Annotated in this window: 51 protein-coding genes (1 of these 51 only partly in view); 20 read left to right on the forward strand and 31 right to left on the reverse strand. The window is 67.0% G+C overall.

What is annotated here, in order from left to right:
- From IEX18_RS17535 to IEX18_RS17555, 5 genes are all read right to left on the reverse strand, one after another.
- On the reverse strand, positions 1-50 hold the start of the coding sequence (locus IEX18_RS17535) for a DUF6961 family protein (protein ID WP_188660969.1). It extends 148 nt beyond the left edge of the window; only the first 50 of its 198 coding nucleotides appear in the window; its start codon is at positions 48-50; its stop codon lies off the left edge, out of view.
- Between the two features lie 70 nt (positions 51-120).
- Positions 121-3,045, reverse strand: a complete 2,925-nt coding sequence (gene mobF, locus IEX18_RS17540; RefSeq protein ID WP_188660972.1) for a MobF family relaxase — start codon at positions 3,043-3,045, stop codon at positions 121-123.
- 6 nt (positions 3,046-3,051) lie between these two features.
- Complete coding sequence (locus IEX18_RS17545; protein WP_188660975.1) at positions 3,052-5,379, reverse strand: type IV secretion system DNA-binding domain-containing protein; 2,328 nt, start codon at positions 5,377-5,379, stop codon at positions 3,052-3,054.
- Positions 5,369-5,617 (reverse strand): ATP-binding cassette domain-containing protein, encoded by a 249-nt coding sequence (locus IEX18_RS17550; RefSeq protein WP_188660977.1) that lies wholly within the window; start codon positions 5,615-5,617, stop codon positions 5,369-5,371. Before IEX18_RS17550 ends, IEX18_RS17545 begins: the two co-directional genes overlap by 11 nt.
- 491 nt (positions 5,618-6,108) lie before the next feature.
- A complete protein-coding gene (locus IEX18_RS17555; RefSeq protein WP_229664692.1) occupies positions 6,109-6,360 on the reverse strand; it encodes a hypothetical protein in 252 nt (83 codons plus the stop codon).
- A gap of 405 nt (positions 6,361-6,765) precedes the next feature.
- Here IEX18_RS17555 and IEX18_RS17560 point away from each other — a divergent pair, with 405 nt between their 5' ends.
- Together IEX18_RS17560 and IEX18_RS17565 are read left to right on the forward strand one after the other, a co-directional pair.
- Complete coding sequence (locus IEX18_RS17560) at positions 6,766-7,041, forward strand: DUF6437 family protein (protein ID WP_188660979.1); 276 nt, start codon at positions 6,766-6,768, stop codon at positions 7,039-7,041.
- The gene (locus tag IEX18_RS17565) at positions 7,034-7,255 is read left to right on the forward strand and encodes a hypothetical protein (RefSeq protein ID WP_229664693.1); all 222 of its coding nucleotides are present in this window, start codon (positions 7,034-7,036) and stop codon (positions 7,253-7,255) included. Before IEX18_RS17560 ends, IEX18_RS17565 begins: the two co-directional genes overlap by 8 nt.
- A 45-nt stretch (positions 7,256-7,300) precedes the next feature.
- Here IEX18_RS17565 and IEX18_RS17570 read toward each other — a convergent pair whose 3' ends face one another.
- Both IEX18_RS17570 and IEX18_RS17575 read right to left on the reverse strand, forming a co-directional pair.
- Positions 7,301-7,711: a single-stranded DNA-binding protein gene (locus tag IEX18_RS17570; RefSeq protein ID WP_188660981.1), complete on the reverse strand. Its 411-nt coding sequence runs from the start codon at positions 7,709-7,711 to the stop codon at positions 7,301-7,303.
- Between the two features lie 260 nt (positions 7,712-7,971).
- A complete protein-coding gene (locus tag IEX18_RS17575) occupies positions 7,972-8,427 on the reverse strand; it encodes a thermonuclease family protein (RefSeq protein ID WP_188660984.1) in 456 nt (151 codons plus the stop codon).
- 103 nt (positions 8,428-8,530) lie between these two features.
- Here IEX18_RS17575 and IEX18_RS17580 point away from each other — a divergent pair, with 103 nt between their 5' ends.
- Positions 8,531-9,229, forward strand: coding sequence for a DUF2161 family putative PD-(D/E)XK-type phosphodiesterase (locus IEX18_RS17580; RefSeq protein WP_188660987.1), 699 nt, complete (start codon positions 8,531-8,533; stop codon positions 9,227-9,229).
- 48 nt (positions 9,230-9,277) lie between these two features.
- Here IEX18_RS17580 and IEX18_RS17585 read toward each other — a convergent pair whose 3' ends face one another.
- From IEX18_RS17585 to IEX18_RS17620, 8 genes are all read right to left on the reverse strand, one after another.
- A complete protein-coding gene (locus IEX18_RS17585; RefSeq protein WP_188660990.1) occupies positions 9,278-10,249 on the reverse strand; it encodes a DUF2493 domain-containing protein in 972 nt (323 codons plus the stop codon).
- Between the two features lie 230 nt (positions 10,250-10,479).
- Positions 10,480-11,124: a hypothetical protein gene (locus tag IEX18_RS17590; RefSeq protein WP_188660993.1), complete on the reverse strand. Its 645-nt coding sequence runs from the start codon at positions 11,122-11,124 to the stop codon at positions 10,480-10,482.
- Positions 11,125-11,188: 64 nt separating this feature from the next.
- Positions 11,189-12,103, reverse strand: coding sequence for an ArdC family protein (locus IEX18_RS17595; protein WP_188660995.1), 915 nt, complete (start codon positions 12,101-12,103; stop codon positions 11,189-11,191).
- Positions 12,104-12,228: 125 nt separating this feature from the next.
- Positions 12,229-14,238, reverse strand: coding sequence for a ParB/RepB/Spo0J family partition protein (locus IEX18_RS17600; protein ID WP_188660998.1), 2,010 nt, complete (start codon positions 14,236-14,238; stop codon positions 12,229-12,231).
- A gap of 94 nt (positions 14,239-14,332) precedes the next feature.
- Entirely contained in the window at positions 14,333-14,791 is a 459-nt protein-coding gene (locus IEX18_RS17605; RefSeq protein WP_183930269.1) for a PIN domain-containing protein, read from the reverse strand.
- Positions 14,788-15,021, reverse strand: coding sequence for a type II toxin-antitoxin system Phd/YefM family antitoxin (locus IEX18_RS17610; protein ID WP_183930271.1), 234 nt, complete (start codon positions 15,019-15,021; stop codon positions 14,788-14,790). Before IEX18_RS17610 ends, IEX18_RS17605 begins: the two co-directional genes overlap by 4 nt.
- Positions 15,022-15,080: 59 nt before the next feature.
- Complete coding sequence (locus IEX18_RS17615) at positions 15,081-19,295, reverse strand: strawberry notch-like NTP hydrolase domain-containing protein (protein WP_308419360.1); 4,215 nt, start codon at positions 19,293-19,295, stop codon at positions 15,081-15,083.
- Between the two features lie 68 nt (positions 19,296-19,363).
- A complete protein-coding gene (locus tag IEX18_RS17620; RefSeq protein ID WP_188661001.1) occupies positions 19,364-20,248 on the reverse strand; it encodes a DUF7146 domain-containing protein in 885 nt (294 codons plus the stop codon).
- Positions 20,249-20,377: 129 nt separating this feature from the next.
- Here IEX18_RS17620 and IEX18_RS17625 point away from each other — a divergent pair, with 129 nt between their 5' ends.
- Positions 20,378-20,992 carry a lytic transglycosylase domain-containing protein gene (locus IEX18_RS17625; protein WP_188661004.1) on the forward strand — a complete coding sequence of 205 codons (615 nt, stop codon included), beginning with the start codon at positions 20,378-20,380 and terminating at the stop codon, positions 20,990-20,992.
- Positions 20,993-21,020: 28 nt separating this feature from the next.
- Here the strand turns inward: IEX18_RS17625 and IEX18_RS17630 are convergent, their stop codons facing one another.
- Positions 21,021-21,203, reverse strand: coding sequence for a hypothetical protein (locus IEX18_RS17630; RefSeq protein ID WP_096342216.1), 183 nt, complete (start codon positions 21,201-21,203; stop codon positions 21,021-21,023).
- Positions 21,204-21,274: 71 nt separating this feature from the next.
- On the opposite strand from IEX18_RS17630, the gene IEX18_RS17635 reads away from it, so the two are divergent.
- The 6 genes from IEX18_RS17635 (at position 21,275) to IEX18_RS17660 (ending at position 25,501) form a co-directional block, all read left to right on the forward strand.
- Positions 21,275-21,928, forward strand: a complete 654-nt coding sequence (locus tag IEX18_RS17635) for a S24 family peptidase (protein WP_260158806.1) — start codon at positions 21,275-21,277, stop codon at positions 21,926-21,928.
- A gap of 28 nt (positions 21,929-21,956) precedes the next feature.
- Positions 21,957-22,355: an HIRAN domain-containing protein gene (locus IEX18_RS17640; RefSeq protein ID WP_188661006.1), complete on the forward strand. Its 399-nt coding sequence runs from the start codon at positions 21,957-21,959 to the stop codon at positions 22,353-22,355.
- Entirely contained in the window at positions 22,348-22,611 is a 264-nt protein-coding gene (locus IEX18_RS17645; RefSeq protein ID WP_188661009.1) for a hypothetical protein, read from the forward strand. The genes IEX18_RS17640 and IEX18_RS17645 overlap by 8 nt, the downstream gene beginning before the upstream one ends.
- 130 nt (positions 22,612-22,741) lie before the next feature.
- Positions 22,742-23,455, forward strand: a complete 714-nt coding sequence (locus IEX18_RS17650) for a recombinase family protein (protein ID WP_229664694.1) — start codon at positions 22,742-22,744, stop codon at positions 23,453-23,455.
- Positions 23,456-23,582: 127 nt separating this feature from the next.
- A complete protein-coding gene (locus IEX18_RS17655) occupies positions 23,583-23,933 on the forward strand; it encodes a DUF3147 family protein (RefSeq protein ID WP_188661013.1) in 351 nt (116 codons plus the stop codon).
- A 101-nt stretch (positions 23,934-24,034) separates the two neighbouring features.
- The gene (locus tag IEX18_RS17660) at positions 24,035-25,501 is read left to right on the forward strand and encodes a glycosyltransferase family protein (protein WP_188661015.1); all 1,467 of its coding nucleotides are present in this window, start codon (positions 24,035-24,037) and stop codon (positions 25,499-25,501) included.
- Here the strand turns inward: IEX18_RS17660 and IEX18_RS17665 are convergent.
- Both IEX18_RS17665 and IEX18_RS17670 read right to left on the reverse strand, forming a co-directional pair.
- Entirely contained in the window at positions 25,417-25,908 is a 492-nt protein-coding gene (locus IEX18_RS17665) for a DoxX family protein (RefSeq protein WP_095997428.1), read from the reverse strand. The genes IEX18_RS17660 and IEX18_RS17665 overlap by 85 nt on opposite strands.
- Before the next feature lie 5 nt (positions 25,909-25,913).
- The gene (locus tag IEX18_RS17670; protein ID WP_095997429.1) at positions 25,914-26,654 is read right to left on the reverse strand and encodes a hemerythrin domain-containing protein; all 741 of its coding nucleotides are present in this window, start codon (positions 26,652-26,654) and stop codon (positions 25,914-25,916) included.
- A 119-nt stretch (positions 26,655-26,773) separates the two neighbouring features.
- Between IEX18_RS17670 and IEX18_RS17675 the strand changes: the two genes are divergently transcribed.
- Complete coding sequence (locus IEX18_RS17675; protein ID WP_095997430.1) at positions 26,774-27,103, forward strand: PadR family transcriptional regulator; 330 nt, start codon at positions 26,774-26,776, stop codon at positions 27,101-27,103.
- Complete coding sequence (gene chrA, locus IEX18_RS17680) at positions 27,081-28,280, forward strand: chromate efflux transporter (protein ID WP_095997431.1); 1,200 nt, start codon at positions 27,081-27,083, stop codon at positions 28,278-28,280. Before IEX18_RS17675 ends, chrA begins: the two co-directional genes overlap by 23 nt.
- A 118-nt stretch (positions 28,281-28,398) precedes the next feature.
- On the opposite strand, the gene IEX18_RS17685 is transcribed toward chrA, so the two are convergent.
- Complete coding sequence (locus IEX18_RS17685; protein ID WP_095997432.1) at positions 28,399-29,076, reverse strand: phosphoribosylanthranilate isomerase; 678 nt, start codon at positions 29,074-29,076, stop codon at positions 28,399-28,401.
- Between the two features lie 84 nt (positions 29,077-29,160).
- Positions 29,161-30,723, reverse strand: a complete 1,563-nt coding sequence (locus tag IEX18_RS17690; protein WP_229664695.1) for a DUF4403 family protein — start codon at positions 30,721-30,723, stop codon at positions 29,161-29,163.
- A 142-nt stretch (positions 30,724-30,865) separates the two neighbouring features.
- On the opposite strand from IEX18_RS17690, the gene IEX18_RS17695 reads away from it, so the two are divergent.
- On the forward strand, positions 30,866-31,435 hold the full coding sequence (locus IEX18_RS17695; RefSeq protein ID WP_095997433.1) for a DUF4142 domain-containing protein: 570 nt from the start codon (positions 30,866-30,868) through the stop codon (positions 31,433-31,435).
- On the opposite strand, the gene IEX18_RS17700 is transcribed toward IEX18_RS17695, so the two are convergent.
- Genes IEX18_RS17700 through IEX18_RS18885 form a run of 6 tightly spaced genes read right to left on the reverse strand, consistent with a single transcriptional unit; the run spans position 31,432 to position 37,126 of the window.
- A complete protein-coding gene (locus IEX18_RS17700) occupies positions 31,432-31,986 on the reverse strand; it encodes a MarR family winged helix-turn-helix transcriptional regulator (RefSeq protein ID WP_095997434.1) in 555 nt (184 codons plus the stop codon). The genes IEX18_RS17695 and IEX18_RS17700 overlap by 4 nt on opposite strands.
- Before the next feature lie 43 nt (positions 31,987-32,029).
- Positions 32,030-33,451 (reverse strand): efflux transporter outer membrane subunit, encoded by a 1,422-nt coding sequence (locus IEX18_RS17705; RefSeq protein WP_095997435.1) that lies wholly within the window; start codon positions 33,449-33,451, stop codon positions 32,030-32,032.
- Positions 33,451-34,977 carry a DHA2 family efflux MFS transporter permease subunit gene (locus IEX18_RS17710; RefSeq protein WP_095997436.1) on the reverse strand — a complete coding sequence of 509 codons (1,527 nt, stop codon included), beginning with the start codon at positions 34,975-34,977 and terminating at the stop codon, positions 33,451-33,453. Before IEX18_RS17710 ends, IEX18_RS17705 begins: the two co-directional genes overlap by 1 nt.
- Positions 34,977-36,215 carry an HlyD family secretion protein gene (locus IEX18_RS17715; RefSeq protein WP_095997437.1) on the reverse strand — a complete coding sequence of 413 codons (1,239 nt, stop codon included), beginning with the start codon at positions 36,213-36,215 and terminating at the stop codon, positions 34,977-34,979. The genes IEX18_RS17710 and IEX18_RS17715 overlap by 1 nt, the downstream gene beginning before the upstream one ends.
- Before the next feature lie 33 nt (positions 36,216-36,248).
- Entirely contained in the window at positions 36,249-36,653 is a 405-nt protein-coding gene (locus tag IEX18_RS17720) for a PaaI family thioesterase (protein ID WP_095997438.1), read from the reverse strand.
- A complete protein-coding gene (locus tag IEX18_RS18885) occupies positions 36,650-37,126 on the reverse strand; it encodes a PaaI family thioesterase (RefSeq protein ID WP_095997439.1) in 477 nt (158 codons plus the stop codon). Before IEX18_RS18885 ends, IEX18_RS17720 begins: the two co-directional genes overlap by 4 nt.
- 54 nt (positions 37,127-37,180) lie before the next feature.
- On the opposite strand from IEX18_RS18885, the gene IEX18_RS17730 reads away from it, so the two are divergent.
- The 4 genes from IEX18_RS17730 (at position 37,181) to IEX18_RS17745 (ending at position 41,380) form a co-directional block, all read left to right on the forward strand.
- Positions 37,181-38,125, forward strand: coding sequence for an MlaD family protein (locus IEX18_RS17730; protein WP_095997440.1), 945 nt, complete (start codon positions 37,181-37,183; stop codon positions 38,123-38,125).
- A gap of 125 nt (positions 38,126-38,250) precedes the next feature.
- Positions 38,251-38,928, forward strand: a complete 678-nt coding sequence (locus IEX18_RS17735) for a TetR/AcrR family transcriptional regulator (RefSeq protein ID WP_229664696.1) — start codon at positions 38,251-38,253, stop codon at positions 38,926-38,928.
- Positions 38,916-40,526 carry an ABC1 kinase family protein gene (locus IEX18_RS17740; RefSeq protein ID WP_229664697.1) on the forward strand — a complete coding sequence of 537 codons (1,611 nt, stop codon included), beginning with the start codon at positions 38,916-38,918 and terminating at the stop codon, positions 40,524-40,526. Before IEX18_RS17735 ends, IEX18_RS17740 begins: the two co-directional genes overlap by 13 nt.
- 176 nt (positions 40,527-40,702) lie before the next feature.
- The gene (locus IEX18_RS17745) at positions 40,703-41,380 is read left to right on the forward strand and encodes a sigma-70 family RNA polymerase sigma factor (protein WP_229664698.1); all 678 of its coding nucleotides are present in this window, start codon (positions 40,703-40,705) and stop codon (positions 41,378-41,380) included.
- Positions 41,381-41,611: 231 nt separating this feature from the next.
- On the opposite strand, the gene IEX18_RS17750 is transcribed toward IEX18_RS17745, so the two are convergent.
- Entirely contained in the window at positions 41,612-42,151 is a 540-nt protein-coding gene (locus IEX18_RS17750) for a TetR/AcrR family transcriptional regulator (RefSeq protein WP_095997442.1), read from the reverse strand.
- 67 nt (positions 42,152-42,218) lie between these two features.
- Here IEX18_RS17750 and IEX18_RS17755 point away from each other — a divergent pair, with 67 nt between their 5' ends.
- Genes IEX18_RS17755 through IEX18_RS17765 form a run of 3 tightly spaced genes read left to right on the forward strand, consistent with a single transcriptional unit; the run spans position 42,219 to position 46,475 of the window.
- Positions 42,219-43,886, forward strand: coding sequence for an MFS transporter (locus IEX18_RS17755; RefSeq protein WP_229664699.1), 1,668 nt, complete (start codon positions 42,219-42,221; stop codon positions 43,884-43,886).
- A gap of 19 nt (positions 43,887-43,905) precedes the next feature.
- On the forward strand, positions 43,906-45,072 hold the full coding sequence (locus IEX18_RS17760; protein ID WP_217989548.1) for an HlyD family secretion protein: 1,167 nt from the start codon (positions 43,906-43,908) through the stop codon (positions 45,070-45,072).
- Entirely contained in the window at positions 45,069-46,475 is a 1,407-nt protein-coding gene (locus IEX18_RS17765) for an efflux transporter outer membrane subunit (RefSeq protein WP_095997443.1), read from the forward strand. Before IEX18_RS17760 ends, IEX18_RS17765 begins: the two co-directional genes overlap by 4 nt.
- A gap of 80 nt (positions 46,476-46,555) precedes the next feature.
- Here IEX18_RS17765 and IEX18_RS17770 read toward each other — a convergent pair whose 3' ends face one another.
- From IEX18_RS17770 to IEX18_RS17785, 4 genes are all read right to left on the reverse strand, one after another.
- A complete protein-coding gene (locus tag IEX18_RS17770) occupies positions 46,556-47,380 on the reverse strand; it encodes an SDR family NAD(P)-dependent oxidoreductase (RefSeq protein ID WP_095997444.1) in 825 nt (274 codons plus the stop codon).
- Positions 47,377-48,363 (reverse strand): aldo/keto reductase, encoded by a 987-nt coding sequence (locus IEX18_RS17775; RefSeq protein WP_095997445.1) that lies wholly within the window; start codon positions 48,361-48,363, stop codon positions 47,377-47,379. Before IEX18_RS17775 ends, IEX18_RS17770 begins: the two co-directional genes overlap by 4 nt.
- A gap of 70 nt (positions 48,364-48,433) precedes the next feature.
- Positions 48,434-48,898 carry a DUF892 family protein gene (locus tag IEX18_RS17780; RefSeq protein ID WP_229664700.1) on the reverse strand — a complete coding sequence of 155 codons (465 nt, stop codon included), beginning with the start codon at positions 48,896-48,898 and terminating at the stop codon, positions 48,434-48,436.
- A 242-nt stretch (positions 48,899-49,140) separates the two neighbouring features.
- A partial coding sequence (locus IEX18_RS17785) for a phosphoribosylanthranilate isomerase (protein WP_308419361.1) occupies positions 49,141-49,869 on the reverse strand: 729 nt, incomplete at its 5' end.

Genomic DNA, 49,869 nt, shown 5'->3' on the forward strand with positions numbered 1-49,869 from the left:
TCGATCGCGATCGCCTCGGCCCATCGTTCCTGGTCCTCGGTCATCGGCATGGACCGGCAACATACCCGGAACGCATCATTTGGCCACGCCCGATCGATTTTGCACAGTCGGAGAGCCGGATCAGATGCCGATGTCATAGGGCTTGGTGCGCGCCGGCTCGAGATCGAGACCCTTCTCCGGCTTAGCGTCGTTCGTCGATTGCCGCGCTGGCTCGGGGCTTGCAGGGCGAACCTTGCCACTGGTCTCCAGCGCGGACGTCTTTCCGCCGGCATTGCGGGCGAGCTGGCGTTCGAGCCGGACGGCGTTATCGACGACGAGCGTCAGCGAGTCTCGGAGCCGGGTGACGGTCACCAGGAAGGTTTGCTGGTTGACCAGCTTGGTGTCGCAGGTCTCCATGACGGCGATCCCGCGATCGGACGTCAGACCCTGCGCCATATGGGCGTTGAGCGCATAGGCGAGATCGAGGCGCTGCAGCATCGGGTCGTTGCGAGGCAGCGCGACAGTCTGGCCGCGTGATGTTTCTACGAGCACCTGATGCTCGTCGATCGACAGGACCTTGGCCTGGTCGGCGTTAAAAAGTCCTCGCTGATGGTCATTGGCCGTCCACCGAATGCGGTCCTTCTCATGCAGCTGCAGCTGCTTCGGCTGGTAAAGCTGCAACGGGCTCTCGCCCGCGCGGATGCGTAGCTTCTCCGGGCGAAGCGTACGCTCCTTTCCGCCGGACAGCCGCAGCGAGACCGTACCTGCGCGGTGGTCGATCGCCTCGACGATCGCGCGGGCCCGCGGCAGTTTCTGGCTCGCCTGAGCGCGGCTGATCTCCACGATCATGCCCTGCTCGAAGCTCTGTGGGCGGCGCAGTTCCTCGTCGGTAACGCTGACCCTTTCGAGCACGGTAAGCTCGACGCTCCCTGGCCCAACCTCTCCGCGGGTGATCAGACCCGACTGCACGGCCTCGTTCACCTCGCCCCGCAATCGACGCCCGGATGCGTAAATCGCGGTTCTCTCGCGCGCGCCGGGGTCGAGGGCGAGCCACCGCTCGGCTGCCTCGGCACTCCCGCGCCCCGGAGCTTCGACGGTGAAGGGAGCAAGCGCATCCATCGCGCGATCGATGGCACCGATCTGCGCGGCGGTAGCGGCCTCCTTGATGGCATCGCCCCGCGCGCGCAGGTTCTGGCTCATCTGCGCGGTCGGGGCGCCCGCCTGCTGCATGACGGAGAAGGGCTTGCCCGCGTCGACGGCCCCGAGCTGACGGGCGTCGCCGACGAACGCCATGCGGCCGACCCCGATCAGATTGGCGAGGCGGACGAGTTTCAGCTGGTCGTGGTTGGACAGCATCGAGGCTTCATCGACCAGGATCGCAGCGCCGCCGAGTTGACGGCGCGCGTCGGCTAGCGCGCTGCGATCGGGGGCAGGTCCGAGCAGCTTGTCATGTGCCTTGAGGAAGCGGGCCACGGTCATCGAGCCGATGCCGGTTTCCCGCTGCAGCATCTGGACGAGTGTGTTCTGGACGGCGAGGCCGACGACCTCATGGCCGCTCTGTCGAATGATCTCGGCCGCCGGTGCCAGCATGCTGCTCTTGCCAGCACCCGCCACGCCCTGAATTGCGACGATGCGGTCGGAGGACGCCAGGATCATCGCGCCCGCGGCAGCCTGACCGGGGTTCAGGACGATCTTCGACCGTGCTTCCGCGACAGCTGCCAGCCGTCCGAGTGCCTGCTCCTGCGCCACATAGGCAAGGCCGGCGCCGCGGCCTGCGTCAACCTCGCCGAGGATATGACGCTCGGTATCGAGCGCGCCCGCCGTCGTCATCATGTCGGCGCGGCGTCCGCGGCCCTCGACGAGCTGACCGCCCCGCGTCAGAATCTCGACACGGCGTTCCACGGCGTCGATCGTGACGGGCAAGCCCGTGTCGAGTGCGGCCTTGTAGATGTCTGTCTTCGGGAATGCCGCTTCGCGCTGCTCGAGGTGGCGAAGCGCCGAGGCGACCGCATGCGCGGCGGCCGCCCTCCCGGGGCCTCGCAGATGGCCATCGCCGGGCAGATAAGGGTCGCTTGGCGAGAGCCCCAGCCGTTCCCGAAGCGCGCCGATCACCGCCGATGCTCGATCCGCGATACTGTCCACCGCCTGCGCCAGCCTTGCCCACCCCGTCGGGATCTCCTGCTGCCGCGCATCCGCAGCCGCGATCATGGTGGCCAAGTCGAGACCAGCTTCCGTGGCGCTTGCCCGCCAGGCAGCATGCAGCGCCTGCCGATCCACGACAGGAGTCTTGTCGGGCCGCGTCATGAGCGTCGCTGCGGCGAACGCCTCGGGCGTGCGGGCGCCCATCTCTGCAACCTTGGCGAGGATCTGCTGACGGCGTGTGCTGAACGCCATCACGAGATTGCGGCCGATCCCGGCAGCTTCGAAATTGCCGTGCTTGGAGCGGTCGCCGACCTCGTAGCCGAGGGCCTCGACCCGCTCGCGAAAGCCCGTCATCGCGATCGAGTTGAGGAGCGTGTTGAGCGACCAGAGTTTCTCGTTGTGGAGGGCGCGCCACTTGCCGTCGGGTCCTTGCGTCACGTTGGCGATCACGGCGTGCAGATGCGCCTGCGGGTCCTGCGCGCGGCTGGTGTCGTGCTCGAACAGCGCCGCGACAAAATTAGCTGTGCCGACGACCTTCTCGCGCCCTTTCACCTCCATTCGCGTTTCCGCGGCATTGGTCTCGGCCCAGCGCAGCGTGTCCTTCACCGCTGCCCGGTAAGCCTCCAGAATGCGCCGGTCGCCGCCGACTAGGGCAAGCAGCGACCAGCTCTTGGGCAGCGAAAAGGTGAGGTCGATGCCGGCACGGTGCCGGTCGTGGGTCCCGACCTGGCTGCCGTCTGGCAAGCGCCCCTGAAGAAGCGCCTCGAACTGTGCCGCATCGACCTTGCCCCCGAGCCCGAGCGCCGCTGCGCCCCTGCCGAACCACTCGCCCGTCGCCTCCGGCTCGCCAGCGCTGTAATAATTGTCGGCGGCGAAATAGCCGGCCGCCCCCTTGGCCGAGCGGACGCTCGCGACCGAGAGCATGGGATCTCAAAAATCCAGCTCGGGTTCGCCTGGCGACTCAGGGTCAGACGGCGCGATCCCCTCGCGCAACTCGCGCCTGGACAGGTTCTCGGGCGCCGAGAGTGGCCTCATACCGCGCGACGGATCGACGCTCCCGGGGCGGCCAGGATCGGGGCTGTCCGACCGCTGACCGGCCTCTTGCTCGGGCGCGGTCCTGCTCGGCTCGGCCGTCGAGGACGGCACGAGAGCCGGAGCCTCTTCGCTGCCTGTCGATCGAAACCGTGCTTCCGGCTGCTCCGGAGCGGAGCGGCTCGATCGCGCGCCGGTGAGGCGGAACGGGGTTTCCACAGGTCTCTCGGCTGGCCGGCGATCCCGGTCCTGGTCTTCCCCTGTTGCGGCGGCTCTTTCGGGCAGGTCGGCGACCGTGTTCGATGCAGGCCCATGCCCTGTCCGGTCGCTGCTCGGGCCCGGTCCCTGGTCGCTCGCACCTGACGTCTGGCCGCTTTCGCTTTCCGGCTCCGAGACTCTGTCCCCCCTCGCTAGCCCGCGCCGCTTCGGGTCGATCGGACGCGGTTCGAACGGAGCGCTGACATCGCGGAAGGGGACATAGCGGAGCTGGATAGGCGCTGCGGGAAAGCCATCGGGGAACTTGAGATAGCCCTGGAGCCGGGGCAGGTTCATCAGCTGATCGGGGAGCAGTAACGGCTCGATCTGGCGCCGTGGCGTGAGGCTCACCGCATCGCGCGCATTGTTGTAGCCGTAGCTATAGCCTTCCTCCATTTCGCGGAACTGGCGATGGCCGACAAAGTCCGAGCACCAGGTGGCGGACTCGCGGTCGGCCGTGGCGAGCACGAGCTTGGTGCGGGCGAGCGCCGCCAGCGTCATCGCCATGTTGTCGCCATAGGTCTCCTTGAGCTTGGCATAAGCGTGGACCCCGACGACGATCGCACCGCCATAGTTGCGGGCGGTCTGGAGACCCTTCTCCAGCGCCGGCAAGCGATGGAGAGCGCCCAGTTCGTCGAACAGGAACCAGAGCTTCAGATCCGAGGTGCGCGGCCCCGCCATGAGCGTGTTCATGGCCGTATCCATCCAGACGGTGAGCAGGCGCGAGGCCACCGCCATGTCGACATAGCGCGCCGAGACGAACAGGAAGCTGCCGGGCGCGCCATCGCCCCGGACCCAGCGCCGCACCGAGAACGGCTGGCCCGTGGTCGGCAGCATGCGCAGGGCCTTGGCGTTGGCGTTGAACACCGCCCGGATCGACTCCGCCATGCGGGCGGCCTCGGGCGCGGTCAGCGGGTCGGCCACCGTGCCTTCCATCAGGCTATGCACATGGGCGAGGCTGGCGGTCATCAACTCGGTCGAGAGCGCCTCGTTGGTGGCGCGCCCTTCGGCGACCAGCTTGAGGCACATTTCGACGAAGAGCATGCGCGCGGCGAGGACCCAGAATTGCTCGGCACCACCGCCGTCATGAGGTACCAGCGCTTCCGCCGCCGCGGTGAAGGCAGCTTCATCGGGGCAGTCCTCGAACACTGACCATTGCGGGCAGCGCGCATCGAGCGGATTGAGGATCACGTCTCGCGCGGGATCGTGGAACGCCTCGATGAAGGCGCCGGTGAGGTCGAAGATCACGGCACGGTGACCGCGCCCGCGTACCTGACGGAGAAGGTCTCGGAGCGCGACAGTCTTGCCTGTCCCGGTGGTGCCGATCAGCATCGCGTGGCTCTGCTCCAGGCGCCACGGAAATGGCACGCCGGCAAGGTGGTAAGGCTCGTAGAGGTTCGCTTCGCGCCGCTCGGCCGCCGAGGCGAGCCGCCACCCACGGCCCAACAGGCGACGATATTCCGACGCCTGTTCGGCCCGATTGTGCGCCTCGATCTCACCGATCAGTGCCGGCAGGGTCGAGAGTGTTGCACCCCGCTCGTGGCGGCTCTCCTTCGAGCGTCGACCGAACCACGCCGCTGCCCAGCCGAAGGCCAAGGTGGCGGGGGCGGTGATCAGGGCCGCAACGAGCGCGCCGCTGCGTACCGCCGCCATGCACTTGGCCCAGGCCGTGACTATCAGGGGGTGGTTTGCCGCACGGGCGATCGGCACCAAAAGGGGTCCGCCATCGCGCGCCAGATTGACCGGCTTGCTGGGATCGAACTCGAACCAGGTGTAGCCGGCGACGTAGATCCGCATCCAGCACAGGTAGCTCTCCGCGTCGTTGAGCGCGGCGGTTACGCGCCACCAGATGAGGCTGCCAAAGGTGGCGAGCGCGAGCAGCAGCGGGCCTTTCAGGCCGGCCGCGAACATGAAGCTGAAATGGCCGATCAGCTGGCTGCCGCGGGTGAAGTTGACGAGCTTATGCCGCATGGGGACGACCCTCCTCGGCGAGGCGCGCTTTCCACAGGCGAAGCATCTCGTGGCGGAGCTCGGGATCGGGCTGGGCGGCGAGCAGGCCGTCGACCGCGATGGCGATGTAGAGGACGAGGTCCAGCACCTCGTCCACCCGCTCGCGCGCACCAGACAGCTCGTTGGCGATCAGTCGCCGGACGATTTTGCCGACGTCGGTTTGACGCGCTTGGGCAAGCGCAGTGAGCTCAGCGCGCATGCTGCTGCTGAGCCGAATGGCTATGAGTTCATGGTACGACACGTGCAACTCCATCCAGCCGGATGGAGCGCGGTCGCGCTTCGCAAGGCAGTGTCGGATTAGCAGATCGGCGGGGCTGTAGGAAAACGCTTTGTACGGTAGAGCTGCCGACGACCGCGGCCAATCTCAATGGCTTAGCGTAGTATAACGCCGTCTAACGAAATGCGTGGGCCTGTATAACGGGTATTGGGTAGCGTATTCAGCTGCTTCCCCTGCGGCTGCGCCGCGTAAGGTGTGCTCCCTTTGCGCCATATCGTCGAAGTGCTGCGGTCGGGATGGATGGACTGACGATCGGGTCTTGATCGGGGTGCCCGGTGGGAGCGCCGTCGCGAACCTTGGCTCCGGAAACGCGGTGTGATCAGTCGGGAAAGGACGCGGCAGGCGTGCTCAGGGAGAGGGACGCTGCTCTGGACGAGCAAAGCGAGAGAGGCGTGGTTGCCTCTCTCGCCGGCTTATGATTCGTCGCTGCGGCCAGCAGCCACGGTGTGAACGATCCGGTCCACCAGGTCCTGCATCAGGGTTTCGTAGTCACCCTCGTCAGCGACCCAGTAGCAGCCATCGTCGGTGCGGATGATGTGCTGGTCGAAGTAGCTGTAGGGCGCTCTTGCGGCGGCCCTGGCGTAGGCGGCCATATAGGCGTCGTGCTCAGCAGCAGCAGCAGCAGCAGCAGCGGCGGTGGTGATGATCGGGCTGTAGAAGGTCATCGTCCGTCCTCTCAATGTTCAAGTGAAAGACGGCGTCTGAGGGACAGCGGGGAAGATCGGGGGTCAGGGACCGCTCCGTCAGGAGCGGCCGCGTTAGCGGCGATGGGGGTCACGATTTTTTCGGCCGCGCGCTGACGCCGGCGGTGGAGTGCAGACCTCGATCGGCCGGAAAAATGGTGGGGCCCCGTCGTCCTTGAGGCCCGGTCTTCGCCGCTGTCATGCTTCCCCATGTCGAGCGAGTAGAAGAGCTCGGCCGGCGTGGGCTCGATGCCCGCGGCGGCCGATTGGATGCGGCACGCTGGAGGGGAGGACCTGCTCCGGTCTCCCGCAGAAATCCCTTTCCTACAGATACGCGGCTAGGCGAAGAGAGGATCGGAAGGGGCTTCGACCGACAGGAGAATGGTCGTGGCCAAGAAGAAGCCGAGCGCGCTAGATGCGCTCACCCGACATGACGAAGAACGGCGCCTGCTCGAGAGCCGGCGCGAGGAACTGCGGCGTGCTGCCGCACTCGAACTGGGGCTGATCGCGCTCGACGCGGGCGGTGGTGCGCTGGGCGCCGAAGGCCTGAGACAGGCGATCCGCTTGGCGCTCAAGGGGAACGGCGGTGAGCCCGCTGCCGGCAGAACGCGACCGCGCGACGAAACGATCCAGCCGGCGGTGAAGGGAGAGGGCGATGCCTGACCCGATCACCCGTGAGCCGATGAGCGATGTGGCCGAGGTCATCGCGATGCTGGCCGATCCGGCGACCAGCTACTGGCTGTGCGATGCGATCGTCTCAGCCTGCCAGCGCGATCCGTTCGACGCCGAGCGGGATGCGCTGGCGCTTGCGAGCCTGCTCACCCGCCGGCTCGACGCGATCGTCACGCGGCACTTCGGCAGCCCTCGGCAGGCATGACGAAGGCGCCCCGGCGGCGGTGCCGCCGGGGCGTATTCCGGGTCGTCAGAAGGGCAGGTCGTCGTCGATGTCGTTCTGGCCGGAAGGCTCGCCGCCACTCGCCGACTTGCCGCGGCTGAGGAACTGGACATCCTCGGCGATGATCTCGCAGCCGTACCGCTCGACCCCCTCGCGATCGGTCCACTTGCTGTAGTGGATGCGGCCGCGCACCGACACCAGCATCCCTTTGGTCGCGTATTGCGCGACCGTCTTGCCGAGGCCGTTGAAGCAGGTGATGCGGTGCCACTCGGTCTCCTTGGCGGTATAGCCGTTCGCATCCTTGAAGGTCTTGCCCTCCTGATCGCGCTTGGGCCGGCTGGTGCCGAGGCTGAGGGTGGTGACACGGGTCTCGCCGCGGGTGGAGCGGGTCTCGGGATCGGTGCCGAGATTGCCGACGAGAAGAACGGTGTTGGTCATGGCGCTTGCTCCTTTCGGATCGTCGGGACCGTCCCGATCGACGGAGCCCCGGCCATGGCGAGGCAGCCGGGCGGAGGCACCGAGCGGCCCGCAGGGCCGGAAGGGGAACCCTGGGAGACTAGGCTGGCGCGGGCAGCGGAGGCGAAGCCGGAGCAACACGGGCCTGGTCGGGAAGGGTTGCCTGCGCTCGCGCCCGTCATAGGGGTGAGCAGTCGATGGGAACGGTCCTGACCCGGCCGGATTGCGGGCGCCCGAGAGTGCTACCGTTTGGTGCTGGAGGTTCTCGCCGATCGACACAGACGGTTTCCGCCATAGCGCGCCCACGCCAGCGCATAGCCGTCCCGGACCATCGCGCAGGAGAGGTCGCCGACTTGCTGAGAACGGCACAAGGCGCCGGTCCGATCGCCCTTCGCTGAACCGTTCGACACGCAGGTGAGAGGGGAATCACGGACCACGATATGACCGGTGCGAAGCGTTCCGCGGGCCCCGCCCAGCAGGGCAACGAGATGGTCGCGCGCGGCGCGACCGCTGGCGCGAGGACACGGATGTCCTGGCCGGCAGGTCTCGTCCATCTCGCGGGCGGCGATGCCTTCCAGCCGAATGCGCGGCCCTTCCGCACACCAGATCGGACCGTCCCCGTCCCAAACCGCGACGGGCGTACAGGTGAAGGTGGTGCCGGGGGCGACGACGCTGGCGAGGAGCAGAAGCGGGATCATCGCCGATGCTCTTACGCAAGGATGCACGACAGGCCACCCTGCAGCGCAGCGGCCGACAGGCGAGCGGTTTGAGGCGGCAAGGGAGCGAGCTAGTGCGGACGGAATGACCCTGATCAAGCCTGTCAGCGAGACCACGCTCTATGCGCCGATCAAGCGCTTCCTCGAGCGTCATGGGTTCGAGGTGAAGGGGGAGATCTGCGGCTGCGACATCGTCGGACTGGCACCCGGCGAACCCCCGCTCGTGGTCGTCACCGAACTCAAGCTATCCTTCTCGCTCGAGCTGCTGCTGCAGGCGGTCGAGCGGACGCGCTCGTCCGACATCGTCTATGTTGCGGTGCCGGCGACGCGCCGCGGCCGGGACCAGGACCGCCGGGTGCATCGGCTCTGCCGGTTGCTGGGGCTGGGCCTGCTCGCGGTCGACCTGCGACTCGGCACGGTCACCGTGCTCGCCGAGCCTGCGCCCTACCGGCCGCGTCCGAATCTGCCGCAGCGACGGCGGCTGGTGGCCGAGCATCGCCGTCGGAAGGGCGACCCGACCCAGGGTGGATTGACCCGCCAGCCGATCATGACGGCGTATCGCCAGCGCACGATCGCGTGCGCCCAGGCGATGCGGGAAGGACCGAAGCGCCCGAGGGATCTGCGCGGGCTCGCGAAGGATGCGGGCGCTATCCTGCTGCGCAACGTTTATGGCTGGTTCGAGCGCGTGGAGAAGGGGCTTTATGCGCTATCCGAGAGTGGTCGGCTCGCGATCGGCGAGAGCGAGAAGAGATCGTCGCCAACCCCGGAGCAGGAAGCGGCATAGCCTGCAGCCGGGAAAGAAGGGCGCCGCCGAAGCGGCGCCCGGAAGGGCTCAAGCCGCGACCGCTTCGCCCGAGGTACGGGCGTGGTGCTTGGGGTTGGTGCCGAGCGGACCACGCCGGTCGACGACGGCGATCCCGCGCTCCTTGGCCTGGATGACGAGCCGCTCCAGCACGCCGTTGCCGGCGAACGCGACGACGTAGCGCGGCTTCAACCCGAGCATCTGCTCGTTGCGACGGAAGCCTGCCCGAGCGCCGAGCCGGGTGTCGAGACTGAACGCGATCTGCGGTATCTTGTGACGCTCGGCCCAGGACGCCGCGAGCCGGTCGGCACCCTTGCCATCGCCGCCATGGACGAGGACCATGTCGGCGACATTGGCGCGCACCCGGTCGAGCGTGCGCCAGATCGCGTCGCCATAGGCCTTGGCATCGTCCGCGCTACCGAAGCTCAGCCGTCCGCCGGCAAAGATGACGGGCGTGCCCTCGGGCATCGCGGCCCGGCGCTTGCCTTCGGCGCGGGCCTTCAGGAACTCGCGTCCCTGGACCACAGCGGAGGTGCTCACCGCATCGTGGCTGAGCCGCGAGCCGCCGGCCGGCTTCCAGGACGATCCGGTCTCGGCGAGGTAGAGCGCGGCCGCCGTTTCGCGGAGTGCCTCCAGCGCCAGCATCTCGCCTTCGGCGGCTTGCGCGCGCTCGACCTGCTGTTCGAGTTCAGCGGTGTGGACCTCCGAGCCGTCGTTGGTCGCGAGCAGCAGCCGGATCTCGTCGGTTGCCCGGTCGATGCGGGTCGAGGCCTTGGCAGCGGCGCGGTGGAAGAGGTTTACGAAACCCCAGCCAAGCTCCTCGGCTTGGTCCTCGAGGATGGTGTCGGTGAACAGTGCGAACAGGTCGGACCAGACGGCGGCGAGCGTCTGGTCGATGGCTTCCGGCTCGGGTCGGGCGAGGGGACGCGCACCGGGATCGCTGGCGATCGAGAAATGCCCGAGTTCGAGCGCGGCGAGTTGGGCGGCAAGGGTGGTCGGCATGAGAGGTCTCCTGTCAGACGCCGCGGATCTGCGGCGACGCGTGCCCTCCACCCGGCGGCATCAGGGCCGGGCGCCACTCCCCGACAAGGCTGGCGCGGGCCGCCTCGCGAGGGCGTCAGCCCAAGCAAGGCAACACGGGCCGCAGGCGGGCGGGTTGCGCCTGGACCGCCGGCGGGTAGAGGGCCTCTCGCGCCCGCACCGCGGCACTGGCCGAACCTCGTATCCGGCTCTCAGGCGACGAGCCTCGGCTGGCTTTCGGGCGCGCATGCCAGCCCGATCTCGCGTGCGATCCGTGCCGCCAGCCGGGAGTGGTCGACCAGCTCGGTCATGCGAGCCCAATGGTTGCGCTCGCCGACATAGTCGGACCGGCCTCGGCAGCGGCGGAACAGGATCTCGCCCGGCCCGAAGCCTCCGATTGAGACCTGGCAATAGAGCTCGTCTCCGTGCAGGATGACCTCGCCCGACACCGCAGGACCGCCAGCGCAGACGCGAATGTCATATCGACCTCGTTCGAGGTGCAGCGCGTCGGCGAGCCGTTTCAGCGCCCGCCGTGCTTCCGTGTGGAAGGTCCGCTTGGCATCAGCGTCATGGTCGACGCCGCGCGCCGCGAGCAGGGTGAGCAACGGGGTGCGCGCAATCTCGGCCAAGGCATCGCCGCAGAGCGTGCGAAGGGCCGGCCGATCCGGCATCGTGGTCGTTGCGACAGCCCCGAGATGCTGGGCGAGTAGCACCACGGCAGGGTCGGATTCGAATGACTTGCCGGCGTTGCGGCAGTCCTGGGCAGCGGCCTGAATGGCGTGGAGGCAGGCAGCAATGGTGTCGAGGCCGCTCGGATCGAGCGCCTGTGCGAAGCGGTAGCCGACGTCGTAGGTCATGAGGAAATCTCCTGAGGAGAGGAGGTGCAGCGGGGAGCCCTGCGGGCCGCCGAGAGGGTGCGGGTCAGGCGGCGAGCGAGAGCTCGGCGGGGCGCTCGGCGCGGCCGAGCTTCAGCAGATAGGCGGAGGCCTCCTCGGCCTTGGCGGCCGCGGTCAGGATCGCGCGGGCATCGGTCTTGAGGACCTTGAGCCAGCTGCCGAGATAGCTCGCATGATCGTCGAGATGGTCGACCGGTAGCCCAAGTTCGGCGCCGATCATCGCCGAGGCGAGCTCGGCGACCAGCTCCTCGACGGCGTAAGCGTCGCTCCCGAAGCGACCACCCAGCGAGCGGTCCAGTCGGCTTCGGTGTCCCGTCCAGTGCGCAAGCTCATGCGCCAGTGTCGACCGGTAGAGGTCGCGCGTCCGGAACTGCGACACCTCCGGCATGGTGATCTGGTCGGTCGAGGGCATGTAATAGGCCTCGCTGCCAACGTGGCGCAGCGACGCCGGGATAGCGGCGAAGAAGGTGTCGAGCTCGCGATCACGCGCAGTCGGTTCGGGCAGCGACACGGGCTCGGGCCGGAACCGCTCGGGCAGTCCCTCGATCTGGTCGACGTTGAAGACGGTAAAGCTCTTCAGCACGCGGCGCGCCTCGTCTTCGCGCTCGCCCGTCGCGGGATCCTCAATCTCCTTGGTATAGCTCTTGTAGAAGATGGCGAGCGTACCGCGCTCGCCCTTGCGCACCTGGGCTCCGAGCAGCTGTGCCTGGTGGTAGGTCATCCAGGTCGGCGAGCCGAAGCCGCGTGATTGTGCCGCCATCCAGAGCCAGATGACGTTGACCCCTCGATAAGGCGTTCCGCAGACGCGCAAGGGCCTGGAGACAGGACCGCCGGTCCAGGGTTGGCGCCATGGCCTGACGCCGGCCTCCAGGCGTTCGATGATGGCGTTGGTGATTGTCTCGGCGGGGCTGGTCGGCGGGGTGGATCGGCTGTGGCGCATCGCGCGGCTCCTCTGATCACGAGCCGGATCGGCTCGCCCCGGCGACAGCCGTCTCCCCTCTCTCGCGAAGCCGAAGACAAAGGGGCGACCTCCGGTGGAGGCCGCCCCAGAATGCCGCGTGCCGCTCAGGCAGCGTCGCGGTCGATCACGTCGCGGGCATGATCGAGCTCGGTCGCGCTGGCGTCCGCTTCGTCCGGCAGCGTGGCCGGATCGCCGTCGGCTTGCCGGGCAGGTTCGGGTGCGAAGCGCATTGCGGCCGGCAGCCACGCCCGTGCGGCCTGCTTGGTGCTGACCTCGCCGATGAAGTCGCCAGCACAGATCTTCTCGCAGGTGGCGGCGAGGTCGGCCTTCTTGGCATTGCCGTAGCGCGCGGCAAGTGCGGGTCCGTCGATCTCGGTCAGAACGTCGAACATGACGGGCTTGGTGACCTTGTCGAAGAAGTTTGCCGCTGTCGGCCGCCACCAGGCGGCGACGTCGATGCCGAGCAGATGGCCCAGATGATCGTGGAAGCGGCAGCCGCCAGTGCCCGTGCCCGCAACGCTCGCCTCGAGACTGCCGGCAACCGCGTGGCCGAGCCACGCCGCTCGTTCGTCGGGCCCGAGCGCGCGAAAGGCGTCGAACCGCGCCTCGGCGGTATCGAGAGTGGTCCAGCTGCTATCGAGCGCCTGGCCGGCTTCTACCCGGGCGAGGGTGGCGGGCGCTTCGGGGATCTTGAACCCGATCACCGGCTCCTGCGGCGGCCTGGCGTTGAGCGACGAGCCGTACCGCTCCACCCCGTGGCCGGGCTTGCGGTCGACCATCAGGAAGATCGCGAGATCGAGCGCGAAGTCGGGATCGGCCGCGACATGGACCGCGAGGATATCGCGGCGCTGGATCGCGAGCTCGTCGGTCAGCCGCTGCGAGAGACCGACGGTCCGCGGGGCAGGCTCGCTCGCCTCGTCGTCGCCGTCGCCGTCGTCGGGTCCATTCTCCTCCTGCGGCGTACGCTCGATATAGAGCGTCTGGTGCAGCCGCGGCGTGCCGTCGGGGCCGAGGACGAGGAAGGCACCGATCTGGGGTCGGAGTGCCTCGTCGAGCACCGGCGGCTTGTCGGTGATCGCCTCGACCGCCTTCTCGATGGTCTCGAGCTCGGTCTCGGCCTCCGCCCGGTCTTGGTCGCTGCTCGCCTCGTCCTCCAGCAGCGCGATCTTGTCCGCTGCCTGAGCCTCAAGCGCCGCGACCTGCTCCTGCTCGCTCTCGGTCAGCGCCGCAGGCTTGAGTTCGACCCGCTCGAGACCCTCGGTCTGCTGCCAGTCGACATAGCGGTCGAGCGTCGAGCGGATCCAGGCATAGCCGGTTTCGGCCGCGAGCGTCGCGGCGGCCTCGTCCATCGTCTCGTTGGCGAGTCGTTCGAGGATGGCGATGTCGAGCCAGCGGGTGGAGGTGTCGTCGGCGAAGAGGTCACGGTCGATGCGGCCGCCTGCTGCGAGGTAGGCGTCCTCGCCGACGAGCCGGGCGCGCGGATCGGCGGCGGAGACGGTCGCCTGCGTCATCATGCGCCGGATGCTGTCCGGGTGTGCGCCGCCATAGCCGCGGCTCATCTGGTCGAAGACATGCGCCTGGCGCTCGCGGTCGGGCGTCGAGGCATAGGCCTTGGCGACGTCGAGGGTGATCTCGCCGTCGGCGAGTGCCTGGAACACCACCGGCGCGAGGCTCGCGAGCCGGAGGCGGCCTTCGACGAACCGCACGGTAACGCCGAACCGACGAGCCACGCCGTCGACGTCCGAACCCTGTTCGATGAAGTGCTGGAAGGCGAGGCATTCGTCCGCCGGGTTCAGCGCCAGCTTCTGGAAGTTCTCGGCCAGGCTCGCCTCGGCCACCGCGCTACCGAGATCGTCGAGCACGAGGCAGGGCACCGCGAAGTCGGCGGCGAGCTTGCCGTCGTCTGCGAGCGCCTTCAGCGCGGCATGGCGACGACCACCTGCCTCGACGGCGAAGGTGCCGCGCGGCTTCTTGTTGGCGGTCACGATCAGGTTCTGGAGCAGGCCACGCGCTTCGATGTCGGCACGGAGCTGGGCGTCGGCGGCGGCATCGCTGCGGCGGCGGACATTGCGCTTGGAGGGCACGAGCTTGGCAAGCGGGATAGTCTGGATCATCGTCTTCACTCCTGGTGACGAGCCCGCGTGCGCTCACGCCGGCTCGCGCCATCCGACGCGTCCTCCTCTCTCAAACGGTGCGGGGAATGCCCGATCAGGCGATCAGACGGCTGAGGCGTTCGTCGACCGATGCGGCGAAGGGGTTGATCACGACAGTGCCGCGCCACGCGAAGCCGCTCGACATGTCCTCGGAGAGGAGCAGCGCGCATCCTGCCTCGGCGGCGGCGTTGAGGATCAGCGCGTCCCAGAGCTGCAGCTGGTGGGCGCTGGAGAGATCGAGCGCCGAGAGGAAGGCCGAGCTGTTGCTGTCGGCCGTCCCGAACGCTCGGGCCATGCGGAGCACCGTCTCGCGCGCCTCGTCGCGCGAGGCACCCGACCGGTTCAGCACCACATAGAGTTCGCCGAGGACCTGGACAGGGGCGATGAGCGAGGCTCGACTCCGCAATTGCCTCAGGAGCGTGCGGCCGGCTTCGATCTTTGCGGCATCGTCGGGATGGCGACCGACGCCGGCGATATAGGCCAGGACGTTGGTGTCGAACGCGATACGGCTCACTCGTACAGATCCTCGCGCCGCCAGCCCTGGCCGTTGCGGCGGGGCAGGGCAGAGACGAAGTCGAGCAGGGCGTCGATCTCGGGGCCTTGCCGGTCGAGGTTGTCGACCGGGGTGACCTTTGCGACGGGGCGGCCACGCGAGGTGACGACGAAGCTCTCGCCCTCCTGCACCTCGCGGAGCAGTTCGGAGAAGCGCTGGTTTGCGTCGCTGGCGCTGATCGCCCGTTCCATCACCGATCCTTTCTAGTGGTTACACCTAAATAGAGGATGAGCGTCCTTGTGTCGACTGCTCACCGGCCGCCGGACAGACGCTCGACGATCTCCGCGGCCCTGATAGCGGGGACGAACAACCGGGTCTGGTAGCGGATGATCTCGGTGAAGCAGCCGAGCGCCTTGAGTTCGCCGAGGCGGGCGGGGTCGAAGCCGACAAGTTCGAGCCGCCGTTCGCCACCCACCAGCGAGCGCTTCAGCTGAACCGAGCGCGTGCCGGGGATGGTACAGCACCGGCCGGTCTCGAGCACTCCGGACACCAGGGCAGAAACCGGAACGGCGTGGTCAAGGTCCAAGCCGAACCGGCGACCCAGCTCAGAGACGGCGGCCGCGGGAACGGGCCTGCCGAGGAGCGACCGGCCCTTCTCGTCGACGACCCGCAGCACCTGGACGTGATCATCGGGGAGGGCATCCCAGATCGGCAGAAGTAATCCGGTCGCGAGATGCATCGTCTCGCTCTGCGTCGATGCCGTCGCCTCCTCCACCTCAGCGTTCCATGCCGCAGCGAAGGCCGTACTGTCGGCGGGACGCCAATGCGTTTCGTCGAACTGGCCATGGCCGATATGCTCGCGGCGGAGAGGCCGGACCAGCTCGTAGCGGCGGAGCGGCAGGCCGGCTTCGTTGAGAAGGCTGCGGGCATGCAATCGGACCGCGGCGCGGCCCGAGCGATCGTTGATCAGGAGACACGAGCCGTCGCGCTCGGCGAGCCGCAGGGCCGCCTCTGACCGGAGCGGCCGGGGTCGCTGTTCGAGATCGAGGGTGAGGAGGTGGCTCGTCGCGCCGCTCGACGGATCGGTCCGCAGGATACGATCATTTCTGACGGTCAGTGTCTCGACGAGGAGCGTCTCGACACCGACATCGAGGGTTCCGGCTTCGCGTGCCGCGGCGACCTGTGCCTCGACGAGCCCAAGATACTCCTCGAAGATCGCATTCTGGAGCGCGATCGGAAAGGCGAGGAGCCGGTTGAGCCAGCGCTGGATCGGCGGAAGATCGTCGCGCAAGCCGCCGCCTTCGGCTTCCAGCACGAGCCCGGATCGCCCCTGGAAGTCGGCGCAGGTGATCGACCGGAGCTTGCCGGCGAACAGCAACCGGTACCAGTTCGTGAGCGCGTCCTTGGCATAGTCGCTCTCGAGGTTGTCGGCCGGGTTGAAGAGGTTCTGGCCGCCGGTCTGCCGTTGCCCTCGGGTCAGCGCGCCGAGCGCATCGAGACGCCGCGCGATGGTCGAGATGAACCGGCGTTCGCCGCGTACGTCGGTGGTGACCGGCCGGAACAAGGGGGCGGACGCCTGCGCGCTTCGGTGCGTGCGCCCGAGCCCCTGAATGGCCGCATCGGCGCGCCAGCCGGGTTCGAGCAGATAGTGGATGCGGCGTGCCTGGTTCCTGGCCTTGAGGCACGCATGGTAGCTGCGGCCGGTGCCGCCCGCGTCGCTGAAGACGAGCAGCTTCTTGTTGCCGTCCATGAAGGCCTGCGCTTCAGCGAGGTTGCTGCGCGGCGACCGGCGTTCGAGCCGCTGCTGGCGGGCGCGGTCGAGCACGAGCCGCCGGGTGCGGCCGGTCACTTCCGCGACACGGTCGGTTCCGAACCGCTCGAGAATGGCATCGAGGGCGGTGGCGACCGGGGGCAGCGCACAGAGCTGCTCGACCATGCTGTCCCGCGCCTCGATCGCTGCCCGGCAGTGAACGGGATGGCCCTGGTCATCGACCATGGGTTCGGAGCGGATGTTGCCGTCAGGATCGGTGAAGACCCGCATCTGCCGCGTCGGGAAAGCGCGGACCAGATAGTCGACGACATATTCGCGCGGCGAAAGGTCGATCTCGAGCGTCTCGCGCTCGGCTGGATCGAGGTCGGCGAGCCGGCGGTCGAGCATGGCTTCGGAGGTCGAGACGAGCTGCACGACGACCGCGTTCCCGTTTTCCAGATCGGTCGCGATCGCCGGCAGGAGGCTCGGCAGCTTGGCCGAGAGCAAGAGCTGGGCGAAGAAGCGCTGCTTGACGCTCTCGAAGCGGGAGAGCGCGGCCGACTTGGCATTGGCGTTGAGGGTCGACCCCGACGCGCTGTCGACGACGCGGGTCGCTTCGAGCGCGGCGCCAAGATTGCGGTGGATGATTGCCCAGGCCTCGGCGTAGGCGTCGTAGACGCGGACCTGCTCGGAGGTGAGCGCATGCTCCAGCAGATCATATTCGACACCAGCAAACGAGAGCGCCCGGGCGGTGTAGAGGCCGAGCGCCTTCAGGTCGCGCGCGACGAGCTCCATCGCCGCGATGCCGCCGGCGCGGACACCGGTGATGAACGCCTCGCGGGTCGCAAACGCTGTCCCGGGGCCCCACAGGCCGAGCCGGCTGGCATAGCTCAGGTTGGCGACGTCCGACGCACCGGTCGCCGAGACATAGAGGGCGCGGGCGCGGGGCAGGCGGTTCTGGAGCCGCAGGCCGGCGAGGCCCTGTTCCGAGCCCTTGATGCGACCGCGAGAACCCTCGCCCCCGGCGGCGTTGGCGAGCGCGTGCGCCTCGTCGAACGCGATTAGGCCCTCGAAGCTTTCGCCCGCCCACTCGAGGATCTGCTGGAGGCGGGTGACCTCCTCCCGTCCCGATCGGAGCGTCGGATAGGTGACGAAGAGGATGCCCTCGTCAAGCGTGATGGGCGTGCCGAGCTTCCACTGCGACAGCGGCTGCACGTCGAGGCTCATGCCGCCGAGCGCGCTCCAGTCGCGCCGCGCGTCCTCGAGCAGCGTCTCGTTCTTGCTGAGCCAGATGTGCCGCTTGCGCCCCCGTGCCCACTGATCGCGGATGATGCCGGCAATCTGCCGGCCCTTGCCGGCACCGGTGCCGTCGCCGAGGAAGAAGCCCTGTCGATAGGCGATCCCGTCCTCCGCCATCGTGAGGTCGGTGCCGGCCTCGTCCGCGACGAAGTGGCCGGGCAGGTCGCGCTCGAAGGCACCGCCGGCATAGACGAGCGTCTCGAGCTGCGCGGCCGAGAGCAGGGCTTGGCGCACGACGCCGGAGGGCAGGAGAGGCTGGTAGGCCGGCTTGGGCGCTGCGATCGATCCCATGGCGAGCGATTCGACGAGCGGCGTCGGATGCTCTGCGGCCCCGGGCAGCGCCAGGCGGCTTGGGCGCCATGCCATGTAGATGCCGGCCGGCTCGCCTTCTGGTGCGGGATCATCGAGGGTCACCACCTCGATCGGCTGCTCACCGTCGGGCTCGACAGCGCCCGGCTGGGGGCGCGGCGTCGGGGTTTGTGACTGGCGGCGGAATAGAGACAGCCGTGTCCGAGGCGTGGGTGGCGTCGGATCGCTTGGATGCGCGCGAGCAGGCAGGTGTTGGACAGCGTCCAGCAACGCTGGGAGGCCGGTCATCTCCTGCTCGACTGGGCCCTCATCTGGAGTCAGAACCTTATCGAGCACGAGCAGGCGGACGGCGATGCCGGTTCCGTGCTTCACGTACAGGCCGCGGGGCAGGGCCGCGTCGAGGCGGATGGTCGCCTCCGATCCAAGCGTCTGGCTGTCGAACCAGGTCGGCATGATCGCAACCGCGCGTCCGCCGCATTTGAGGCGGCGGAGGCTGGCTTTGAGGTGCCGAGCGGCCGCATGCCGGTCGACCGGGCGGCCAATTGAGCGCGCAAAGGGCGGGTTGATCAGGAGAATGTCGGCTTGGACGTTGACCGGCAGCAGATCGTCGACGAGTTCGCCATCGTAACCGCTGATCCGCGCCTGTGGAAAGGCCCGCTCGAGGCAGTGTCGGCGACTGGGATCGATCTCGTTCAGCACGAGGGCGGCCCCGAGCTTCGCCGCCGGCCAGACGAGCAATCCGGTGCCGGCGGAGGGTTCGAGCACGGTGTCAAACGGGCGGAGTTGTGCTGCCACGCTCATCGCCCACGCGATCGGGGCAGGGGTGGAGAATTGCTGGAAGGCGAGCTGGTCTTCGGTGCGCACCGTCTGTGTCGGCAGCCGGCGGCCCAGATCGATCAGAGCGTCCAGCGCGACCGACGGGCTGGAGAGGTCCACGCCCGCACCGGCTGACCCCAACCAGAGCACTTGCGCGAGTTCGAGCGCATCGTAGGCGTGGCGCATCGACCAGCCGCCATCGGCGGCGGAGCGGCCTGTCGCGGAGGCAAGCAGGTCCCGCAGCAGGCGGGCGTCGATCACCTCGCCGGCCTGGAGGAAGTCGCAAAGGCGATGCGCGACGGCGAGGACGGGATCGGCAGGAGCTTCGAGGCGAAGCGCGGCAGCGGTCATGGCAGAGACTCCGGCCCGGCCGGCTCCAGCGCCGACGTCGGGGCACGAAGTGTCCGATCTCCTCCCCTCTATCGTTCGGTCGTCATCCTGCCCCGCGGAGGTGCGCGCAGGACATCGTTCCAGTCCGCACCGGGCTGGGCCGGGTAGCGGGCCTCGATTCGCCGGCCGGCGAAGCGCTCGCGCGCCACCGTCTCGGCTTGGTGCCCGGCGGCATCATGGTCGAGAAACAGAATGATCTCCGTGACCGACGCGGGAAGAGTGATCCGCTTGAAGCGTTCGGCTCCGAGCGTGGCCCAGCAGGGCACGCCAAAGAGTCGACAGGCGGAGAGGGCGGTTTCGATACCTTCCGCCAAGCCGAGGCGATTGCTCGCCGACACGAGGCGGACGAGACCGCTGCCGAGTGATCCCAGCGCGGCACGTGCCGGCTGGCGGGAGGAGAGGGATAGTCCATCCCGACTGAGGAACGTCCGGTGCACGGCGACGAGCCCGGTCTCGTCAGTCACAGCCGCGATCATGGCCGGCAAGAAGCGTGTGAGGGGATGCCGTCCCTGAGGCGTTCGAGGGTGGAAACGAAGCGCCGAAGTCCCGGTAAGCCCGCGTCCCGCCAGATAGCGCGATGCAGGGCTTTCACGGAGCGGGCGTGCCTCGGACCAGAGCCGCTCCACTGCGGGCTTTCGTGTGTCGATTGGCTCGTCTGTGCCGAACACCACGCGCGCACCGCCGGGAAGGCGGAGCGCCGCGATCGCGTCGAGCACATCGCGTGTCTCGCAGCCGGCGAAGCAATGGAACAGCAGTCTCCTTCGACCCGGGCGGACGCTGAGGGACGGCGTCGCATCGGCATGTGCCGGGCAGCGGCACATGCCGCCCCGGGGCGTCCAGTGGCCGCCGAGCGCCTCGACGATGGTGCGACCGCTGTCGGCGCCGCTGGCGAGGTGGGGATCGTGAAAGGTCATAAGGGCTCTCGCTGTCTGTGACGCGCCCCGCGCCGCCGCCTCCACTCCCTTCAGCTTAGCGCTTTCCTACAGCAGCACGTTCGCACTATGTTCCGATTCGAGGAAGAGGAAAATGCATGATGCGAGGCGATGATGATCCGAACCTTCTTCCCCGCCGCGGCAGTGCTGCTGGCCTGCGCTTCACCCGCACTGGCGCAGCACACTGACGCGGAATTGAGTTCAGCTGAGGCGGACGATGCTTCAGCTGCCGTTTTCGAGCTGATCGAGCACCGGACGGCCGCAGCACGATCATTTTCTGCTGCGGCCGCCGATCCCCCAGTCATGACCGTCTCTGCGACGAGAGCCGCACCGCCGAGAGGACGCGAGCGGTTCCTCGCGTTTATCCGTGCCGCCGAGCTTCGCCACGCGCTGCCGAACGGTTTGCTCGATGCACTGATCGCGGTTGAATCAGCCTACCAGCCCGGCGTGGTCAGTCGCGCTGGGGCCATGGGTTTGGCGCAGCTGATGCCCGCGACGGCGCGGGCGCTGGGTGTCCTCGATCCATTCGACGCGCGCATGAACGTCGATGGTGGAGCTCGCTTCCTGAGAGCCATGCTCGACAAGTTCGGGTCGGTGACGCTGGCGCTGGCCGCCTACAATGCTGGGCCTGCGGCGGTCATGCGGGCGCGCGGCATTCCCGCCAACAGCGAGACCCCGACCTATGTGCGCAAGGTCCTGTCAGCTTGGCGGCTGGGGAGCTTCTGACATGCGCGATTCCCTCGACAGCCCCGGCTCACGCGCCGTTCTGCAGCAACCAGGCATGCACATGGGCGTGAACGCGCCGACGTGGCCGGCGGCCCGCCCGGAGGTCGAACACGAACCGAGGATCGTGGACGACGAGGCGGCCGAACCGCGTGGGGCTGAGGCCCACCCGCGTCAGAAAAACTTCGATCCTCGGCAGCAGATCCCCGTCCATGCGTCGCGACTCGCTTTACTCCGTTCCTGTTATGTTCCATACTGCGTGATTAGTGCTGTAGGAAATCCCCTATGATGCTCGCCACGATCGAACACCCGCGCGAAGCGCTCCAGCGGCTCATCGAAGAGCGCAAGGAGGAGTATGCCGCGCTGTCGCGCATGCTCGGGCGCAATCCGGCCTACATCCAGCAGTTCATCAAGCGGGGGACGCCCAAGCGCCTCGATGAAAAGGATCGCCGCCTTCTCGCCAGCTATTTCGGGGTCAAGGAGACGGTGCTCGGCGGCCCTCAGGAGTGGGAGAAGCCGACGCTGCAGCAGGTGCCGGTGCTCGATGTCTACGCCTCGGCCGGCTACGGGGCTGCCGATTTTGGCGAGGCGCGCCGCACGTCGATCGGCTTCGATCCGCGCTGGCTTCGCGAGCGCACCAAGGGCTCGGCCGATGGTCTGTCGATCATCCAGGTCAAGGGCGACTCGATGGCGCCGACGCTCGCCGATGGCGACGACGTCCTGGTTGACCGCAAGGATGGGGTGAGCCGGCTACGCGACGGCATCTACGTCCTGCGGCTGGACGATAGCCTGATGGTCAAGCGGCTGGCGCGGCAGCCCTCGGGTCGCGGCATCTCGATCAGGAGCGACAATCCCGACTATCCGAGTTGGCAGGACATCAATCCCAGCCGGATCGACATCGTGGGACGGGTGCTATGGTTCGGCCGCACGCTGAGCTGATCGGGCCAGCCCGGTCACAGGTGTCAGCATGAAGCAGATGAGCCTACACGTCGTCGGCGCGAACCATCCCAATGCGGATGGTGGCAATCGGCGCTTCGAGATCCTGCTTTGCGTGCCCGGCGAACCGATCGAGCTGATTCCTGAGCCAAAGAACCCGGCGGACCCGAATGCCATTGCGGTGTTCAGCAGCCGAAACGTCCAGATCGGCTATCTGACCGCAGACCGCACTCCCTGGATCGGCGGCATGCTGCGCAACGGCCGCCCGATCGAGGCGATCTTCCAGGCCGCCACGCCTGCCGGTGCTGCCATCCGGATCGGGTTCGACGGCGACCATCCCGTTTTGCCGCCCGCGGACGCGACGCGTGCCACACCACCAGATCCGGCCACGGTCGAGTTCTGGCCAGACGAGATCTACCCTGATGACTGACCTCGCTTCTCTTGCCGTTGAAGGCCAGCACACGCCCGGGAACCACCCTCCAAGTGGCTCAGCGGTACAACCGATACTTGAGAAGGCGTGGGCGATCGCAATCGATCTGCGCCGCGATCTCGGCTTGTCCGAGGCGATCGCCTGGGCAGACGGCTATCTGGAGGAGGTGCGGGAGAAGGAAAGCTCGACCGCCGCCGCGCGCTGGGTGGTCGTGATCAATGCCTTGGCCGAGCTGGCCCGGTCAAGCGTGCACTGACGATCGCTCATCGGGATAGCTGTCTAGCTCACTAGGTTCGGCTTGCTTGGCTAAGCTCGGCAGCATCGGCACTACCGGCTCTGAGCTGCCGTCCCACTGCGTAGCTCATCCGGGTATACCCGAAAGAGCTATGATGACCGACATCGCCCCGACCTCGGTACGTGCCGCGCGCGTCTACCTGCGCGTCAGTACCGAGGAGCAGGACCTCACGCGGCAGGACGCGATCGTCGCGGGCGCTCGGTCCGCAGGCTACTATGTCGCTGCAGTCTACCGCGAGAAGGCATCGGGCGCGCGGCCGGACCGGCCGGAGCTCCTGCGCATGGTGGAGGACCTGCAGATGGGCGAGGTGGTCGTCGCCGAGAAGATCGACCGGATCAGCCGACTGCCGCTGCCCGAAGCCGAACTGCTGGTCGCGGCGATCCGAGCCAAAGGCGCCCGGCTGGCCGTGCCGGGCATTGTTGATCTATCGGACCTCGTCGCGGACAGCGCGGGCGTGGCGCGCATTGTGCTCGAGGCTGTGCAGGACATGCTGCTCCGCGTCGCGCTGCAGACCGCACGCGACGAGTATGAGACCCGCCGCGAACGCCAGCGTGAGGGCATCGAGATCGCGAGGGGGGCAGGGCGGTACACCGGACGCAAGGCCGATTTCGCCCAGCACCGGCGCATCGTTGCGTTGCGCGAGGCAGGCATGAGCATCGCGAAGACGGCCGAGCTGGCCGGGTGCAGCATCGCACAGGTCAAGCGCGTGACTGCGCAGCACCGATCGAGGAACAGCGCGCAGGCAGATGTTCAACAACCCGGAGACCAAAACGGTTCACGCGGCGTAGATCGACGAATGGGTTAATGGTCAGCCATCGCGGTGGGTGCCTGGGCGCGAGCGTCGCGAGGCGGAACGGATGCCAAACCGCCGTTTTCTGAACGATGCCGAACGCCTAGGTTCTGGCTCGTCGGCCAAGGTGGTAGGGTAGGCGATGCTCTACCTCATTTTGAAGGCGGTGATCTCGGCCGCCATTATCGTTACGGTATCGGAAGTGGCGAGGCGCAGCCCCGGCTTGGGGGCGCTGGTCGCCTCTCTCCCCCTTGTCTCGGTGTTGGGCATGATGTGGCTGTGGCGCGACACGCACGATAGCGCCCGGATGGCCGCCCATGCGGGTGCAACCTTCTGGTATGTGCTCCCCTCGCTGCCGATGTTTCTGCTGATCCCGGCCATGCTGAACCGGGGCGCGCCGTTCTGGCTGGCGCTGGGGTCCGGCTGCGTGCTCACGATCCTGCTCTACCTCACCATGACGTGGGCAGCGTCGCGCTTCGGGCTTCAACTCTGACGCTGCGGCTGTGATCGGCGGGAGCTGCGAGCGGGGCTAGACGCACAGGAAAGACGAAACGTCTTAAACCGAACGCAACCCACTCTCGCTATCGTTTTCCGATGGCGATAGCTGCGTCTCGCTCGCTGGAAAGCAGGATCGCCCTGCCGGTCGCGGCCGTGCTGCTGGCCATTCTGGCCTACGGTGTGGTGTCGTCGCCTGCGCTGATCGAACGCTGGGGCGCCTCGCCGGGCGGAGTGGGGGCGCTGGCCGCATGGCTGGCGCTCGCCACCGTAGTGGTTCCGGTCCTGCGCGCGCCACCTTCGCGCCGCATTGTGTTGGTGCTGCTCGTCCTGGCCGTCGCTCTCCGTTTCAGCTTCGCGCTGCTCGTCGTCCATCGCGCGCCGCAAGGCGACGCTCAATCCTACCTGACGCTGGCCGCCAGCCTGCGCCACGGGCAAGGGCTCACCATTTTCGAGCCGTTCCTCGGCATCACCACGCGCGCGCTGTTTCCGCCGCTCTATCCCGTGCTGCTGGCGGGGTGGAGCATTGCGTTCGGCTTCTCCACGCCGTCGCTGCTCGCATTCGGCACCCTGACCGACCTCGCCACGGCCGCGATGATCGCGGCGCTGGGATCCCGCGTCGGCCGCGCCGGGGCTGGGCGGGGCGCGGCGTGGCTCTATCTGATCTGGCCGTCGGCGCTGTTCTCCGCTCCGCTCGCGCAAAAGGAAAGCCTGTGCGCGCTTCTGGTCGTGATCATCGCGACGGCGTGGGTGTGGAGCGATCTGCCCGGCTGGAAGCGTGTCTCCGTCATTGGCGTCGCCGCCGGCCTGCTGGCGCTGACGCAGCCGGGTGAAGCGCCGCTTGCCGGGCTGTTCGGGCTGGTCTTGGCGGGTCGCCTCGGCCTCGTCCGGCTGCTGCGGACCGGGGTTCCCGCAGCCGCCATCGCCTGCCTCGTGCTGCTGCCGTGGTGGGTCCGCAACTGGCTCACGTTCGGCGCCTTCGTGCCGCTCACCACGTCGAGCGGCGTGGGCCTGTGGATCGGCAACAACCCCGGCGCGACCGGCAACTGGATGGCGCCGCCCGCCTCGCTGCGCGGCCTACCCGAACTGGAATATAGCCGCCAAGCGGGGCTGATCGCGCGCGAGTGGATCACGGCCCACCCCGTCGCGTTCGTGCGGCTGACGCTCGCCAAGCTCGCCCGGTCCTGCGGCGTCGCTGACTTTGGACTGGTGCGGCTCGCGGCGATGCGCCCGGCGGTGTCTGCTTGGATAGCGGCGCTGCTGCTGCCGCTCTCCCAGGGCGCGCACCTTGTCATGCTGGGCGGCGCGGCCGTCGCTGCCCGGCTCCGCGCTGATCGTGCGCTCGAGACGGTGCTGTTGCTGGTTGCCGCGTGCGGGCTGCAGATTGCGGTGTTCGGGGTCTGGTTCGAGTTCGCGGAGCGGCATCGCGAGTTCGCGACGCCGTTCCTGCTGCTCCTGCTCTGCCTTGGGCTGGACCGCGCTCAGCGCGGGCGGTCGTCGCCCGTCGCCCCGCGGTCAAGCAGGGCATCGATCGACCATCGGCCGCTGCCGACGATGAACACGTAAAGGCAGCTCAGCAACATGGTCAGGTCGGCGCGCGCTTCGTGCTGCGCGCTCCAGAAGCCGTAGCGCTTGAGGTCAGGCAGGCTGAACGGTCCTACCCCGTGGCCGACGAGGACAGGAAGCTTGGTCGAGACGAGCGCCACGATCATGGTGATGACAAGCGGGATCGCCGCCGCCCTCGTGAACAGCCCGAGGACGATGAGCGCGCCGCAGACGGTCTCCACAACGCCGACGAACGGCCCTAGTGCCTCGGGCCAGGGTATGCCGATCTTGGCGAACCGGCCCGCTCCCAGGATGGCGGGGAAGATCAGCTTCTGGATGCCTTCGGGGAAGAATACGGCGAGCCCGACCGCCAGCCGGATCAGGATCGTCCAGGGGCTCGCATCGCTGTTGACCACCCGCCGGAGCATGACGCTCAGGCCGTCGCCGGGGGCGGGGCCGCGGTGAAGCGGGCGAGGTCGGCAAGCCCGAGCGCGCCTTCGATGTTCGTGACCTTGTCGAGCGCCATGTCGAAGCCGTCGCCCCCGAACTGCTTGCGCTCGATCTCCTCGAACTGCTCGCCCAGCTCCTTGTATTGCTTGCCGAGCGCCTTCTTGAACGAAGGGAACACGATCGTGTCCTCCCGCGCGGCATGGGCCTCATACATGCGCGAAAAGCCCGTCATCGCCTTCGCCAACCCCTCGGCCTGTCCGGTCGCGATACTGCCGCCCTTGGTCTGGTCGATGATGTAGTCGGTGAGCTGTCGGCCGCGCTCGTGCTGGGCGACCAGCAGGTCGGGATAGCGCGCCGCGTCGCCCCCCGCCTTGCGGACGGCCGGGAAGACATGGCCCTCCTCCAGCAGCTTCTCGTGATATTGCTCGCCGAACGTCCTGAACAGCGTTGCCGCCCGATTGAGTGCGGCCGCATCCACCTTTGCCGATGAAGCGACCAGCGGCGCGGCTTCGCGATAGACGATCAGGATGCGGCGCAGCACGCCATGCTCGCGCATCAGGTCTTCGTTGGCGGCAACCTCCTGCTCCTCACCGCCTTCCTTCTCGTCCTTGTCATCGCCTTCACGCGAGCACGCGGTCGCAACCAGCAGGGTGGGTACGACCAGGCCGACCGTCGCCAGCAGCGCGCGGCGGTTGACGTTCGGATCGTCCGCGGGTGAAGCCATGATCCATCTCCTGCCGGCCGGGCGCCCAGGGCGACAACGGGGCATTTTAGGAAACCGACCGGCTCACTATCGGTTCCCGATAGCGAAAGCCGTTCCTATAGTTTCGGGGATGCCGGATAATGGACCACCGCGAACTGCTGTCGGGCTTCGTGCGGCTGCACATCCTGCTCCACGCCGCCGACGCGCCGATCTACGGCCAATGGATAACCGAGGAGCTGGCGCGCCACGGCTACCGGCTTTCCGCCGGCACGCTCTACCCCATGCTGCAAGGGATGGAAAAGAAGGGCTACCTCTCCTCGCACACGGAGCGCCACGGCCGAGCGGTCCGCAAGCTCTACGTCGCGACCGACCTCGGTCGCGAAGCGCTCGCGCTCGTTCGCGACAAGGCGCGCGAGCTTTTTGGCGAACTGGTCGAGGGGCACGGGCGTGAACGCATCCCGAAAGGCTGAGCTTATCGGGACCCCGGGGGAGGTCTTCGGCGCTTTTCTGAAACTCGGCATCACCTCGTTCGGAGGACCGATCGCGCATCTCGGCTATTTCCGCGACGAGCTGGTGATCCGACGACGCTGGGTGAACGAGCCGGCCTATGCCGAGCTGGTCGCGCTGTGTCAGTTCCTGCCCGGTCCCGCGTCGAGCCAGGTCGGGTTTTCGCTCGGCCTGGCGCGCGCCGGGCCGCTCGGCGCGCTGGCCGCCTGGGTCGCGTTCACGCTTCCCTCGACCGTGCTGATGCTCGTACTCGCGCTCGTCTCCGCGCAAGTCGACGGTCCGGTCGCGGGCGCCGTATTCCACGCCCTCAAGCTCGTCGCGGTGGTAATCGTCGCGCAAGCGGTCTGGGGCATGGCGCGCAGTCTCACGCCCGACCTGCGCCGGGTGCTGATCGCCGTCGCCGCCGGGCTGATAACGGGGGTGATGGGGGGTGCGTTGGGGCAGGTTGCCGCCATCCTGCTCGGCGCGGGGGCGGGGGTCGTCGCCTGCCGCCACCTCCCGATCGCGCCCGGCGATTGGGCACCGATCACGGTCCGACGCCGGGTCGGCGCGATGTGTCTCATCTTTTTCGCACTGCTGCTCGTGATGCTGCCGCCCATCGCAGGGGCGCTGGGCTGGCGCGAACTGCGGCTGTTCGACCTGTTCTACCGCGCGGGCGCGCTGGTGTTCGGCGGCGGCCATGTCGTCCTGCCGCTGCTGCACGCCACGTTGGTGCCGATCGGCTGGATCGACGACGGTCGCTTCCTCGCCGGTTATGGCGCGGCCCAGGCGCTGCCGGGGCCGCTGTTCACAATCTCCGCCTATCTCGGGGCGTTCGCGGGCAAAGGCGTCGGCGGGGCCGTTGTAGCATTAGTCGGAATATTCCTGCCAGGGTTCCTGATCCTGGTCGGTGTGCTGCCCTTCTGGACGGCGCTGCGCCGGAACGCGCTGGTTCGCGCCGCGATCGCTGGCGTTAATGCGGCTGTGGTCGGCATTCTGGCGCTCGCGCTCTATGATCCGCTATGGACGAGCAGCGTCCGGTCCTGGCGCGATACGCTGCTAGTCGTGGTCGCATTAATCGCGTTGCTGCGGTGGCGCCTCCCGCCGCTTGCAATCGTCACCGGGATGGTGGGGGGGGCGCTCGGCCTGCTAGCTCTCTGACGTCGGTCCCGCATCGGCTCCTGCGGGAGTTGTAGGCGGCAAGACTGCCGTGGCGGCGGCCTAGCCCACATCCACAGGACACCGGCAGCAACTGGAGTTCACGCCGGTGCCAGTGCCGTCATGTCGCCCGCGCCGATTCTCCGTCGATCTGCTGGACCGCGCTGACGAAGGCGAACAGCTTCTGCGGGTCGAGATGACCGCCCGTCCGGACGCCGGAGCACAGGTCGACCCCATAAGGGCGGACCTGCCTGATCCCTCCCGCAACATTCGCGGCGGTCAGGCCCCCGGCAAGAAACACCGGTTTTTCGGTCGCCCGCACGTGAGCGGCGCTGACCGCCCAGTCATGCGCGCGGCCGGTTCCGCCCAGCCTCGCCACCGGGGCGTTGGGCCTGCCCGAGTCGAGCAGGAAAGCATGAACGCAAGGCTCATAGGCCGGGATTAGCTGTAGCGCGTCCGGCCCTTCGACGTGGATGACCTGGAGGTGGCGGTCGTGCGGCTCCAGCGCCGCCAGCTTCCGCGACTCCGCGGGATCGATGTGCGACACGATCTGGACCGCTGACGGAGCGGTCGCGCGGACATGGGCGGAGATGGCGTCCGCGGTCGTCTCGGATGTCAGCAGGAAGGTGGCTACCGGCGGTGGCACGAGCGCCGTCACCTCTGCGATCGCCCTGTCGGAGATCGGACCGGGGCCAGAGGGCATGCGCGCCACCAGCCCCAGCGCATCAGCCCCCGCCGCGATCGCGATTTGCGCTTCATTCGGGGAGGCGATGCAGCAAACCTTGATCCGCGTTCTCATTGGAACGAGACATGCCGCCATGCCGCCATGCCGACGCGAGGGCAATGCGGTCCGTGCTGGTACCGTCGCGAGGTCGGGCATTCTCTATCGTGGCGCAAGGCTGATCGTAGCCGTGCCGCGCCCCCATACGGGCAGGTAAACGCCTTGCCCGGCCGCCTTCAGCTGGCCTGTGCGCACGTCCGTGATATGGGCGCGCACGACCACATTGCCGATCCGCTTCTCGTCGATCGCACGGGTGATCTTGCCGAACAGCTTGTCGAAATCCTTTTCAAAATTCTGGGTCAGTGCGGCGGACACGGTGCTTGAAATGCCGGGGGCATTGGCGAGCTTCAGGAGCAGGCTTGTCCGCACCGAGTCGGTCACACCGGCGACGGTGAGATCGTCAAACGCGACCCGGCGATCGTTGACGGCGTTGCGCGGCGTGGCGGTAAGCCAGATCGTGCCCCGCGATGGCTCCCCACCATCGGCCGCCGCGCTGAAGCGAAGCCCGACCGCGATCTTGCCGCCGGTCGTGCCGTAGATGGTCACCTGGTGAAACTGCGCTCGCACGGCACCGACACCCGGCACCTCGAAGGCGCGGCGGGAACGCTTCACCAATGCCTTGGCGAGCACCGGCTCCAGCTGACGATAGTCGGCGATGACGGGTATGGCGAACAGGATGCGGCTGGGTCCGGGCTGCGTGCGCGTCATGTCGGGGAGCGGCTGGCGCTGCGGATCAGGGGGCCGATCGCCGACAAAGGTTTCCGTCCCCGCCGTCAGCCCCAGCGCCAAGGTCACCCGGTTGCGCGAGATGGTGTAGCCTCCGTAGCTTAATTGCCGAGGCGTGATCCGCATCCACACCGGCGGGTTCGCCCGGTTCAGTTGCACGGAGGAGAACGCCGCGCCCCAGACCTGCGCGACCTGCTCACGCAGCTGCAATTTGGCGAGCTCCTGCGGCAGCGTACGTTCCAGGCGCGCGACGACGCCGGCGAGCTTGGCGTCGGCCTTGCTGGTGAACTCGATGCGCTGGCCCAGGAAGTCGACGTGCGGCTCGTCGGTCCAGTCGTAGGCGATCGATACCGTGCCGCGCGGCGACCAGTCGCGGGCGATGTCGAGCCTGATCGCGGCCCGGACGCGGGCGTCCGCTTGCGCCGTCTCCCGGCTGAGTACGCCTCCCACGTCGCGAGCGCTGATCGCGGCGTGAAGCGGCATGGTGACAATGATCGTTTTCCCCGAGCCTTCCAGCACCAGCGGCCCTCGGACGACGGTGCCGGTGATGCGGCACTGGATGGCGGGCGTCTTTGTCTTCGCGAAGAGGATCTTGACCTTCTTCGGCGGGAGGCAGGTCTGCCCCGGCTTGTCGATCGACCAGAGGCGACGCGGAACCGCCCGTTCGAGGGTCGCCGCCAGCTTGCCCAGGTCCGCGACGATCGGCACGTCGATGGTGGAGGTCTGCGCGGGCACGCTGATCGTGTCCGTCGCTCGCGGAGGCGCCTCGCGAGGAGTTCGGTCGCAGCCACTAAGGCATGCGACGCAGAGCAGCCCGGATACGATCAAGACACTGGAGAGTTCGTCCCCGCGCAAGAGAGCCCCGGCAATCTGGCCTGCCGCTTCAGCTATCGCTCCAACCGGCCTGGAGAAGGTTGCCCGAGCCGTCGTGTTCTTCATCGCCGCGCATCTCCAGCCGTCCGAGCGGCGTCCCATCCGATAGGTTTACCAGACGAGTTTCGTAAAAGGGAACCGTTCCGTTTCCTTATCGTTCGACCCGTTGATCTCGGTCAGTGCCCGACAACACCAACGGAGGACCTCAATGAAGACCGCGATAGTTGCTGCGCTGCTCACCCTGGCGCCGGTACCAGTGTTGGCGCAGGCCGTTTCGCCCGCCACTTCGGGAACGATGACCAGCGCCGACGTCGGCGTCTCGCCGATTGCGAGCCAGAGCGGGCCCAATTACGTGCTCGCGGCGGCCGACGCCAACCTTTACCAGATCAAGGCCGCGCAGCTCGCCGCGACGCGCGCGCAGCGGGACGACGTCAAGGCCTATGCGAAGCGCGTGCTGGCTGAGACGCAGAGCAGCCACAAGGCGCTGTTGGCAGCGCTGAAGAATGATCAGCGCACAATCAAGGCGCCGTCCGCGAACCTGTCCGCAGACCGCGCTGCCCTGCTCAAGCTGCTCCAAAAGGCTCCCAGGAGCGCCTTCGACAATCTGTATCTGACCCAGTCGGCGCAGGTCCAGCAGGCCGCATGGGCGGTGAACAAGGGCTACGCGCAGGACGGGACCGACCCCGCGCTGCAGCAGGTCGCCGGCACCGCGGTTCCGATGCTGGAGAACGAGCTCACCACCGGCAAGTCTCTCACTCCCTCCGGACTTGCAGGCTAAGGTGACCCTTGTCGGACCAGGCTGCTACTCCCGTCGGCCTGGTCCGACACCCTTGTTCTCATGGCGGCCCGGAGTCGGCTGAACTGGTCGCGGGCTTCGCCGTTCATGAGGTGCTGCATCAGGATCCAGTAGCCTGTCACCGCAGTCTCACCGGCTTCGTGGTACGCCCTGGCCATGTTGCGCTTCAGGTCGTCGAACAGGTTCGCTTCGAGTTTCTGCCCTTCAGGTGTGAGTGCCAGAAGACGTCGGCGCCTGTCCTGCGTTCCCGGTCGGGCAACGATCAGTCCCCGCTCGATCAGGTCCTTCATTACACGACCGAGCGACTGTTTGGTGACCCCGAGAATTTTCAGCAGGTCGCTTACCGACAGGTCAGAGTATCTGCCGACGAAATACAACAGCCGATGGTGCGCCCGTCCCAGACCACGCGCCGCAAGTTCGGCATCCGCATGGGCAAGGTGAGATCGGCGAGCGAAGAACAGAAGGTCCATTCCGCCTCTGATCGCGTCATCCCGCAGGTACTGGGCAGGCGGGGGCCGCAGCGGCATCGTCATGCGTGTCGTGTCCTGTGACGGACTGAGCGCCAGCTTCTCACCACTATTCCCATCCCAACCCGATGGATTTCTGCAAGGCGATGAAGGCGCGATCAAGCTCGCCGGTCGCCTCCAGCACCGACTGATCGGCCGCAAGGGCCGCGCGCTCCGCATCCAGGGATGTTGTCAACGGTACGGCGCCGCGACTGAAGCGCTGCGCCGCATACGCCGCGGACTGCCTCGCTCCATTGCGGCTCTGGACGCTGGAGGCGAGGTTCTTCCGCTGGTTGCCGAAGCGCGTCAGGCTGGTCTCCGCGTCCGACAGGGCCGACAGGACCGCCTTGCGGTACTGCGCTTCCGCCTCGTCCCGGTCGGCCCGCGCCTGCTCCACCCGCGCCCGATTGCGGCCGAAATCGAGGAAGCTCCAGTTGATGCGCGGGAGCAGCAGGCTGGAGACGTTGTCGGGATCAACCACGTCGCCGATGTCGGGACCGCCGAGGCCGACGATCCCCATGATGCTGACCGATGGAAACTGCCGGGCGACGTTGACGCCGATCTGCGCGTTCGATGCCGCCAGCTGCCGCTCGGCGGCGCGGATGTCTGGGCGGCGCCGCAGCATGGCGGCGGGATCGCCGATCGGAACCGCTGCCGGGATTGTCGGAATGGGGGCGGGCGCGGAGAGCGCCGCGTCGTGTGCGCCCGGCTCGTCGCCGGTGAGCAGGGCCAACTGGTCCAGCGTGGTCGCGATCTGTCCCTCGAGCGGCAACAGTTCGGCCTCCGTGCGGGTCAGCTCGGTCTGGAGCCGGACCACCTCGTCGCGCGACGATGCCCCGCGCTGCTCGCGCTGTTGCAGCAGGGCGAGTGATCGCTGCTGAAGCTGCGCGGAGCGGCGGGCCAGGATCAGGCGCTGCTGGAGTTCGCGCAAGGTCACATAATTCTGGGCCACCTCCGCCGAGAGACGAACCTGCGCATCAGCTCTATTGGCTTCGGCCGCCTGAGCCTGGGCCTCGGCACCTTCGGCGGCGCGGCGCCGTCCGCCGAACAGATCGATCTCCCACGACGCATCAAGGCCGGCATTGTAGAATTCGGCCCTGATACGATCGGATTGCTCGCCCTGCGTCGGCAGCGCGAGCGAGCCTGCGGGAAGATCGGCGACGATCGCAGTGCCCGACGCCGATACGGTGGGAAGCTGGTTCGCGCGCTGTTCGCGCAAGCTGGCGCGCGCCTTGCGGATGCGCGCCTCCGCGATCGCCACGTCGGGATTTGAGGCAAGCGCGCGGTCGATCAGCGTCGTGAGCTGCGCGTCGCCCATGCCTTCCCACCAGCGTGCGACAGGGGGCTGCGGTACCGTGACTGCCTGATCTGCGCGGCGAAATGTCGACCCGGGACGCTCGCCGCTCGCGACGCCCGGCGGGCCTTCATAGTTGGGTCCGACGACGCAGCCGGTCAGGAGGGCGGGCAGAATGGTCCAGCTAAGTCGCTTCATCAGTGCATCGCCATCTGCGTGTCGGAGGAGATCGGGCGGAGGAACAGCGCCAGCGGTGTGGTGATCGCGATCGCGACGCCAAGGGCGAAGAACAGGTCGTTATAGGCCATGACGGTAGACTGTTCGAGGAGTTGCCTGGCGAGCTGCCGATAGGCGCCGGCTTCGCCGGACGGCATGGACATGGCCTTCGCGAACCATTCCTGCGTGGTCGCCGCGTTGGCCGACACCGTTTCGCCCAGTCGGTTGAAATGAAGAAAGGTCTGCCGGTCCTGGAGGGTCGCCATCAGCGCGAGGCCGATCGATCCGCCAAGGTTTCGCCCCGCGTTGAACAGCGCGGACGCGTCGCCGGCATCCTCGGGTGCCACGGCGCTGATCGCGGCCTGGTTGAGGAACATCATGGCAAAGATCTGCCCGAAGCCGCGGACGAGCTGTGAATTCGTCAGGTCGCCCCCGGCTGACTGCGCGGTGAGGTGCCAATCCATCGCGCAACTGACGCCGATCAGCGTCATGCCGACAAAGACAGCCAGGCGAACGTCGAGATATTTGAACGCGAGCGGAAGGAACGGCATCAGCATCAGGGCAGGGATGCCGGAGACGAAGACCACCTTGCCCGATTGCAGCGCGCTGTAGTCGGCCATCGACGAGAGGAACTGCGGGATGAGGAAGGTCACGCCGTAGAGCACGACGCCGATGATGAGGCTTAGGACGAAGACGCTGCCGAATGAGCGGCTGAAGATCAGCGATAGCTTGAGCACGGGGTGCGACGAGCGGACCTGGCCCACGGCAATGAGGGCAAAGCCGAACACCGTTGCGATCGCGAGCTTCACGATCATGGCGGACTCGAACCACATCTCGCGCTGCCCCTCCTCCAGCATGACGGTGAGGGCACCCAGGCCGATCGCGAGCCCCGCGATCCCGAGCCAGTCGGCATGACGTAGCTGGTCGAGCCGCAAGTGCTCGTGCTTGAGCCCCAGAAGCAGCAGAAGCACGAGTCCGGCACACACTGGCACGTTCAGAAAGAAGGCGTAGTGCCAACTGTAATTGTCGGTGAGCCAACCGCCGATGATCGGCCCGAGCACCGGACCGAGGATCGCGGTGCCGCCGAACGCGGCGGTCCCGATCGGCTGCTGTGACGGCGGCAGCCGTGTGGCGATGATCGTCATCGCGGTCGGGATCAGCGCACCGCCGGTGAAGCCCTGGCCCACACGGCCGGCGATCATCATTGGCAGCGTCGTCGAGATGCCACACACGACGGAAAAGCCGGTGAAGCTGACCGCCGCGCCCAGCAGAAAGTTGCGCAGGCCGAACAGGCGCACCAGGAACGGGCTCAGCGGGATCATGACGATCTCCGCCACGAGGTAGGCGGTCGCGACCCAGGTGCCCTCGGTTCCGCTCGCGCCGATCTCGCCCTGGATGGTGGGTAGAGCCGCATTAACGATCGAGATGTCGAGCAGCGCCATGAACGACCCGATCGTGCCCGCCGCAACGGCGAGCCACTCGCGCAGGCCGGCGCGTTGGGCCGCCATCAGCGCGCGCCCTGCGTCTCGCCGCGCTTCAGCCGCTCGGTTTCCTGCTTGATTTGCTCCCGGCTTCCCTTGGCGCTGATCGTGTCGACCGTGACCTCCACCGAGAGGCCGGGACGCAGCACCCGGCGCGCCTCCGGACCCGCTTCGATGCTGACGCGCACGGGCACCCGCTGGACGATCTTCGTGAAGTTGCCTGTGGCGTTCTCGGGCGGGATGAGTGAGAACTGTGCGCCCGTCCCCGGAGAGAAACTGGCGACCCTGCCGCGCAGCTCGGCGCCGTCCAGTGCATCCACCTTGATGGTCACAGGCTGCCCGACGCGCATCAGCGCGACCTGCGTTTCCTTGAAGTTCGCCTCGATGTAGAGTTGATCGACTGGCACCACCGACATCAGCCGGGTCGCCGGTTGGACATATTGCCCGGCTCGGACCGCCTTGTCGGCGACCACGCCGTCGATGCTACTGCGGATCTCGACCGCGCCGAGGTCCGTCGAGGCGCGCGCAAGCTGGGCCTGCGCGGTGCCGCGCTGGGCCTCCGCCTGGCCGATGCGAGCCGATTGGGTCGCAACCCCGCGACGGGCGGCCAGGTAGGCGGCGCGCTGCGCGCGCAGCTCCGCGGCGGCTCGATCGCGCTGCAGGACGAGGCCGGCGAGGCGCTCGCGCGATTCCGCACCGGAGCGGGCGAGCGGCTCGTAGCGCTGGACCTCCCGCTCGGCAGCGACCGCTGCTGCCTCGGCGCTCGCGACCTGGGCAGCGGCCTGTCCGACCCCGGCCTGCTGTTCGTCGAGGGTCCGCTCAGCGGCCCGGATGTTGGCGGCGGCCGCGGCGATCTGCGCCTGCGCCTGCTCCACGTTGGCGCGGTAGTCGCGTGGGTCGAGCACGGCCAGCAACTGGCCCCGGCGGACAGGCTGATTGTCCGCGACGAGAACACGCTCGACATAGCCGCCGACCTTCGGCGAAACGGTCACGAAATCCGCGCGCACATAGGCGTTGTTGGTCGACTGCAGGTATTGGCCGCTCGCGCGGTAGTTCATGTACCAGACGACCGCCGCGACGATGCCGGCAACAAGTGCGGCGATGAGGACGTAGCGGATGATCGGAAAGCGCTCGAGAAGCGACGGCTTCTTTTCGCCGCTCTGCTCCTCGGAACCGTCCTCCGATCTGGCTTCTGTCTGGGAATTCGCGTCCGGGTCGCTATGCGGCGCGTCGCCGCCTCGATCTTCAGCCTGCTCGTCAGCCACCCAGCAACCCTATCGTATGTAAACCAAGCCGTATCATAGTGTTCGGCGGTCGGCATTTCCACCCACTCTGATGGGCTCGTGCACCGCAAACTCGAGCTGCGCGAAACACACAGCCGCTGGATCTCCGCGGTGGAATGCTTCGGCATGAACGACTGCGATCCGACGTCCGACACGCCTGACCTTCGGCGTCGTGACAAGTGCATCCAGCCGCGCAGTGGCGAGAAATTGTAGGTTCACACTGATGAGCTGCGAGGGCTGCCCTGGCGAAAGTCGGCGGTGAAGGGCACGCTTCGCGGCCACTTCAAGAAAGGATGCCACAGCTCCGCCATGCAAGGCGGGAAGGAGAGGGTTGCCGATCAGGTACTCTACTGGCGCCAAAACAAAGGCGTCACCGCTCTCTGAAATCATGGGGCCTAGCAGCTGCGCGAAGCCGCTCATGGCCCGACAGCGCGATTGATCGAAAAGACGCCTTGGGCAGTCGCGATCAGGTGAGACGGATCGGTATCCCAGACTTCGGTCCGTACGAACGCACGGTGCTCGGTAGCGTCGTAACAGTGTGCCCACGCTGTCGCGGAGCATCTCGCCTCGGCAGATCGCACATGGTCCACCTTCAGGTTAAGGGTCGAGATTGCCAACCGCCTTCCCAGTCGGGACATTACGGCAACGCCGCAGGCCTGATCGATAAGGCTCGTCAACACGCCCGTTGCTAAAGTCTCGTCCTCGTCAGCCAACTCCTCACGCCAACCGACACGTAGCGAGCTGAGGCCATCGCCGATCGAAACCAGCTCCAGGCCAAGCCTGTTGCCCCACGGTATGTCGCCCGGTTGTAGGCTCCAGTTTCCAGCCACGGTTCCATCCTTGTCCTGATCAGGCCTCGCCACCGTCGAAGGTCGCCTTTGCTCCGGCCACACGGAAACGGTACGGTTTACATATAAGGTCCGGTCTCTTAATGGTTATGGTCTCGCATGGAAACGCGGTCGAACAAATTCCTGGTGCTCGTAGTGACCGGCTTTCTGCTTGGCACGCTCCTGATCTTCACCCTGTGGCTGTTCGACGCACGCGATGGAGACGGCAAACCCTATATGATCCGCTTCACCGGGAGCGTCGCCGGCCTGGAGAAGGGGTCGCCGGTGACCTTCTCGGGTGTACCGGCCGGTCACGTCACGTCGATACGGTTCGACAAGGAGGACCCGTCAGCGGTTCTCGTCACCGTCAGCCTTGAACCGCGGATCCCCATCGTCGCAGGCGTGAAAGCGTCGATTGCAAGATCGGCACTGGCGGGCACCGCAAACATCAGCCTCGACGGTGCAACATCTGGGGCGCCCCCGATCGTTGCGGCGAACGACGGGGAGGTTCCCGTCATTCCCGCCAAAGAAGGCGGGCTCCTTGGCGGCGGAGGGGACCCGGTCGCACTGGTCGAAAAGATCAGCCGCACCGTTGATTCTGTTTCTCGCAACCTTGATGCCGCTCAGCAGCAGCGGACCAGCGATCGGCTTGCGGCGCTCGCGGAGAGTTCCGCGAGCTGGGCAGACAAGGCTGGCGCGACGTCTGACGCGCTTACCGGCGCGCGCGGGCGTGTCGTGGCCGTGGGAATCGCCTTGCAGCGATCCGGCGACAGCGCCGAACGGTTGGGGGGCTCTCTGGAGGAAAGCCGCGCGACCATTCTCGCCAAGGCGAACCGTGCGTTGCTGAACGCTCGTGACGGAGCCGAGCAGCTTACGGCTCGCATCGAGGCTGTTCGACCCACGATCCGCGGCGCGACCGCGAAACAGGCCCAACTGCGTGAGACCGTTCGTTCAGCAAGGAACAAGGTGGGCGCTGTCAGAGATACGGCCGTTCGCCTCGATCAGGAGGGGCTGGGTGTGGGTGCCCCGTCCCTCCCGACCTACAAGCCGGGGTCACGGCATTGATCGACCGCGATACGATAGGTCAGCTCTTGGCCGAGAGCGGGCTGGCAGGCGAGCGACCGACCGTCCCGGCGTGATTTCTCGTCAACCGGTCCGGATCGCGCTACCCTCGATCGGGGAGAACGAGATTGAGCGATGACGAGAAGAAAAGCCGGCGCCCGGGGAAGATGGGCAGACCGACGACCGAGGACGCGCTCCGCCTAACCTCGCACATCCTCAAGAGCGCCCGCGAGCTGTTCTTCCAACACGGGTTCGACGGCGCCAGTGCCGACATGATCGCCGAACAGGCGCGCATCTCGAAGCGGACGTTGTACGCGCGCTTCGGCAGCAAGGCGCGCGTGTTCGAGGCGGTCATCCTGGACGAGATCGACACGCAGCTGCGCGCGCTCGAACCCTCCGGCAGCGACGAACCCGACATCGCATCGCGCCTTCGCGTCATCGCCGATCGCCTGCTCGAGTGGCTCCTGACGCCTCGGATCGCCTCGATGGAGCGCGTCGTCATCGCCCAAGCCGTGCGCTTCCCCGCGCTTGCGGCGAACATCCACGACTTCGGTTACCAGCGGGCCGTCCAGTGGGTGGCATCGATCCTCGCCCACGCCAATGCCAAGGGAGAGCTGTCGCTAGCCGATCCGGTGTTCGCTGCCGAGCAGTTCGTCACGCTCGTCGTGGTCGCGCCCATGCGCCGTGCAGCGCTCGGGCTGTCTCCTCCTGCGTACGATGAGGCAGCGCGCGATCGTATCGCGCGCGGTATCGACCTGTTCCTCAATGGCTGTCGCCCGCGAGAGGCGGATGGTTGCAGCGCCTGATGTCCAACGCGGTCGACGAGCCTCAAATCGGTGAGCGCACGCGCCTGGCCGAACTCATCCAGATCATGAGCCGCCACGGCCTGAACGGGCTCGCCTCGCGCCTGGGCTTGCTGCCCGGGCGCTCGGAGCAGCCCGTAGACCTCGGTACGCCCGAGCGGGTCGTCGCGCTGCTGCGGGACCTTGGACCCGTCGCGGTCAAGCTGGGGCAGGTGCTCGCCACCCGTGAAGACCTGCTCGGGCCGGAATGGGTGCGCGCGCTGTCGGCGCTGCAGGACCAGGTGACCCCGCTGCCGTTCGAGGCGCTGGAGCCGACGATCCTGGCCGCGCTCGGCTCCCCGATCGAGGACGTGTTTGCGAGCTTCGACCGCGACCCGATCGCGGCGGCCTCGATCGCGCAGGTTCATGCTGCATCCTTGCGCGACGGAACCGAGGTTGTGGTCAAGGTACGCCGGCCGGGCATCGCGGAACGCGTCGATGCCGACCTGCGGCTGCTCCGCCGCATCGCGCGGCTTGCCGCGAGGCACTCACCGGAGATCCGCCGTCTGAAGCCCGACGAACTGCTCCGGTTCTTCGCGGAGAGCCTGTCGCAGGAAATGGACCTCAGTGCGGAAGCGGCAGCCTGCGAGAGCATCGGCGCGTTCCTGCAGCCGCTCGGAGTCCGTACGCCGGCCTTCTACTGGGATCAGGTCGGCCGTCGGATCAACGTGCAGGAGCGGCTCGACGGCATGCCCGTCCGCGCGATCCTCGACGGGGCGGGTAGGGGCGGTGCGGATGTCGCCGGCAAATACGCCGATGCAGTGCTGCGGATGATCATCTTCAACGGCCGCTTTCATGCCGACCCGCACCCCGGCAACGTCTTTATCCTGACCGATGGCTCGCTCGCGTTCATCGACTTCGGCGCGGTCGGCGTACTCAGCCCCGCCCGGCGGAACGAGGTGGTCACGCTCGTACTCGCTATCGCCGGCGAGGATACGCGATCGGTGACGGACGTGCTGCTGCAATGGTCGGGCGAGACCGACGTCGATCGCCAGGCGCTGACCCGCGACCTCGACGCGCTGATCGGCCAGTTTCGCGGTGCGGTGCTCCAGCAGATCGATCTCGCCGACATCTTCGGCCGCGTCTTTACGCTGCTGCGAACCTACCGGCTGGCGCTGCCGCCCGATCTCGCCCTGCTGCTGCGCACCCTCTTGATCGCCGAGGGGTTCGTGCGACGGCTCGATCCCGGCTTCGACATCGCCGCGCGCGCCGCACCGATCGCGCGCGAACTGCTACGGGAGCGAATCGGCCCGGCCGGCCTCAAGCGGGGTGGACGGCGGCTGGCGACGAGCCTTGGCCGTCTGGCCGCGGCATCGCCCGAGTTGGTGACCTTCGCGGAGCGGGTCGCACGGTCGGGCGCGCTGCCGATCGAGTTGCAGAAAGGCGCAGTCTCCTCACCCCCGGCCTTGCTCCGGCGCGCCGATCCCAACGTCCTGTCTGCCGGAATGCTGGTCGCCGGCGCGATCCTTCAGCGCGACCATGATGTCGTCGGCACGATATTGATGGCGTCAGCGGTACTGCCCGCGGGCTGGGCTTGGTACGCCAACCGGCAGCGGCGCTGACCTCTTGTTGTCAGGCGATCAGTACCCGGTTCCGCCCTTCCTCTACCGCGCATCCGTTTCGCCACTGATATTTCATTCCCAAGGTCCGGAACAAGCCAATCGAGTTGACGTTTTGCAGAAAGTAAACCGGTCAGTACCAGAAACATCTGCCTGGTTCACTGAACGAGGAGTTATGCGTGTCCGAACAAACGGTTTACGAGCCGCGTCTATCACCTGAGGACTCGTCGGACTTCGGTGTGGCGCTCAGCAAGCTTATGCCCAGTCTGGCGAGCTATGCGCGATCGCTGGCCAGGAATCCCGATACTGCACAGGACCTTGTTCAGGAAACCGTGCTGAAAGCATGGCGCAGCCGGGCATCCTTCGAGGCCGGTACCAATTTGAAGGCGTGGACCTTCCGGATCCTTCGCAATACATTTCTGTCGCAGGTGCGTCGTCGAGGCGCGGAACAGGCGGGCGGGACGGCCGAACTAAGCGATGTTCCGGTGGCGGCAAATCAGGAATGGGTCGTGACAATGAGCGATGTCCGCCGCCTGTGGCCGCGCCTGACACCCGAGCAGCAGCGGTGCATTCAATTCGTGGGGATCGAGGGGCAAAGCTACGAGCAGGCGGCCACGATCGAGCAGGTCCCCGTCGGCACGATCAAGAGCCGCGTGGTGAGAGGACGGCAAATGCTCCGCGCACTCCTGGATCAAACCAACAGCGCACCAGCCAAGGTCGTAGCACCCCGGATCCTGTCGCTCGATACGTCACCTCGGTATGAACCATCGCCCGTCGATGATGCACACTCCAAACAGATCGAACTTCTGCGAATCTGGCGCGCGAAGCGCGCCGCTGCTCGCTGCGCCGTTGAATGACTTTCTTGTAGTCCGCCTGATCCCATTTGTGGGCCTTTCGTTTTCAGCTCTACACTGGACTGTCATGCCCCTACGAGTTGGCGATGGCACGACGAACTCTTCGTGCGGCGTCGCCAGTGTTATCGGTCCCAAACTGGCCGGACTGCCTCCAATTGAACCCCTCTGCCAGCGTTCACCGCCAATCGTTGCAACGTGGTGACAGTGGCAGAAGAGCGCGGACTGCCACGGCCTTCATCCAAAGCTTCGAAGTCCGCTGGCGACGATCCTCATGGCGCGATCCAGCATATCGTCCTGATCGCCATCGAGATAAGCGGCAACACCAGCAATCATCCTTGCCGCAAGCTGGACATCTTCAGTCGAAATACTGCTTGGAAGCGCATTACAAGCGATCGCGTGAGACAGCATGTGCTCCATGACTTCGTCAGCTTGCGATCTTAACCTCGACACTTCCCTGTCAAGCAACTCGCTGCCGATCCCTATGCTGGCTTTGGCGTGAAAGGCGGCCACTCCGCCATAGTGCTTGATGAACTCTTCGAACAACCGGGGTTCATCGGCAAGCTCCGAGACCACGGCTCTGAGTTCATCAAGGCGACTCTCGAGGACTGCCACGATCATCGCGTCGCGGTCGGGAAAGTTGCGGTAGAGCGTTCCTCGGCCAACACCGGCACGTTGTGCAATCTGCTCGAGTGCAACGCCGTACCCCTCCTCCCGGAAGGCATTCGCAGCCGCGGCGATAAGGCGGTCGCGCCGCGCTCGAGCATCTTTCCGCATACTTGTTCCGCTCCAACCTGAACGATATAACCGGACAATCAATGTCCGGTTAGGTTACGCTCGCTCGATGAGTTCGTCCACGTCACGTCCGGGGCCGGTCCTGCTGGAGCGTACGCCTGAATGGCACCCCGATGAGGTGCCGATGATTCCAGGCTCGCCGGCGTCTATCCGGCATCGGCCGTCCCTCCGTGTCGCTTACCTCATCGTCGGGGTACTCATCACGATCACCAGCGGGCTCGCCAACGCGCTTGTTTCGGCGAATCTGCCGCAGATCCAAGGAGCGCTGGGTCTGACCCCCGTCCAGGGGGCATGGCTGCCGGCGGCGTACGTGATGGTGAACCTCTCGGCGAACCTCATCCTGTTCAAGGCACGTCAGCAGTTCGGCATCCGGCGGTTCGCGGAGGTCGCGCTTGCGGCTTATCTCGCCATCACCGCGCTTCACCTGTTCGTCGATGATTATCCCACCGCAGTGCTTGTCAGAGCCGCGTCGGGCTTCGTCGGCGCCCCACTGAGCTCGCTCGGCTTCTACTACGTGATGCAGGGCTTTCCAAAGCATCTGATGGGCAAGGCGATCGTTGTCGGCTTCGGCTTGACTCAGCTGGCGTTGCCCTTGGCGTGGTTGCTGTCACCAGCCCTTCTGGACCTGGGTGACTGGCATACGCTCTATACCTTCGAGTTCGCCCTCGCGCTGTGCACGCTCGCGGCAGTCATCTCGCTCAAGCTGCCGCCGGGGATCAGGATAAGGGTCTTCGAGAAGACAGATTTCGTGACGTTCCTGCTACTGGCCCCGGCATTTGCCTTGATCGCGGGTGTTCTGGCGCAGGGACAGCTGCAATGGTGGAGCGAGCAGCCGTGGATGGCTTGGGCCCTCCTCGTCTCCCTCGCGCTGTTGCTGCTGGCGTTCTTCGTTGAGCATCATCGTGCCAATCCGCTCATCCAGACCCGCTGGATCGGTACCGGCGAGGTCATCCGGTTCGTGGTCGCAGCCCTGGCCTTCAGGCTCATTCTTTCAGAACAAAGCTACGCTGCAGCCGGCCTTCTGCGAACGTTGGGGATGGGGCCCGACCAGTTTCGGCTCTTTTACCTGGTGGTGATCGCAGGCGTCCTGTCGGGAATAGCGATCGGCGCGGCGACGTTCGGACCCAAGACGATGATGCCGATGGCGATTGCTGCGGTGGTCCTCGTCCTGATCGCCAGTCTGCTCGACAGCGATGCCACGAGCGAGACAAGGCCGAACAACATGATGGCAAGTCAGGCGATGATCGCCATGGCAGGGGCACTCGTCATGGCGCCGCTCATCCTCCATGGTGTCATGGGAGCGCTCAAGAGAGGTGCGGACCACATCGTCACGTTCGTGGTTCTGTTCACCATGACGCAGAGCGCCGGCGCCCTGCTTGGACCAGCGATCTACGGTACCTTCCAGCAATACCGTCAGCATGAGTATTCCGGGCAGATCACCAGCCACGTCGACCCGACCAACCCCGTTGTAGCGCAAAGGCTGGGGATCCAGCGCAGCATCTATGCAGCGCGTGTTTCTGATCCTGTGCTTGGCCAAGCCGGTGGTATGGCCCTGTTGCAGCAAGCCGCCACGCGCGAAGCGAGCATCCGCGCCTACAATGATGTCTTCCGGCTGAACGCAGTAATCGCCTTTGCCTTCCTTCTGTGGTGCCTATGGCGTGTCACCGTCCAGCTGCGCGCCGCTCGCCAAGCTCCCTCGCCACCTTCGGCGGCTTGATCCATAGCATGAGAACTCGATGACGCAGCCAGAGCAGACCCAGGATCGACCGCCTTCGACCGATCGGGCAGATCAGGACCCGGCAACCGATGCAGGCATTCCGGACACGCCCCCGCCCGCCAAGACCATCAAGGCCCGGCCGCGCACGCTCGCGATCATGGCAGCGATCTTCGTGGCGGGTAGCTTGCTGATCCTCTACGCGTGGCGATTGTGGCCGTTCACCAGTGCGATGGTGCAGACTGAGAACGCCTATGTCCGCGGCCAGATCACGGCCATGGCGCCGCAGGTCGCGGGATATGTCGTTGAGGCGAACGTTCGAGATTTCGCGCATGTGCGACGCGGGCAGGTGTTGCTGCGCATCGATGACCGAATATACCGCCAGCAGCTGGACGCGGCACTGGCGCAGCTCAAGGTGGCAGAGGCCGAACTGCGCAACTGGCCGCAAACGGTGGCCCAGAACGAGGCGGCGCTGCGCACCCGTCAAGCCGACCTGGCGCAAGCCAACGCTGAACGTGCGCGCGCCCGCGCCGACATCGCGCGCGTTTCGGAGCTGGCTTCCAAAGGATCGGTCAGCGTTCGCGAACGCGATCAGGTGCTGGCTACCGAACGCACGTCAGCGGCGGCTATCGAGCGTGCACAAGCTGCCATTGAAGGGCAGCAACAGGTAATCCTTGCAAACCGCGTGTCCCGCGGTGCGCTGGAGGGCCGCGTTGCACAGGCACAGGCTCAGGTCGATCTTGCCCGGATCAATCTTGCCAATACCGTGATCCGTGCACCGCGCGATGGACAGATCAGCGAAGCCTCGGTTCGTGTCGGCCAATATGCACAAGCCGGTACCCAGCTTATGTTCCTGGTGCCCGAGCAGCTCTGGGTGGTCGCGAATTTCAAGGAGACCCAGACCAGCCGGATGCGACTCGGTCAGCCCGCTACGTTCACCGTAGACGCTCTCGACGACGCCAGGTTGACCGGGCGTATCGAGGAGCTTGCTCCGGCAACGGGATCCGAGTTCAGCGTTTTGCGGCCGGACAACGCAAGCGGGAACTTCACGAAGATCGTCCAACGCATTCCCATCCGTATCCGCATCGATCCGGAGCAGCCGCTCGCCCGGCGGCTTCGTCCCGGCATGTCAGTGGTGGCACGGGTGGATACGGCCGGGACGTCATCTCCGAAGGAAGTCGCGCCATGAAGCTCGCGGGCTGCCCGGCGCTAGCGCTGCTCGCTCTCGTCGCGGGATGCGCACCTGCGTATCTGCCCGCGCCGCCACGATCGAGCGTGACACCTCCGGAGCAATGGCGCGATCGAGCGGGAATCGATGGTAGCGCGATCTCGAACGACTGGTGGAAGCAGTTCGCCGACCCGGCGCTGAGCGCTGCGATCGTCCGGGCGATGGCGAACAATGCGGACGTTCTGGCAGCCGCGGCTCGGATCGGCGAGGCAGAGGCACAGGTACGGCTTGCGAGAGCCGCCCGGGCACCCACGCTGAGCGCGGGCGCCGGTATAGCCTACGACCGCGCTCTGAGCCAGGTCACCGGGCGACCAACCGAGGTTCTTGCCATACAGCCGCAGCTCGGCGCGAACTGGACGCTCGACCTCTTCGGCCGCCTGCGGGCGCTGAGCGACGCGGCCCGCGCGAATTACGTCGCCAGTGCGGCCGACTATGGTGCCGTCAGGCTCTCTGTCACCGGCGCGACGGCGCAGGCCTATCTCACCCTGCTGTCGATCGATGCGCAGCTCGATGTGACCCGGAAAACGCTGGCTCTGCGCACCGAAGCGCGGCGGATCGCGGAGGATCGCGCGAGGCTGGGCTACAGCTCGCAGCTGGAGCTGACGCAGGCGCAGTCGGAGTATGAGGCAGTGGCCCAGGCCATCCCCCAGCTTGAACAGGCCAGGCGGTTGCAGGAGAACGGCCTGCGCTTGCTGACCGGCGACCTGCCGGGAGCGGTAGCGCGGGGCGAGCTTGCGAACCTCTCCACGCCGGGAGTTCCAGGGCTGATGCCGTCTGAACTGATGCGGCGGCGACCAGACATTGCGGCCGCGGAAGCCCGCCTGGCCGCCGCGGATCGGACTATCGCCTCGAGGCGCGCCGAGTTCATGCCGGATGTCGCGCTGTCCGCGGCTGCGGGTGCGCTGATCGTCGATCAGCTGGACTATGATCCAGTTTCCATCTGGAACATCGGGGCGAGCATCCTCGCGCCCCTCTTTCAGGGAGGCCGCCTGACCGCTCAGGTCGATCAGGCGAATGCGCGCCGCGATCAGGCGGCGTATGCCTATCGCGATGTGGTCCTGCGCGCATTCGGCGAGGTCGAGAACGCTCTCACCAGCGAGCAGCGGTTGCGGGAACAGATTGTCCACGTATCGGCTCGACGGTCGATCCTGCAGCGATCGCTGAGTCTCGCTCGCGATCGTTACCGTGGAGGATATGCCTCGTATCTCGACGAGCTTGACGCTCAGCGAAACCTCTTCGCGGTTGAGCTCAACGCCATCACTGTCCGGGAGCAGCAGCTGAATGCGCTGGTCCGCGTCTGGGCATCGCTCGGGGGAGGGTGGGGCGATCGGCCAATCGCGGAGCGTTCGGCGCTGCAACGCTAGGCACTGCTCGTCTGGCCGATGCTGCGATCGTGAAAGGGCGGGGTCCCGGCTGGTCAGGCGAGTGCTGCTTCGTGGCTGTCCTACCAGGCGACATTCTCGAGCGCGTCATGCCCCGGCGCGCCCGCCGGCTGCGGCCCCGTCCACCGCCGGGCATCCAGCCGTTTGCCCGTGACCGCCGCGGCAGCATCGGAACAGAGCCAGAGCAGCGGCGCGACCACGATCTCGGGCGACAGCAGGCCGGCGCGCGCGCCGTCCGGCAGTTTTTCGGGGATCATGCCGGTCAGCGTCGCGCCCCCTGGCAGGAGCGCGTTCACCGTGATGCCGCTGCCCTCTAGGTCCTGCGCCCAGATCGCGGTTTCCGATTCCAGCGCCGCCTTGGATGGGCCATAGGGCGAGAAGCCGCGCCGTCGCATCGTCTCGCGGTTCATCGACATGTTGACGATCCGGCCCGATCCCGCCTCCAGCATGGCGGGCACGGCGGCGCGCGCCATCAGGAACGGTCCGCTGACATTGGTGTCGATCACCATGCGCCAGGTGTCAGGGGCGACCTCCCAGAACCGGGTAGGTTCGGTCAAGAAGGTGTCGCTCACATACTTCATGCCGCGCCCGGCATTGTTGACCAGGATGTCAAGCCGGCCGAAGGCCGCGACCGCCTCGCGCACGACCGCGGCACAGTCCTCCGCCCGCGTCACGTCGGCGAGCAGCGGCCGTACCCGGTCGTCGCCGCATGCACGCTCCGCCTCCTGTGCGACCGCCTCGACCTCGGCGAGTTCGCGCGCGGCGGTGGCGACGAGCCGCACGCCGGCGTGCGCCAGCCCGAGCGTCATCGCGCGACCAAGACCGCGGCCGCCGCCCGTCACGATCGCGACCCGGCCGGCAATGCCGTGTCCGTCGCCCCCGCTCATCGGTTCAGCGCCTGCATTTGCGGCGCGGCGTAGCGCTCGCCCGCCGTTGCTCCCTTCGGCGCCGCGCGATCGAGCCGCTCCAGTTCCTCGCGGCTGAGCGTCACGTCGAGGACGCCGACATTCTCCTCCAGGTAGCCGCGGCGCTTGGTGCCCGGGATGGGTACGATGTCCTCGCCCTGCGCCAGCACCCAGGCGAGCGCCAGCTGGGAAGGGGTGCAGCCCTTCTCCCGCGCAAGCGCCTCGACTGCCGCGACGAGATCGAGGTTGCGCTGGAAGTTCTCGCCCTGGAAGCGGGGGCTGTGCCGGCGATAGTCGTCAGGCGCGAGATCCTCCACCCGCCGGATCGCGCCGGTCAGGAAGCCGCGGCCGAGTGGGCTGTACGGCACAAAGCCGATGCCGAGCTCGCGCACCGTGTCGAGGATCTCGCCCTCGGGATCGCGGCTCCACAGCGAATATTCCGTCTGCAGTGCCGCGATCGGATGCACGGCTTGCGCGCGCCTGACCGTGGCGGGCGCCGCTTCGGAGAGGCCGAGGTGGCGCACCTTGCCCTCGCGGACCAGCTCCGCCATCGCGCCCACCGTGTCCTCGATCGGCGTGTCGGGATCGACCCGGTGCTGATAGTAGAGGTCGATCGTCTCGACGCCGAGCCGGCGCAGGCTGGCCTCGCAGGCGGAGCGGACGTAATCCGGCCGGCCGCACACGCCCTTGAAGCTTCCGTCTTCGCCGCGGACGTTCCCGAACTTGGTCGCGAGCACCACCGCGTCGCGCCGATCGCGGATCGCACGCCCGACCAGTTCCTCGTTGCGGCCGACGCCGTACATGTCGGCGGTGTCCAGAAACGTCACGCCGAGATCGATCGCCCGGTGAATGGTCGCGACCGCCTCGGCCTCGTCGGCCTGCCCGTAGAATTCGGACATGCCCATGCAGCCGAGGCCCAGCGCGGACACACGTAGCTCGCCGCCCAGCGTTCGTTGCTCGACCATCAGTTGTTCCTCTGTTGTTGGATCATGCCGGTTGGCCCGTCGTCGATGGCGACGACGGGCCGGCACCGGTTCAGGCTTCCGACAGCAACTGCTCGGCGAGCTGGTTGTGCTTCTCGTCTGCCTGCTTGGCCTCGTCCGCGCACGCCTTCATGTCGCGTGCTGCATCGTCCATGCCGGTCTGCCGGCAATAATTGGCCATTGTCCCGAACGAAGCGATCCAGTAATGGAGCGCGAGCTGCCCGCTGGCGATGATGCCGAGGTCGCGTGAAGCATCGTCCGGAGCTGCTTGCCGGATTTTCTGGCTTACCTCGTAATGCGCTTCCAGCACGGGATTGCCCTGCTGTTCGGCCGGGCCCGCCTGCTCAGCGGCGCGGCGGATGCGATCCGCCCATTGGCGGGACGTCCGGTTGCCCTCCTCGAGCGCAGATCGCAGCGCCGGGTGGCGCGCGTCGTTGTTGATCTCGTCCGTCGCCTTGGCCGCAATGTCGCTCCCGGCCTGCATCGCGGATAGTCCTTGCGCGACCAGCTTCTTCAAATTGTTCTCGTTCATTGGGGGGTCCTCGTCCTGCCGGGCCTCGGGTCGGGCACGGTGAACGGTTCTAATCCTATTGCTCCGTTCGGTTCCCCGTTATGCGGATCGTAAACGGCAGTTGAGCGATGGCAGCGCGTGCTGAGCATCGCCGGCTGCTTGACAGGACCGCGCGCGAGGACGCGGGAGCCGCGTTATGGGGGCAGATATCTGCCGGCGAAGCGATCAACGGCAGCGAGGAGGCTAGATCACATTCCGCGCCCGTTCCTGATCTGCGCTCCGTGCCGCCGCCACAAAGCGGTGAGTTTCACCGGGTCGAGCCGACCATAGGTCCGCACGCCTGAGCAGACGTCCAGTCCATAGGGCTGGACCTGATCGATGGCTCGGCCGACATTGTCGGCCGTCAAGCCTCCTGCGAGGAATACGGGGCGCGGGCTCGCCTCCACGAATGCGGCGCTGATCTCCCAATCATGCGCGCGTCCGGTGCCGCCTAGTTCCGCCACGCTTGCATTCGGCCGACCGGAGTCGAGCAGGAAGGCGTGAACGTGGGGGCTGTACGTGGGGAGCAGGTCGAGCGCTGCGCGATCTTCCACGTGAATCACCTGAACCCGGCGGACATGCGGTTCCAGTAGTGCGAGTCTGGCGGACTCGGCGGGAGCGATGTGTGAGACGACCTGAACGGTACTGGGCTGCGTGCGACGAACATGCGCCGATATGGCGTCTGCGCTGATCTCCGAGGTGAGAAGGAAAGACGCCACGGGCGGAGGCACAAGGACCGCGATAGTTGCGATCTGGTCATCGCTGATCGTCCCGGGCCCGGACGGCATGTTGGCCACCAAACCCAAGGCATCCGCTCCTGCCTGGATCGCCATCCAAGCTTTGTGTAGGGCGGTGACAAACCCGGCCACGGGAGCGCCGGCATAGGTGCCGGTGCGGCGGAGAGAAATCCTGCCAGTGGTAAGCTGCTCCATTTGGGG

Source organism: Sphingomonas metalli (genome assembly GCF_014641735.1).
Lineage (GTDB): Bacteria > Pseudomonadota > Alphaproteobacteria > Sphingomonadales > Sphingomonadaceae > Sphingomonas > Sphingomonas metalli.

Bases quoted from the DNA above. Each gene is read 5' to 3' on its own strand.
- IEX18_RS17765 (WP_095997443.1), top strand. From the start codon at position 45,069: ATGAAGCTCGCGGGCTGCCCGGCGCTAGCGCTGCTCGCTCTCGTCGCG.
- IEX18_RS17775 (WP_095997445.1), bottom strand. From the start codon at position 48,363: ATGGTCGAGCAACGAACGCTGGGCGGCGAGCTACGTGTGTCCGCGCTG.
- IEX18_RS17610 (WP_183930271.1), bottom strand. From the start codon at position 15,021: ATGGAACGGGCGATCAGCGCCAGCGACGCAAACCAGCGCTTCTCCGAA.
- IEX18_RS17575 (WP_188660984.1), bottom strand. From the start codon at position 8,427: ATGATCCCGCTTCTGCTCCTCGCCAGCGTCGTCGCCCCCGGCACCACC.
- IEX18_RS17710 (WP_095997436.1), bottom strand. From the start codon at position 34,977: ATGGCGGCCCAACGCGCCGGCCTGCGCGAGTGGCTCGCCGTTGCGGCG.
- IEX18_RS17730 (WP_095997440.1), top strand. From the start codon at position 37,181: ATGGAAACGCGGTCGAACAAATTCCTGGTGCTCGTAGTGACCGGCTTT.
- IEX18_RS17660 (WP_188661015.1), top strand. From the start codon at position 24,035: ATGGCGATAGCTGCGTCTCGCTCGCTGGAAAGCAGGATCGCCCTGCCG.
- IEX18_RS17755 (WP_229664699.1), top strand. From the start codon at position 42,219: ATGAGTTCGTCCACGTCACGTCCGGGGCCGGTCCTGCTGGAGCGTACG.
- IEX18_RS17665 (WP_095997428.1), bottom strand. From the start codon at position 25,908: ATGCTCCGGCGGGTGGTCAACAGCGATGCGAGCCCCTGGACGATCCTG.
- IEX18_RS17720 (WP_095997438.1), bottom strand. From the start codon at position 36,653: ATGAGCGGCTTCGCGCAGCTGCTAGGCCCCATGATTTCAGAGAGCGGT.
- mobF (WP_188660972.1), bottom strand. From the start codon at position 3,045: ATGCTCTCGGTCGCGAGCGTCCGCTCGGCCAAGGGGGCGGCCGGCTAT.
- IEX18_RS17590 (WP_188660993.1), bottom strand. From the start codon at position 11,124: ATGACCTACGACGTCGGCTACCGCTTCGCACAGGCGCTCGATCCGAGC.
- IEX18_RS17555 (WP_229664692.1), bottom strand. From the start codon at position 6,360: ATGACCTTCTACAGCCCGATCATCACCACCGCCGCTGCTGCTGCTGCT.
- IEX18_RS17630 (WP_096342216.1), bottom strand. From the start codon at position 21,203: ATGGACGGGGATCTGCTGCCGAGGATCGAAGTTTTTCTGACGCGGGTG.
- IEX18_RS17705 (WP_095997435.1), bottom strand. From the start codon at position 33,451: ATGAAGCGACTTAGCTGGACCATTCTGCCCGCCCTCCTGACCGGCTGC.
- IEX18_RS17645 (WP_188661009.1), top strand. From the start codon at position 22,348: ATGACTGACCTCGCTTCTCTTGCCGTTGAAGGCCAGCACACGCCCGGG.
- IEX18_RS17685 (WP_095997432.1), bottom strand. From the start codon at position 29,076: ATGAGAACGCGGATCAAGGTTTGCTGCATCGCCTCCCCGAATGAAGCG.
- IEX18_RS17650 (WP_229664694.1), top strand. From the start codon at position 22,742: ATGATGACCGACATCGCCCCGACCTCGGTACGTGCCGCGCGCGTCTAC.
- IEX18_RS17670 (WP_095997429.1), bottom strand. From the start codon at position 26,654: ATGGCTTCACCCGCGGACGATCCGAACGTCAACCGCCGCGCGCTGCTG.
- IEX18_RS17565 (WP_229664693.1), top strand. From the start codon at position 7,034: ATGCCTGACCCGATCACCCGTGAGCCGATGAGCGATGTGGCCGAGGTC.
- IEX18_RS17615 (WP_308419360.1), bottom strand. From the start codon at position 19,295: ATGACCGCTGCCGCGCTTCGCCTCGAAGCTCCTGCCGATCCCGTCCTC.
- IEX18_RS17585 (WP_188660990.1), bottom strand. From the start codon at position 10,249: ATGCCGACCACCCTTGCCGCCCAACTCGCCGCGCTCGAACTCGGGCAT.
- IEX18_RS17580 (WP_188660987.1), top strand. From the start codon at position 8,531: ATGACCCTGATCAAGCCTGTCAGCGAGACCACGCTCTATGCGCCGATC.
- IEX18_RS17620 (WP_188661001.1), bottom strand. From the start codon at position 20,248: ATGACCTTTCACGATCCCCACCTCGCCAGCGGCGCCGACAGCGGTCGC.
- IEX18_RS17750 (WP_095997442.1), bottom strand. From the start codon at position 42,151: ATGCGGAAAGATGCTCGAGCGCGGCGCGACCGCCTTATCGCCGCGGCT.
- IEX18_RS17760 (WP_217989548.1), top strand. From the start codon at position 43,906: ATGACGCAGCCAGAGCAGACCCAGGATCGACCGCCTTCGACCGATCGG.
- IEX18_RS17690 (WP_229664695.1), bottom strand. From the start codon at position 30,723: ATGAAGAACACGACGGCTCGGGCAACCTTCTCCAGGCCGGTTGGAGCG.
- IEX18_RS17635 (WP_260158806.1), top strand. From the start codon at position 21,275: ATGATGCTCGCCACGATCGAACACCCGCGCGAAGCGCTCCAGCGGCTC.
- IEX18_RS17595 (WP_188660995.1), bottom strand. From the start codon at position 12,103: ATGCGCCACAGCCGATCCACCCCGCCGACCAGCCCCGCCGAGACAATC.
- IEX18_RS17570 (WP_188660981.1), bottom strand. From the start codon at position 7,711: ATGACCAACACCGTTCTTCTCGTCGGCAATCTCGGCACCGATCCCGAG.
- IEX18_RS17625 (WP_188661004.1), top strand. From the start codon at position 20,378: ATGATGATCCGAACCTTCTTCCCCGCCGCGGCAGTGCTGCTGGCCTGC.
- IEX18_RS17770 (WP_095997444.1), bottom strand. From the start codon at position 47,380: ATGAGCGGGGGCGACGGACACGGCATTGCCGGCCGGGTCGCGATCGTG.
- IEX18_RS17695 (WP_095997433.1), top strand. From the start codon at position 30,866: ATGAAGACCGCGATAGTTGCTGCGCTGCTCACCCTGGCGCCGGTACCA.
- IEX18_RS17600 (WP_188660998.1), bottom strand. From the start codon at position 14,238: ATGATCCAGACTATCCCGCTTGCCAAGCTCGTGCCCTCCAAGCGCAAT.
- IEX18_RS17675 (WP_095997430.1), top strand. From the start codon at position 26,774: ATGGACCACCGCGAACTGCTGTCGGGCTTCGTGCGGCTGCACATCCTG.
- IEX18_RS17640 (WP_188661006.1), top strand. From the start codon at position 21,957: ATGAAGCAGATGAGCCTACACGTCGTCGGCGCGAACCATCCCAATGCG.
- IEX18_RS17655 (WP_188661013.1), top strand. From the start codon at position 23,583: ATGCTCTACCTCATTTTGAAGGCGGTGATCTCGGCCGCCATTATCGTT.
- IEX18_RS17700 (WP_095997434.1), bottom strand. From the start codon at position 31,986: ATGACGATGCCGCTGCGGCCCCCGCCTGCCCAGTACCTGCGGGATGAC.
- IEX18_RS17550 (WP_188660977.1), bottom strand. From the start codon at position 5,617: ATGCGCGCTGAGCTCACTGCGCTTGCCCAAGCGCGTCAAACCGACGTC.
- IEX18_RS17545 (WP_188660975.1), bottom strand. From the start codon at position 5,379: ATGCGGCATAAGCTCGTCAACTTCACCCGCGGCAGCCAGCTGATCGGC.